52 protein-coding genes and 1 pseudogene (1 of these 53 only partly in view) are annotated in these 56679 nt (G+C 65.3%); 28 read left to right on the forward strand and 25 right to left on the reverse strand.

All coding sequences use genetic code 11. The features are described from left to right. Window positions 1-838 precede the first annotated feature (838 nt). From ACFQU0_RS06905 to ACFQU0_RS06920, 4 genes are read right to left on the reverse strand one after another with little or no spacing between them, the layout of a single operon-like run. Entirely contained in the window at window positions 839-1825 is a 987-nt protein-coding gene (locus tag ACFQU0_RS06905; RefSeq protein WP_382199439.1) for a tripartite tricarboxylate transporter substrate-binding protein, read from the reverse strand. Between the two features lie 48 nt (window positions 1826-1873). Continuing rightward, window positions 1874-2881, reverse strand: a complete 1008-nt coding sequence (locus ACFQU0_RS06910) for an NAD(P)H-quinone oxidoreductase (protein ID WP_382199440.1) — start codon at window positions 2879-2881, stop codon at window positions 1874-1876. A 4-nt stretch (window positions 2882-2885) separates the two neighbouring features. Then, on the reverse strand, window positions 2886-3920 hold the full coding sequence (locus ACFQU0_RS06915; RefSeq protein WP_382199441.1) for a TauD/TfdA family dioxygenase: 1035 nt from the start codon (window positions 3918-3920) through the stop codon (window positions 2886-2888). 44 nt (window positions 3921-3964) lie between these two features. Next, complete coding sequence (locus tag ACFQU0_RS06920) at window positions 3965-5413, reverse strand: FAD-binding oxidoreductase (protein WP_382199442.1); 1449 nt, start codon at window positions 5411-5413, stop codon at window positions 3965-3967. A gap of 162 nt (window positions 5414-5575) precedes the next feature. Between ACFQU0_RS06920 and ACFQU0_RS06925 the strand changes: the two genes are divergently transcribed. Then, window positions 5576-6355 carry a GntR family transcriptional regulator gene (locus tag ACFQU0_RS06925; protein ID WP_382199443.1) on the forward strand — a complete coding sequence of 260 codons (780 nt, stop codon included), beginning with the start codon at window positions 5576-5578 and terminating at the stop codon, window positions 6353-6355. Window positions 6356-6492: 137 nt separating this feature from the next. On the opposite strand, the gene ACFQU0_RS06930 is transcribed toward ACFQU0_RS06925, so the two are convergent. Then, window positions 6493-7209, reverse strand: a complete 717-nt coding sequence (locus ACFQU0_RS06930; RefSeq protein WP_382199444.1) for a hypothetical protein — start codon at window positions 7207-7209, stop codon at window positions 6493-6495. Window positions 7210-7279: 70 nt separating this feature from the next. On the opposite strand from ACFQU0_RS06930, the gene ACFQU0_RS06935 reads away from it, so the two are divergent. From ACFQU0_RS06935 to ACFQU0_RS06945, 3 genes and pseudogenes are all read left to right on the forward strand, one after another. Beyond that, the gene (locus ACFQU0_RS06935) at window positions 7280-7549 is read left to right on the forward strand and encodes a hypothetical protein (protein ID WP_382199445.1); all 270 of its coding nucleotides are present in this window, start codon (window positions 7280-7282) and stop codon (window positions 7547-7549) included. Between the two features lie 335 nt (window positions 7550-7884). After that, window positions 7885-8343: a helix-turn-helix transcriptional regulator gene (locus ACFQU0_RS06940; protein ID WP_382199446.1), complete on the forward strand. Its 459-nt coding sequence runs from the start codon at window positions 7885-7887 to the stop codon at window positions 8341-8343. 151 nt (window positions 8344-8494) lie between these two features. Further along, window positions 8495-8590: pseudogene (locus tag ACFQU0_RS06945) on the forward strand (H-NS family histone-like protein); the annotation flags it as partial. A gap of 14 nt (window positions 8591-8604) precedes the next feature. On the opposite strand, the gene ACFQU0_RS06950 reads toward ACFQU0_RS06945, so the two are convergent. Next, window positions 8605-9477 (reverse strand): SMP-30/gluconolactonase/LRE family protein, encoded by an 873-nt coding sequence (locus tag ACFQU0_RS06950; RefSeq protein ID WP_382199496.1) that lies wholly within the window; start codon window positions 9475-9477, stop codon window positions 8605-8607. Window positions 9478-9649: 172 nt separating this feature from the next. Between ACFQU0_RS06950 and ACFQU0_RS06955 the strand changes: the two genes are divergently transcribed. Together ACFQU0_RS06955 and ACFQU0_RS06960 are read left to right on the forward strand one after the other, a co-directional pair. After that, window positions 9650-10612, forward strand: a complete 963-nt coding sequence (locus ACFQU0_RS06955; protein ID WP_382199447.1) for an NUDIX hydrolase — start codon at window positions 9650-9652, stop codon at window positions 10610-10612. 228 nt (window positions 10613-10840) lie between these two features. Further along, entirely contained in the window at window positions 10841-11122 is a 282-nt protein-coding gene (locus ACFQU0_RS06960; RefSeq protein ID WP_382199448.1) for an HU family DNA-binding protein, read from the forward strand. 45 nt (window positions 11123-11167) lie between these two features. On the opposite strand, the gene ACFQU0_RS06965 is transcribed toward ACFQU0_RS06960, so the two are convergent. Both ACFQU0_RS06965 and ACFQU0_RS06970 read right to left on the reverse strand, forming a co-directional pair. Continuing rightward, window positions 11168-11839, reverse strand: coding sequence for a hypothetical protein (locus ACFQU0_RS06965; RefSeq protein ID WP_382199449.1), 672 nt, complete (start codon window positions 11837-11839; stop codon window positions 11168-11170). Window positions 11840-12142: 303 nt separating this feature from the next. Further along, window positions 12143-12967, reverse strand: a complete 825-nt coding sequence (locus tag ACFQU0_RS06970; protein WP_382199450.1) for a hypothetical protein — start codon at window positions 12965-12967, stop codon at window positions 12143-12145. A gap of 422 nt (window positions 12968-13389) precedes the next feature. Here ACFQU0_RS06970 and ACFQU0_RS06975 point away from each other — a divergent pair, with 422 nt between their 5' ends. Next, a complete protein-coding gene (locus ACFQU0_RS06975; RefSeq protein WP_382199451.1) occupies window positions 13390-13683 on the forward strand; it encodes a helix-turn-helix domain-containing protein in 294 nt (97 codons plus the stop codon). 435 nt (window positions 13684-14118) lie between these two features. Next, window positions 14119-14250, forward strand: coding sequence for a hypothetical protein (locus tag ACFQU0_RS06980; protein ID WP_382199452.1), 132 nt, complete (start codon window positions 14119-14121; stop codon window positions 14248-14250). A gap of 5 nt (window positions 14251-14255) precedes the next feature. On the opposite strand, the gene ACFQU0_RS06985 is transcribed toward ACFQU0_RS06980, so the two are convergent. Beyond that, window positions 14256-14909: a response regulator transcription factor gene (locus ACFQU0_RS06985; protein WP_382199453.1), complete on the reverse strand. Its 654-nt coding sequence runs from the start codon at window positions 14907-14909 to the stop codon at window positions 14256-14258. Further along, the gene (locus ACFQU0_RS06990) at window positions 14906-16498 is read right to left on the reverse strand and encodes a PAS domain-containing sensor histidine kinase (protein ID WP_382199454.1); all 1593 of its coding nucleotides are present in this window, start codon (window positions 16496-16498) and stop codon (window positions 14906-14908) included. The genes ACFQU0_RS06985 and ACFQU0_RS06990 overlap by 4 nt, the downstream gene beginning before the upstream one ends. A 194-nt stretch (window positions 16499-16692) precedes the next feature. Here ACFQU0_RS06990 and ACFQU0_RS06995 point away from each other — a divergent pair, with 194 nt between their 5' ends. The 6 genes from ACFQU0_RS06995 to ACFQU0_RS07020 all read left to right on the forward strand — a co-directional run bounded on the left by ACFQU0_RS06995 (window position 16693) and on the right by ACFQU0_RS07020 (window position 22892). Then, window positions 16693-18069 carry a phenylacetate--CoA ligase family protein gene (locus ACFQU0_RS06995; protein ID WP_382199455.1) on the forward strand — a complete coding sequence of 459 codons (1377 nt, stop codon included), beginning with the start codon at window positions 16693-16695 and terminating at the stop codon, window positions 18067-18069. Further along, window positions 18066-19253, forward strand: a complete 1188-nt coding sequence (locus tag ACFQU0_RS07000) for a thiolase family protein (protein WP_382199456.1) — start codon at window positions 18066-18068, stop codon at window positions 19251-19253. Before ACFQU0_RS06995 ends, ACFQU0_RS07000 begins: the two co-directional genes overlap by 4 nt. A 39-nt stretch (window positions 19254-19292) precedes the next feature. Further along, a complete protein-coding gene (locus ACFQU0_RS07005) occupies window positions 19293-20276 on the forward strand; it encodes a Bug family tripartite tricarboxylate transporter substrate binding protein (protein WP_382199457.1) in 984 nt (327 codons plus the stop codon). A 223-nt stretch (window positions 20277-20499) separates the two neighbouring features. After that, on the forward strand, window positions 20500-21504 hold the full coding sequence (locus ACFQU0_RS07010; protein ID WP_382199458.1) for a hypothetical protein: 1005 nt from the start codon (window positions 20500-20502) through the stop codon (window positions 21502-21504). A 590-nt stretch (window positions 21505-22094) separates the two neighbouring features. Next, on the forward strand, window positions 22095-22481 hold the full coding sequence (locus tag ACFQU0_RS07015; RefSeq protein ID WP_382199459.1) for an NUDIX hydrolase: 387 nt from the start codon (window positions 22095-22097) through the stop codon (window positions 22479-22481). Between the two features lie 129 nt (window positions 22482-22610). Further along, entirely contained in the window at window positions 22611-22892 is a 282-nt protein-coding gene (locus tag ACFQU0_RS07020; protein WP_382199460.1) for an HU family DNA-binding protein, read from the forward strand. 286 nt (window positions 22893-23178) lie between these two features. On the opposite strand, the gene ACFQU0_RS07025 is transcribed toward ACFQU0_RS07020, so the two are convergent. The 15 genes from ACFQU0_RS07025 to ACFQU0_RS07095 all read right to left on the reverse strand — a co-directional run bounded on the left by ACFQU0_RS07025 (window position 23179) and on the right by ACFQU0_RS07095 (window position 40304). Continuing rightward, window positions 23179-23964: an enoyl-CoA hydratase/isomerase family protein gene (locus tag ACFQU0_RS07025; RefSeq protein WP_382199461.1), complete on the reverse strand. Its 786-nt coding sequence runs from the start codon at window positions 23962-23964 to the stop codon at window positions 23179-23181. 16 nt (window positions 23965-23980) lie between these two features. After that, window positions 23981-25624: an AMP-binding protein gene (locus tag ACFQU0_RS07030; RefSeq protein ID WP_382199462.1), complete on the reverse strand. Its 1644-nt coding sequence runs from the start codon at window positions 25622-25624 to the stop codon at window positions 23981-23983. Window positions 25625-25640: 16 nt separating this feature from the next. After that, window positions 25641-27248, reverse strand: coding sequence for an acyl-CoA carboxylase subunit beta (locus tag ACFQU0_RS07035; protein WP_382199463.1), 1608 nt, complete (start codon window positions 27246-27248; stop codon window positions 25641-25643). After that, on the reverse strand, window positions 27245-27736 hold the full coding sequence (locus ACFQU0_RS07040; RefSeq protein ID WP_382199464.1) for an acyl-CoA carboxylase biotin carboxyl carrier protein subunit: 492 nt from the start codon (window positions 27734-27736) through the stop codon (window positions 27245-27247). The genes ACFQU0_RS07035 and ACFQU0_RS07040 overlap by 4 nt, the downstream gene beginning before the upstream one ends. Window positions 27737-27764: 28 nt before the next feature. Further along, on the reverse strand, window positions 27765-29234 hold the full coding sequence (locus tag ACFQU0_RS07045; protein WP_382199465.1) for an acetyl-CoA carboxylase biotin carboxylase subunit: 1470 nt from the start codon (window positions 29232-29234) through the stop codon (window positions 27765-27767). Continuing rightward, window positions 29231-30079: a TetR/AcrR family transcriptional regulator gene (locus tag ACFQU0_RS07050; RefSeq protein WP_382199466.1), complete on the reverse strand. Its 849-nt coding sequence runs from the start codon at window positions 30077-30079 to the stop codon at window positions 29231-29233. The genes ACFQU0_RS07045 and ACFQU0_RS07050 overlap by 4 nt, the downstream gene beginning before the upstream one ends. Beyond that, window positions 30076-31878 (reverse strand): acyclic terpene utilization AtuA family protein, encoded by a 1803-nt coding sequence (locus tag ACFQU0_RS07055; RefSeq protein ID WP_382199467.1) that lies wholly within the window; start codon window positions 31876-31878, stop codon window positions 30076-30078. Before ACFQU0_RS07055 ends, ACFQU0_RS07050 begins: the two co-directional genes overlap by 4 nt. An 8-nt stretch (window positions 31879-31886) precedes the next feature. Then, on the reverse strand, window positions 31887-32678 hold the full coding sequence (locus ACFQU0_RS07060; protein ID WP_382199468.1) for an enoyl-CoA hydratase-related protein: 792 nt from the start codon (window positions 32676-32678) through the stop codon (window positions 31887-31889). Continuing rightward, window positions 32675-33619: an SDR family oxidoreductase gene (locus ACFQU0_RS07065; RefSeq protein WP_382199469.1), complete on the reverse strand. Its 945-nt coding sequence runs from the start codon at window positions 33617-33619 to the stop codon at window positions 32675-32677. Before ACFQU0_RS07065 ends, ACFQU0_RS07060 begins: the two co-directional genes overlap by 4 nt. A gap of 11 nt (window positions 33620-33630) precedes the next feature. Continuing rightward, complete coding sequence (locus tag ACFQU0_RS07070) at window positions 33631-34833, reverse strand: ABC transporter substrate-binding protein (RefSeq protein WP_382199470.1); 1203 nt, start codon at window positions 34831-34833, stop codon at window positions 33631-33633. A 72-nt stretch (window positions 34834-34905) separates the two neighbouring features. Continuing rightward, window positions 34906-35952: a branched-chain amino acid ABC transporter permease gene (locus ACFQU0_RS07075; protein WP_382199471.1), complete on the reverse strand. Its 1047-nt coding sequence runs from the start codon at window positions 35950-35952 to the stop codon at window positions 34906-34908. Then, window positions 35952-36824 (reverse strand): branched-chain amino acid ABC transporter permease, encoded by an 873-nt coding sequence (locus ACFQU0_RS07080; protein ID WP_382199472.1) that lies wholly within the window; start codon window positions 36822-36824, stop codon window positions 35952-35954. Before ACFQU0_RS07080 ends, ACFQU0_RS07075 begins: the two co-directional genes overlap by 1 nt. Further along, a complete protein-coding gene (locus ACFQU0_RS07085; RefSeq protein WP_382199473.1) occupies window positions 36821-38719 on the reverse strand; it encodes an AMP-dependent synthetase/ligase in 1899 nt (632 codons plus the stop codon). The genes ACFQU0_RS07080 and ACFQU0_RS07085 overlap by 4 nt, the downstream gene beginning before the upstream one ends. Continuing rightward, window positions 38716-39513, reverse strand: coding sequence for an ABC transporter ATP-binding protein (locus ACFQU0_RS07090; RefSeq protein WP_382199474.1), 798 nt, complete (start codon window positions 39511-39513; stop codon window positions 38716-38718). Before ACFQU0_RS07090 ends, ACFQU0_RS07085 begins: the two co-directional genes overlap by 4 nt. Then, window positions 39510-40304 (reverse strand): ABC transporter ATP-binding protein, encoded by a 795-nt coding sequence (locus ACFQU0_RS07095; protein ID WP_382199475.1) that lies wholly within the window; start codon window positions 40302-40304, stop codon window positions 39510-39512. The genes ACFQU0_RS07090 and ACFQU0_RS07095 overlap by 4 nt, the downstream gene beginning before the upstream one ends. Before the next feature lie 251 nt (window positions 40305-40555). Between ACFQU0_RS07095 and ACFQU0_RS07100 the strand changes: the two genes are divergently transcribed. From ACFQU0_RS07100 to ACFQU0_RS07165, 14 genes are all read left to right on the forward strand, one after another. Next, window positions 40556-41749, forward strand: coding sequence for an acyl-CoA dehydrogenase family protein (locus ACFQU0_RS07100; protein WP_382199476.1), 1194 nt, complete (start codon window positions 40556-40558; stop codon window positions 41747-41749). Continuing rightward, complete coding sequence (locus tag ACFQU0_RS07105) at window positions 41742-42464, forward strand: NAD(P)H-dependent oxidoreductase (RefSeq protein ID WP_382199477.1); 723 nt, start codon at window positions 41742-41744, stop codon at window positions 42462-42464. Before ACFQU0_RS07100 ends, ACFQU0_RS07105 begins: the two co-directional genes overlap by 8 nt. A 22-nt stretch (window positions 42465-42486) precedes the next feature. Then, entirely contained in the window at window positions 42487-43257 is a 771-nt protein-coding gene (locus tag ACFQU0_RS07110; protein ID WP_382199478.1) for an enoyl-CoA hydratase/isomerase family protein, read from the forward strand. Window positions 43258-43629: 372 nt separating this feature from the next. Beyond that, window positions 43630-44352 (forward strand): FadR/GntR family transcriptional regulator, encoded by a 723-nt coding sequence (locus tag ACFQU0_RS07115; protein WP_382199479.1) that lies wholly within the window; start codon window positions 43630-43632, stop codon window positions 44350-44352. Window positions 44353-44443: 91 nt separating this feature from the next. Further along, a complete protein-coding gene (locus ACFQU0_RS07120) occupies window positions 44444-46033 on the forward strand; it encodes an ABC transporter substrate-binding protein (RefSeq protein ID WP_382199480.1) in 1590 nt (529 codons plus the stop codon). Window positions 46034-46142: 109 nt separating this feature from the next. After that, window positions 46143-47132, forward strand: coding sequence for an ABC transporter permease (locus tag ACFQU0_RS07125; RefSeq protein ID WP_382199481.1), 990 nt, complete (start codon window positions 46143-46145; stop codon window positions 47130-47132). 1 nt (window position 47133) lies between these two features. Then, window positions 47134-47973, forward strand: coding sequence for an ABC transporter permease (locus ACFQU0_RS07130; RefSeq protein WP_382199482.1), 840 nt, complete (start codon window positions 47134-47136; stop codon window positions 47971-47973). A 3-nt stretch (window positions 47974-47976) separates the two neighbouring features. Continuing rightward, window positions 47977-49638, forward strand: a complete 1662-nt coding sequence (locus ACFQU0_RS07135; protein WP_382199483.1) for an ABC transporter ATP-binding protein — start codon at window positions 47977-47979, stop codon at window positions 49636-49638. A gap of 13 nt (window positions 49639-49651) precedes the next feature. Further along, window positions 49652-51376 carry a thiamine pyrophosphate-binding protein gene (locus ACFQU0_RS07140; protein WP_382199484.1) on the forward strand — a complete coding sequence of 575 codons (1725 nt, stop codon included), beginning with the start codon at window positions 49652-49654 and terminating at the stop codon, window positions 51374-51376. A gap of 14 nt (window positions 51377-51390) precedes the next feature. After that, a complete protein-coding gene (locus ACFQU0_RS07145) occupies window positions 51391-52653 on the forward strand; it encodes a Zn-dependent hydrolase (RefSeq protein ID WP_382199485.1) in 1263 nt (420 codons plus the stop codon). Next, the gene (locus ACFQU0_RS07150; RefSeq protein ID WP_382199486.1) at window positions 52650-54146 is read left to right on the forward strand and encodes an aldehyde dehydrogenase; all 1497 of its coding nucleotides are present in this window, start codon (window positions 52650-52652) and stop codon (window positions 54144-54146) included. The genes ACFQU0_RS07145 and ACFQU0_RS07150 overlap by 4 nt, the downstream gene beginning before the upstream one ends. Window positions 54147-54159: 13 nt before the next feature. After that, on the forward strand, window positions 54160-55089 hold the full coding sequence (locus ACFQU0_RS07155; RefSeq protein WP_382199487.1) for a DMT family transporter: 930 nt from the start codon (window positions 54160-54162) through the stop codon (window positions 55087-55089). 11 nt (window positions 55090-55100) lie between these two features. Further along, window positions 55101-56486: an FAD-binding oxidoreductase gene (locus ACFQU0_RS07160; RefSeq protein WP_382199488.1), complete on the forward strand. Its 1386-nt coding sequence runs from the start codon at window positions 55101-55103 to the stop codon at window positions 56484-56486. Further along, window positions 56483-56679 carry the 5' portion of a 2-hydroxyacid dehydrogenase gene (locus ACFQU0_RS07165; RefSeq protein WP_382199489.1) on the forward strand. Its footprint extends 733 nt past the window's final position, so only the first 197 of its 930 coding nucleotides appear in the window; it begins with the start codon at window positions 56483-56485; its stop codon lies beyond the right edge, outside the window. The genes ACFQU0_RS07160 and ACFQU0_RS07165 overlap by 4 nt, the downstream gene beginning before the upstream one ends.

The following is a 56679-nucleotide window of genomic DNA, read 5'->3' on the forward strand; positions in this document are numbered from 1 at the left end:
AGGCTTATGCAACACCTGCCCGACAGCAGTACAGGTGCTCGACCGCCTGTGCGACTGGGCAGGTGTCACACAAGCCTTAACTCAAGCTGCCGCTCGGGTTCTCGCATCAATCAGTTAGTCGCTCTTGGCCGATGGAGATTTCGCGGCAGCCTAGGAGGATCGAGAGATATTCGTTTTCCGGCCTGAGCCGCCCAGCGGGCCGGAGGGAAGATTGCGTCGGGCTTCGAACTGCTTCCCTGGACGCTTGTCGGCGGCGACCCACGCCCGTGTGTCGCGTCCAACGCGAGCAACGTCTTTTTCCGCGCGACCTTCGTTGCTGAGAGTGTGCTTCTGCGCGATTGGGTCGGCACGCTTGTACGGTTTTGACATGCAAGGCTCCTGTAGGCCGCCGAGAATTGGCGCTGTCGAATTGTCGAGGCAAAAACGAGGCGTCGTGTCGCGGATAGAGGCTCACCGCAAGAAGTAGGTTCTAGACGTCCGATCGGAATAGTACGCCCAGCGAGTGCGGCCGAAAACCGTTCCTCGCCATCAGCAGGCAGTTGCCCCGCGCCTAAAAGCTCCGGCTGAGGAGAGACCCTGGAGGACCGCTTTGCGGTGACGAGTCCGAGCGTCTGGTCGGATCGAGTCGGCCAAGAGCTTGCTTTCGACTAGGCTGGACGGCTTACTTGTTCAGGCTGTAAACAGCCGGTCGCCCCCCCCGCTAATGAACCTGTTACCAGGAAAAGCTGAACCACCTCGGGGCGGTTCAGCGGGACCCCCAGCCGCAAAAGCGCTCGGATGACACGCGCGCCCACTATGAGTGGGCGCCGTACAAGCCTCTGGCTGTCGCCGAAAGGGCTTACTGCATCACAAAGCCGGAATCGCGGATCACAGGCCCCCACGTCTCGGTGGTGTGTTTGACGCGAGCTGCCAGGTCCTTGTCGTCGCCAAAGGTGGCCACCAGACCCAGGCCGTCCAATGCCTGACGGTAAGCCGGTGTGGCGATAACCGCCTTGGCGGCCTCGCGGTAGCGCGCCAGCAGTTCGCGCGATGTTCCTGCCGGGGCGAACAACCCCATGAAGGTGCGCTCCTCGAACCCGGTCAATCCGCTTTCAGTGAAGGTGGGGACATCCGGCATCTGGCTCAGGCGCTGGGGCCCTGAGACCGCGATGATTCGGATGCCACCCGACTTGTGATGCGGGATGAACTCGCTGATACCAGACAGCCCGGCCATGATATGACCACCGACAAGGTCCGCCACCATGGGCGCTCCGCCGCGGTAGGGAACCGACGACGCCTTCATCCCGAACTTTTTCGCCAGCACCGAAACACCGAAGTCAGGCTGGCTGGCGGGCGCGGGGATGCCGACATTGAGGCCGCTGCTCTGGGCTTTGCCCCACGCGACCAGATCCTGCAGGTTGTTGGCCTTCACGCTCGGATGCACGGCCAACGCCAGCGGTAGTTCGGCCACGGTGACGACCGGAATGAGATCCTTGTTCGCGTCGTAGCCCGTGTTACGCACGGTCATCGGCACGATGGAGATGGCATGTTCGTTGGACAGCATCAGCGTGCGTCCATCTGGCATTGCACGCGCCAGGGATTGCATGGCGATCTGGCCACCTGCGCCCGGCTTGTTATCCACAACCACAGTGCGCCCCAGCGCGGTCTGCATGCCTGCGGCGAGATTGCGGGCGACTGAGTCGACGTTGCCACCCGGCGGGAAGCCCACGGTAATGGTCAACGGCTGTGCGTTGCTTTGTGCGAGCAGTGAGCCAGAGAAAGCCATCGAACTGGCGGCCAGAAGGCCGAGTGCAAGGCGTCGGGAAGTCAAGCGGGAAACGTTCACGTGAGTTCTCCTATCAGGCATGGATCAAGAAAAAATGACTGGAAAAAATCAATGCTGGGCTTCGCGAAGCAGCGAAGAATCCCAGGTCAGCACGAGCTTGCCGATGTGGGCCGAGTTGGCCATGCGCGCGTGTGCCTCGTGGGCCGCTTCCATCGGATACACCGAATCGATCACCGGTCGGGAAAGCTGTCGATTGGCAATGAGGGGAAAGACATGCTCCTCCAGTGCCCGAACGATGGCGGCTTTCTCATCGTCGCTGCGGGGGCGCAGCAACGAGCCGGTGAGCACGGCCCGCCGGCGCATGAGTTGCATCAGGTCGAGTTCCGCGCGCGCGCCCTCGAGGAAGGCAATCTGCACCACACGGCCATCCATGGCCAGGCAGGACAGGTTGCGGGCCACGTAGCTGCCGCCCACCATGTCCAGCACCACATCGACACCGCGTCCATCGGTTTGTGCCAGAACTTCTTGCACAAAATCCTGGCTGCGGTGGTTGATGGCGGCGGCGCCCCAGCCACGCATCGTTTCGCACTTGATGGCGTCGCCCGCCGTCGCGAGCACCTGGTGACCAAGGGCCCGTGCCAGCGCAATCGCAAAGGCGCCGATTCCGCTGGTGCCACCATGAACAAGCAGGGTTTCTCCAGGGCGCAGGCGACCAAGCTCGAAGACGTTGCTCCACACCGTCATCGCCACCTCAGGGAAGACTGCTGCCTCCAGCATGTCAAACCCCGAGGGCGGAGCCATACAGAGCGTCGCGGGCACGCAGACCCATTCGGCGTAGCCCCCGCCCGCCGTGAGTGAGCAGACTGACTGGCCGATCCAGCTGGTGGACACCCCTGACCCCACCGCATCCACCGTGCCACTGACTTCAAGGCCCAGCACCTGGGAAGCTCCCGGCGGTGGCGCGTAGCTTCCCTCACGCTGGGCCAGGTCGGCACGGTTGACTCCGGCCGCCGTGATGCGGATGCGCAGCTCACCTGCGGCCGGATCGGGCCGGGGCACCTCGGCGATGTGCAGCACTTCGGGTCCACCGAAGCGCTCGAAGCAAACCTGACGCATGGCGTCAGCCATGGGTAGGGACCGCGTTCTGCCCGGTGGGCTGATCCACGGCGATCCCGTAGTAGCCATGGGTGGCAGTGAAGCGATTGCGCTCGAACTGATTGATCCACAACCGCATCAGCCAACGCTTGCGATCAGATTCGTCCCAGTCGGTGAAGCCGGTCCGGGAGTGCAGTGTCACGTGGTTGTTCAGCCACTGAATGTCGCCTGGCCGGAAATCCATGGGCAGGCACAGCTCACTGGATTGAGCGTATTCGTCAATCAGCTCCAGCACACGCCGGTGCTTTTCTGTCAGCGCAGGTGCGCCCTCGTACCGTTGCGCTGATTCGATGAAGTTGCGCAGGTACATGATGGACAACTTGCCGTTAACCCAACCGGCGATGGAGGTCACCCAGTACGGATGGCCCGTCACCGCGTTGCGCTCACCTCTGTGATCAAACCACAAGGATTCGTAGAGGCAGTCGATCAGTTCCGGGTGATCGCGCAGCAGTCGGTTGTAGATGGCTGTCGAACTGACGACCAGGCTGGCGCCACCCGCTTTGGATGTTCGCACACACATCAGGCCGACGATGTCTGCGCCGTCCACGTGGAATGGCGCAGCATGGTTGGTGTGATAGAAGCGCGAGTTGGCGTTGGTTTGTGGGTCCGTCCCGGTGCTGTCGATCACGTGGCCGAAAAGCTCGCCGCGCGCGTTCTGCACCACCGGTGTGCCGAGGTGGCGGCCCAGGCCCCAGTAGGCCATGCTGCGTTCTTCGAGCGACCATTCCTCCACAGGGAGTCCACGCCACAGTTCGAAGCCACGGCCATCCTCCAATTCTTGGGCAAGTTTGCGCACACGCTGCGCCAGCGTGGCGAGCGGGAAGTGGCTTGCGTCAATGGCTTCGAGCGGCAGTCCCGTAGCCATGGCGCTGCGCACAGCGTGGCGCAGCTCCTCCACTTCTTCGCGGCTTAGGGTGTAGCGCCAGCTCGGGTCTGCTTCCATCTGCTCGCGAGTCCAGGCACTGGCGCCCTGATAGGGTTGTCTCAAAATATCGACCATGGGGTTCTCCTTGTGGATTGCAAATACATGAACGCGCGTGCGCGTCATTCGGGAAAATCTGACACGAGCACGCGGCCCCGGCTCAACAGCCCATTGGGATCCAGCGCCCGCTTGATGCGATTCATGACGGCCAGTTCGGCCGGCGGCAGCCAACGCGCCAGCGCCTCACGCTTTGCCATGCCTATGCCGTGTTCGGCAGACAGCGAGCCCTGTGCCTCAGTCACCAACTGATAGACGCGATCCTCCACCGCAGCGGCGAGCTCTGACGGGCAAGCCAGCAACAAGTGCAGGTTGCCGTCGCCCAGATGACCGTAGGTCACCTTGCGCATGCCGGGGCTCAGCCGCTCCAGCTCAACTTCGATGCGCCCGAGCACGGCCTGTAACTGGCTGGTGGGGATGCTGATGTCGAAAGACAGGTAGTCGCCCATTGCCCGGGCCACTTCTCCCGATGAATCCCGCACCCGCCACAAATCCTCTGCGTCCTTGAGCGACTGCGCAACCACCACCTGCTCGCTGCCCAGGGTCTCGGCCACCTGCGCCAAAGACTCCTCCACTCGGGAACGTTCGCGCTCCTCGTCGGGGTCGAAGCAGGACACTTCGATCAAGATTTGGAAGGGCGCCGCGCCAGCAAAGGGGTCACGACCCAGACCCAGATCGCCGGTGACGAAGGCGACGAAGTCGCGCCACATCACCTCGAAGGAGGTCAGCGCCGGCCCGAGCAGGCGGCGCGTGAGCACCAAGGCCTGCAACACTTGATCCAGCGATGCGCAGCCCAGCACGGCTGTGATGCGTTCGCGCGGCTGGGGTTGCAGCCTCAACACAGCGCGCGTGACCACACCCAGGGTGCCCTCGCTGCCGATGAACAACTGCTTGAGGTCATAGCCCGCGTTGTCCTTGACGACCTCGCCCAGGCGCGAAAGCACGGTGCCATCGGCCAGCACCGCCTCCAGCCCCAGCACGCTGGCCCGCGTCATGCCGTACTGCAGCACCCGGTTGCCACCTGCATTGGTCGCGATGTTGCCACCCATGTGGCAACTTCCTCGGCTACCCAGGTCAACCGGGTAGAACAGCCCGTGCCGCTGCGCCTCTTCTTGGACGGCCTGCAGCGTCACACCGGCCTGTACGCGCATGGTCCCGTTAAAGACGTCCACGCCCTCGATGACGTCCAGCAGCTCGGTGGACACCACCACCTCGCCGCGCTGCGGTGCACCACCAGCCACCAGACCGGTCATGCCGCCTTGGGGCACCATGCGCAATCCAGCCGCACCCAGGCGGCCCACCACCCGCGCCAGTGCCTCGGGTGTGCGTGGCCGCACGACCGGCGCTGGGTCGCCGACGCTGTCATCCCAGTCTCGGCAGTATCGAGGCCCGGCTTGGTCCGCGTCCAGGATGGACACCTCACTCTCCAGGTCCGCCAACAGGCGCCTGACTTCATTAGTGGCGTCGGGCAGCCTGCCCACACCAACCTCGTCCGACAATTTGGTCATATTCATGGATATTGATCACTCAGATGACCATTATTGTCTGACAATTTTAGGTTGTCAAACAAACTTTGTTTTTGCTGAAGCGAATTGGACAGGCGCCTGTAGCACCCCAGATGGGCATAGAGGGAGGCGCGGCACATTTTTTGTCAGACAATCGGTGCCCAACCGACCATGAGCATCGACAACTCCATCGCCATCGTTCCGTTCTACCAACCTCATGCCGCTCACAAGGATGGGGGTGGCAGCGTGGTGGACTACGTGCTAACCGAAATCGCGCGTCGTATCGTCGATGGCGAGTACCTGCCAGGCCAGCGTCTCGTGGAGGCGGACCTCACCCAGGATCTGGGCGTCAGCCGGAGTTCGGTGCGTGAGGCGCTGCGGCGGCTGGAGATCAATCGCTTCATCCGGATCGAGCCCAACCGTGGCGCCACCGTCGCCACACCTGCGCGCGAGGAGATCGTGGCTCAGTTCCGTATCCGTGAAGTGATCTCGGGCCTGGGCGCGCGCGCGGCTGCCGAGCGCATCGCTGTGCCCGGCCATCGCGCCAAGGTGGAGGTGCTGCTCAACGAGATCGAGGAGCAGACCGCACGCAACACCGAGATACACCACCGCAAGGAGAACGGTCGCTTTCACCGTGCCATCAACGAGATGTCTGGCATACCGGACATCGGCGATCTGCTGGACCAGTTCAACTTCCCCATCCTGCACACCATCTACTTCCGTGACCTGAGCCATGAGCACTGGATGCGCAACATGTCGGATCACCTGGACATCGCCCGCGCCGTGCTGCACGGCGATGCCATTGCCGCCGAACACTTCGCGCGACAGCACATGCACCGCATGGTGGACATCGCGGTGACTATCGCCGAGCAACTAGGAAAGGACGCCAGGCGGGCCGCTCGCGGCACTCAACGACGTAGCGCGACCCCAGCCCCTCATTCGTCAGGCTAGCCGACCCCATCCGAGGTGCAACGTTTGGGCTGCAGTCGGAGCGAAACAGGCCTTGGCTAGTAGCAGTTCGGGTCTCTGTTTTCGCTGCAAAGCGGAGTTAACCGCACAAGCTCCATCCGGGCAGTCGCCCCCCAGCATTAGCCCGCAGTCGCTATTCTTTTCCCCCTGCGCGTTACCCGATCAAAACTAAAAACGTGCTCCTGCGGTGATTCGGTGCAACAGCCAAACAGCCGCCGAAGCTGACTTCCCTGGCCGTATCGCAGCTCGATGCTCCCCGCGCAAACCGGGCAGGCCCCGCCGTAGCGAACCAATCGAATGTAGCGGACCCCTTGTTCCTTGGGCATCTCCAGCTGACAGTCGTCCTCGGTCATTGCGGTCAACAACATAGGCGCAGGGATGATCCGATCCTCCAACAACCACATCAATGGTCGGGCCCAGAACCTCCAGATGACGGCTGCGGAAATGACGAGCATCACCATGCTGGCCAGCTCCCCACCGGTCAGAGGATGCCGCAAGCCCATCATGGCCCAGAGAAAGATAAGGACCAAAAAAAGTAGGCACGCGATCGACACCATGACTCCAGCCCACAACAAGCCCCTTGCGGACCGAGTCGGTGTGCTTCCCTTTGACCCCAGCAAGATCCGCCCCAGCAGGCCGATCTGGAGGTTACTTGCGGCGGTGAATTCATAGGTCAAGGAATTCAGGCTATCCAAGCTGCTTGTTTCCGCCCCCGACGGTTCAAGATCGACAGCCTCCGGCTCAACGTCCCGGTGTCCGCCCATATCCAACGGTATCCGTTCAAGAACCCATTGCGCACGGTGCCGGCCTGCTGACTCGGACTTGCGGGGCGCCACGACCTCTTCGTGTCCTCGCGAGCGGAAGTGTCCATTCAGAGAATCTTGGCGAGACTCAATGAACTTTCGCATGCTGCTGGCCCAAGGAGACGTCCTGGCAGAGGTCAGCTTGGGAGGCATCCGGCCCGACCTGCTTTTGACGACATGTGACGGCGTGCAGGTCGCCATCGAAATCGCCTACTCGTCCTTCTGCGGCGCGGACAAAATCCGCCAGTTTGAGGAATTGGGGCTGCCCGTAATTGAGATTGATCTGAGCACATTCAAGCCGGAAGGCTTACCCACACGGCCAGCGCACAACGCGATCACGCCTTTCAGATGCCCAAACGCAAGCCGAGTGTGACTCAGCAGGAGCGAGACCGGCAAGAAGCGCTGTGCCGTGAATGGGTGGATTTGATGAGGTCAGGCCTCTATTCGGTCCGGGACTATTTCCAAGCCGGTCGGGACGGCGCGGCGATGCCGTCCAGGTTCCAGGCGAGAGTCGACCCTCACACCCGAGGGTTAAACAATTTCAGTACCCGGTTCTGGCTTGAGCAACCTTGAATCACAGGCTCATACGGTAGGGGAAATGTGACTGCCATGTCCCTCCCCCCGCAACACCCGCACGCATCTGGAACGCCCACGGGTATGAGCACATCGAACGCAACGCCTTGAGCATCCGGCGTAACATCCCGCGTCATGAGCACCATCGCCGACGCCCTCAAACAAGAAATAGCCCGTGTGGCCCGCAAGGAACTCAAGGGCGAGATCGCAGCATTGCGCAAACTCACCAGTGCTCACCGATCCGAAATCGCCGCCCTCAAGCGCGAGGTCAAGGCGCTCACCAGTGCCGTCAAAGGTTTGCACAAGGGATCGAGGCCCCCAGTCGCAGCGTCCTCCTCTGAGCCCAAGGTGACCGCAGCCAAACGCAGTGGTGTGCCATTCGAGTTCAATGCCGAACAACTGGCAGCCCATCGCGCAGAGTTCGGCCTGACCCAGGCACAGATGGCGCGGTTGATCGGCGCATCATCCCTGTCGGTCTACAAATGGGAGTCGGGCAAAGTTCAACCCCGAGCAGCTCAGAAGGAACAAATTGCCGCCGCGCTCAAACTGGGCAAACGTGCGGTGAAGGCGAGATTGCAAACACCGGACGAATGAGCCAGGCATACAAGACCTATTCATCCACCCGGTGGGGCACGCGCAAACCCGCACCGGCATCCCAGCCTGTGCCACAAACACCGCTGGGCGATGACCGGTTCCATTCCTTGTTGGCCAAAAGGCCAATGCCTTCTTTGCCGAAGCCGAACGTGATGTGGTCGCAGAGCGGGCCGCGAAGATCACCGAGATCCGGGCGCTGATGACCGAGTATGGCCTGAGCATTGAAGACCTCGAAAACACCGATTGATCACCCTCCTCCCCTCACCCGTGCGAGAACAACCGAGGCGCCCGGTCTGGCATCGAGGCCGTCCAGACTGCACCTTGCTGTGAATCGACCAACAACAGCTCCTCCGTTCCCGGACGAAACGCCACGCTGGTCACATCGCGAAGATGCCGCGCTTGCACCGCGTGGGTGATTTCTCCCAGCATGTTCACGATGAAGGCACAGCCTAGACCCGCATGAGCCACGATCAAGTGCCTGGTCGCATCCATCGTCGAGCCTTGGGGCCCGCTGCCACCAAAGAAGCCACGCAGCAAACCAACATTCCCGATGGAACCGCCTGAACCAAGATCAGCCTGCCACAGCGCATTGCCCTGATCCACTGCGACAAAGAGTTTTGTGGCATCCCGATCCAGCACGATGCCACAGGGCCCAGATAGGTTGGACAACAGCAAATCCAGCCGGCCATCAACACCCAGCCGGAACACCCTGCCTGTCTGGTCGTGCATGCCACTGTCCCCCGGCGAAGTGAAATAGCAGTTGCCCCGGCCGTCAAACACTAGGTCCTTGGCGCCCGGGGCGACTTGGTTCCCGCTTCGCCCCAGCAGTTCGCGGACGGCTTCCGTTCCTGGTCCCACCCGCAGCAACCCCCTGCGGGCGTCCGCCACCCAGAGCGAGCCATCCTGATGCACGGCGATGCCTTGTGGCGATCCACCGGTTTCGACCACCAGTTCCCACTGCCCTGCCCTGCTCAGGCGCAAGATCCGCGCCGAGGGCGTATCGCTCAGAAACAGGTTGCCCGCACGGTCAAAGGCCGCGCCCCGCAACGAACAATCCTCCCCCCGGCGCCTGAGCCTGTTGGGCATCTTCGACAACATTCGCGCCTCGATCACCAGCGGCGGCTCAAAATCCATGTTCCACACCATCGTTCTCCTGAAGTTGACCGCAACCTGCTCTGGGGTATGTGTCGCGGGGTGTTGGTATGTACCATATATACAGGCTCTTATGTGATGAATATGCTGCGATACTGATCAGCCATTGAGGGCACTGCACACGTTTTCGAGCGGCACAGAAAGGCAACAGACGATGTGGTTGATTACTCCCTTTGGTTTCTTCAGTGTGGTGCGCAAGCACACGGACGTCCGGACTGGCACCCTGACCGTGCGGGCGCGGGTCCGCGCCGACCTGGAGCAGCTCCAGGCGCGCTACTTGCCAGAGCTGGGTGCCATCTCGGAGAGCGGTGTCACCGACTACCGCTTCCGGGCATTGGCCCCACAAGCGGCCGTGGCCCAGGCCATGGCCCGCCTGGTGGCTGACCTGGACTACGACAACTTCAAAAATGCCGTGGCTCTGCGCCAGGGCCAGGCTCGGGCCACCCTGTACCACGACGTGTGGTCCGTGCTCTACGAACTGCAGCGCAAGCCGCAGGGTGAGGTTCACCCCAAGCGAGACGATGGTGGCCAACCTGTCCTGATCCGCACGCCAAGCACGCCCTCTACCCAGCGGGCCTGGAAACAACCCGAGCAAATCGCCGCAGTGCTGCCACGCGGCAAGTTGCCGGCGTCACTGCACCGCGTGCCGTTCTTGCCTTGGGTAGACGCCCCAACGGACTCGGAAGGGTGGGAAGCGTTGGTGAACCAGAACAAGATCGCGGAGCCAGTCTTCAAAGTGCCCAGAGGCCTGGCGCCCGCTGCGGGTGTGGTCGTGAAGGAATCCGACGGTCGAATCTGGCTTGTTTGCCCGACCAACCAGTTTGGTGGATATGAGCTCACGTTCCCCAAGGGCCGCCTGGACGGCAAGAGCCCGCAAGCCACGGCGCTGTGTGAGGCCTATGAGGAATCGGGCCTGCGGGTGCGGCTGCTGCGCCACCTAGTGAATGTCCGACGCTCTCAGACCTTCACCCGCTACTACCTGGCCGAACGCGTGGGCGGCTCGCCCGCTGACATGGGCTGGGAAAGCCAGTGTGTGATGTTGGTACCGCTATCAAAGCTGAATGGGCTGAGGCTGAAGGCGCCCGATCTGGCGGTCATTCAAGCGTTGGGCACCTGAATCGACACCCTCAAGAAAAAACCCGGCACGAGGCCGGGCTGAAATCCACGGAGTCGTGGACCCGCTCAGGGAGGTGAAGCGGGGGACGCAAGCGTCCGGCAGGAAATGTAAACGATATTTGACAGTACCTGCGACCTTGGGTTCGCCAGGTCCGACTGGCTATCTGCGGCAAAATCCCAGCCCACACGAATCCAAGTGCACACACTTCACCCCCCCAGAGATCCCAAAATGAACAAGACCGAACTGATCGAAATCCTGGCCGCCAAGAACGAGTTGTCCAAGGCCGCTGCCGGCCGCGTGCTGGACACCCTGCTCGAAACCATCACCACGACGGTGGCCAAGAAGCAGGATGTCGCCCTGATAGGCTTTGGCACCTTCAAGGCCCTCAAGCGCGCCGCCCGCAAGGGCAAAAATCCCCGCACCGGTGAGGCCCTCAAGATCGCCGCCACCACGGTGCCGAAGTTCACCCCGGGCGCCACGTTCAAGGCCGCTGTGGCCAAGAAAAAGTAATACAGCGCATCACCCCGGGCGCCCCTGCCCGCCCGGCGGTCCTTCTCAGGCCTCTTGTGCCTTTGCAGCCACTGGCGTCTTGTCAGGTTGGTTCTTCCACGAGGCCAACTGGTATTCCACTTGGGCCAGCACTTCATTGGCCCGCAGCCAGTGATATGCAAGCTCCTCGTCTGGCTTGAGCGGGAGAATCTCCAGCAGCGGCTGTAAGGCCGCCAAGCAATCGTCCTGGTTGACCTCCTCAGCTTCCAGGCAGGCCCCCAGTCGTTGCAGATGTTGAGCGGCTTGCTCATGGAATCGCTCCAGCGTCACCCCATACACATGGTCTCCCCAGGCCTGAAGGCCGGCGAAGTCATCCACCGGGTAACGCCTGACCCACTCTCTGAGCAAACGCCGATACCCGTCCAGGGACTGCTCATACCCATTGCAGGGCAGCAACGCGATGCCCAGATCCTCCAGCTTCTTGGCAACGCAGCGTGCGGTCACGCCCACGCCTGGATAAGGCTCGACCAGCAGGGTCTCATCGCTGCCAGCGTCGGGGCCCACGTTCTGTGCCCCTGTGGCCACTGCCGGGGGATCGGTTCGAGTGTGATCGGACACCCCGCCAGCATCAAAGCTCTGCTCACTGGCCTGGTTACGGGCCTGGACATCCTTGTCGTGCATCCACCCCATTACCCCAAAGGCGATCCAGGCGGGACCACCAAACAGCAGGAAGAGCATGAAGAGCCCCCCAATCTTGTCTTGGACGCCCCACCTGACGCCCAAGAGCGCGCTGATCGCCCACCCGATCAACAAAACAGCACCCCGAACGCCGCCGCCCTCCTTCGATTGGTCGAGTTGATGCGCGCAGGATGGGCACAGCGTGCGCAATCCCGAGGTCACCCCGTAAGAGCCACCAGGTCGGCTGGACACCCAGGTTCGACTTTGACGGCTGGTGGTGACCTCACGACGGACCCCTTCTCCAGGGGCTATGTAGGCGGCACAGTGGTAACAGGTGGCCATGGTGATGTTTCTCCTTTCGATTTATCGGGTGGGCATGACCCAGATCTCGCCCCAGCCGCCGTGACAGGCGTTGAGCACCGCTTGAACGCGTCCGTTTCGGACCTTGAGCTCACCCCAGCGGTCGATCTCGAAGGCCAGCGTGCGGTGCATTTCCCTGCCGTCACGGTCCACCAGGATGTCGGTGACCCTGACATCCTCCCCACGGCTGTCCACCTCAACGTCCAGATGCGCGTGCTCCGCGCTCATGCTGGCGAGCTTGGCCAGGATCACGTTGCTCAGGGGAAGCAAGCGGCCATCGCGGCTCCTGCAGTCGATGTTGAAAGACGCCACCGAATGCCGAGCCAGATCGGTTTTGTAGTGAATGCGGTGGCCGAACTGGCGTCGCAAGTCCAGGGCGTACGCCGAGTGACCGGGAAACAGTTCTTCCAGAGACACCGGGCGGCCTCCACTGCTCTGCGCTGACTCGCGCAAACTGAACTGGGTGTAGTGGGACAGCCAGTGCCTGGCGTCTTCGCGCAGCCCTTCGACGCGACTGGCGGTTTCTGCCTTATCAAAACGCTCCAGAAACACCCGGCAGTTCATCAGCGCTTCGTCCATCGCCGCGCGCCCCTCTTCAGCGTCCGCGAAGCTGCCGCCTTCGGTGCGCCCACGCATGCAACTGATGAGCCAGCGGGCGATGTCTTCGGGGGTGGGCGCGGGCGTCATGGCAGACACCGCCAATCGAGCCGGCGCCTGGCTTCCCCCGAAATCAATGCAGGCGCTGAGCAGAAGTGCCGCCATCAAGGAGACAAGCAGCGGGATCCCCGACCGGGAGGTTGCCAAGGAGAAGTCAGTGGGTCGTTGCATGTTCACGAAGCGGTGGTTCACAGGGTCGTGATATGTACCATATAAGCTGGCTCATAAGTGACCAAAAACGACTCAAAAAATCACTCAAAACCAAACAGCAAGGGAAGACGGAACGGGCCCTACCGCTCTCGCCGTTGTGTCTTGAGCAACGCACCTACCAGGCGCAACGCCAACCGCCTGTGGGTGGGATCCAGTCGGCTGAACTCGACCAGCATCTGGCTGGATGCGCAAAGGTCCGCTGGTGTGACCACCTGCTCCTGCTGAGAGGGCACGCTGACCCGGCGGGTCTGAGGTGAGCGGCGGTAGGTCATATGGAACTGATGGGCGGTTGACTGGTGACTGCCACCAGAACTTCTTGCAGCTCCATTTTGTACCATATAAGCAGGTGTGCAAATGGTGCCCAACGGGGAAATTCCCCGTGCATGAAAAGCACCAAGAACACCGATCTCATGAAGGCCTTCGCGGCCGAGCTGCGCGCGCGCCGCCTGGAGCTGGGGGTATCACAGGAAGAACTGGGCCACCTGTGCGACGTAAATCGCACCTTCGTGGCCAAGATCGAGTTGGCGCAGAACCAGCCCACCCTGACGGTGCTGCTCAAGCTAGCTGGGGGGTTGCAGGTGGAGTTGCCCGAGTTGATGCGCCACACGCTCAAGCGCTATGAGACCGAGAAGCGAGTCTCACGCCGGACAAAACGTGCTGCCGCTCAGGCAGACTGAGGGACGTTGGTCCGCACTTGTACCCAAAGGCCGGAACCAAGCCTGTGGGTATCTTCAGGGACAACGCTCGCAAGCCGCAGCGGCTTTGAGCTGGCGGCCGTCGCTCAAAATTTAACCACCCCGAACATCCCTACCTACACAAGGCGCCTACAGGGCAATCGCGCTATAGATTGCGACCAGAGCGAGGGCAGATGCGACGAGCGGCGTTGATCAGGATGTCATCATGGCCGCTTTCTGCCATCGCTGTACTTAGCATACTCAAAATCGTGAAACGTTAAGTGTGACGCTCAAACAGGAATGACGCATGGTTGCGCTGCTCAGTTCCAGGGTATAGGGTGCAGCGACGGCAAAACTGGTGATCAGAACCAACGTGTTGTTGCGTGAAACCGATCGTCTCAATTTCATCCAAGCCTTGGCCGACGCGGCAAGGTTTCGATGAACTCTGACCCCACAACTGACAAAGCGCAACAAGTGGTCGTCTGCCGCACTTGCGAAGGGCACTACCGCCAGACCAAAGAGCGGGTGGCGGCGAAGGCTCAACTGGTGCAACACAAACCCGCCGCCTGATCCAGTCAGCAATCGGTCGGCGCTTGATGCGGCAAGGCTGTCATCAAGCTGCCGGCCAACTCGCGTACTATTTGGGTGCTGCTTTCGGCACCCATCTTGCGCACTATGTTGGCGCGGTGAACATCCACCGTCTTGGGGCTGATGCCCAGACCACGCGCTATCTCCTTGCTAGTTTGACCGACCAACATGGCCTGCAGCACCTCGGCCTCCCGCGGCGACAGGCTGGCCAGGCGGCGCTGCAGCGACAGGCTTTGTTGCCGTTGGGCAAAACGCGTGCTAGAGAGGCGCATGGACTTACGCACGCTGGCCAAGAAGCGCTCCGGGTTGAACGGCTTTTGCACAAAGTCCACCGCGCCTGCCTGCATGGCATGCACCGCCGCCGAAACGTCGCCGTGGGCGGTCAGAAAAATCAGCGGCATGTCGCACCCGGCCTCGCTCAGGCGCTGCTGCAACTCCAGGCCACTCATTTCGGGCATGCGCAAATCGACCACGGCACAAGCAGCACCCGGGTGCTGCCGCGCAGCCGCCAAAAACGCTTGCGGGGATGCGAATGCACGCGAGGGAATTTTGACCGACTCCAGCAGCCAGCTCAGGCCATCGGTGACACCCACATCGTCATCGACCAAAAACACCAGCACATCCGAATCGACCGCGCTCATGAAACTGAAACCTCCGGCAGGCTGAACTGGAAACGCGCGCCGCCGCCCCGGCGCCGAGTGTGGCGCAGGCTGCCGCCGTGCGACTCGACCAGGGTGCGGCTGATCATCAGCCCCATGCCCAGGCCCTTGGGCTTGGTGCTCACGTAGGGGTCGAACAGCCGTTGGTGCAGCGCCGGCAGCACACCCGGGCCATTGTCGGCCACGGTGCAGGTCAGCCGCCCCGAAGCGCCGCGGGCCACGCTGATGTCGATCAAGCGGGGCCGGTTGTCCTGGCCCTGCAAAGCCTCAATGGCGTTCATGACCAGGTTGACCAGCACCTGCTGGATTTCAACCTGGTGGCAATGGGCCGGCGGCAAGGGCTGGCCCCGCAAGCGGGTGCGCACTCGCACCCCGCCCTGGCGCAGCGGCAGCTCCAACAGCCTCAGTGTGGCGTTCAGCAGTTGCGCCAGATCCACCGCTTGCAATGCCGGCTCGTGGCGCGACACGAAGCCGCGCACATGGCCAATGATCTGCCCGGCCTGGTCCAGATGGGCCATGGCCTTGTCCAGAGCCTGTGCGATGTCAGGGCGCTGCGCCAGCTCGCTTGCCAGGCGGTGGCGTATGCCGGTGAGGTAGCTTTGGCAGGCGTTCAGGGGCTGGCCCAGCTCGTGTGCCAGCGCCGAGCTCATCTGCCCCATGAGCGACAGCCGAGCGGCATGAGCCAGCTCCTGCTGCTGCCGGTGTTCGCGCTCGCGCGCCAGCCGCTGGTCGGTCACATCGGAAAGGGTGAACACCGCACCCATGCCCCGGGTGGACAAAGCCATGGCGACGCCGGCGATGTCCCTCCAGCCACCGCCACCGGCCAGCCAGCGCAGCTCAAACTGCTGGGGCCGCGAACTGCGGCCTTGGTGGAGGCGGCGCAGGGTGTCGGCCAGCGCGACGGGCTGTCCGTCGGCGTCTTGCGCGCGCGTGGAATCGTTAAGCAGCGCGAGCAAGCCTACCCGCGACGGCGCACCCAGCGTCTGCTGCAGGGTGCGGTTGACCTCCACCACCTCGCCGGCCGCGTTGGTCACCAACACGCCCAGCGGCAGGTGGCTGAACAATGTGCGGTATTTGTCCAGGCTTTCGGCCGAAAGCGCCTGCGCCGCGCGCAAGCTCTCGTTGTTTTGGCGCAGGTGCCGGGTGCGTTGCAGCACGGTCTGCTCCAGGTGCTGATTGACGCGGCGCAAGGCGTCCTCCGCACGTTTTTTGTCGCTCAGGTCTTGCACCACCCACACCGACATCGCATCGGACCGGCCGGGCTCGACCACACGTCCGGAGATCCGGCACCAGATCTGGCTGCCGTCCTTGCACACCTGCGCGTGTTCGTGGGTGTAGAACGCGTGCTGCATGAACCGGTTGTAGGCCTGGCCCACCTCCTCATAGTCGGCCTGCGACACATAGAGGCAGCGCACCGACTGGCCGTCGAGCTCGCCCGGCGCATAACCCAGCATCTCGGCCATGCGCGCATTGGTCCAGACAAAACGCCGCTGCCGCAGCGTGGCGATACCCACGATGGTGTTGTCCAGCACCATGCGCCAGGGTGCATCGGTGCCTGCCGATGCGACCATAGAGACGGTGCCAGAAAGGCGCTTGCGAGTGTGCGGTTCCATGCGCGGCCAGCTTACACCAGCGCTTTCGGACACCGCGAATGTTGCAGTGCACTAGGTAGTTTGCCTAGCCACTAGGGAATCGGTCCCGATGCCATTGGCGCCGCCCTTGCCTACATTGGGCCCGGTCACATCCACACCGATTCCCCCCAACAATGGCCTCATCGACGATCTACTGGAACGAAGCGCTCGAAACCCAGCCCTGGGACGCACTGGAGCGCTGGCAGGCCGGGCAAATTGCTGCTGCGCTGCCCGGCCTGCGCCAGCGCTCGGCCCTGTACGCCGACCTGCACGCCGGCGTGCCTACCGACGTGCCGCTGCGCTCCCTGGCCGATCTGCAAGCCCTGCCCTTCACCCTCAAATCCCAGATCCGGCAGGCGCAAGATGCGGCCAACGACGCCCAGCCCCTGGGATACAACCAGGCAGCCGACACCGCGGACATCGTGCAATGCATCAGTTCATCGGGAACCACCGGGCAACCGCTGTACTACGGCCTGACACAGGCCGATGTGGAGCGATTCACCGATGCCATCGCCCACACCTGGTTCACCGCCGGCCTGCGCCCCGGTGACGTGGTGGCCCACCTCGTGGGCCTGCCCATGGTGGCCGGCGGCCTGCCCTACGCCGACGGCTTCCGTCGCGTGGGGGCCACGCTGTGCTGGCTGGGCGGCTTCCCAACCGAACGCATCCTGCGCGAAATGCGCCGCCTGCGCGTCAGCGCCCTGCTGGCCACCACCTCGTTCGGGCTCTACCTGGCCAACCAGTGGGACGAGGTGGGGCGGCAGACAGGTATCCCCTCGGCCTTGCGCCTGGTGATGTGTGGCGGCGAACCCGGCCTGAACCAGCCCGAGATTCGCAGCCGCATGCGTCAGGGCCTGGGCATTTCCCAGCTGCGCGAAACCATGGGCCTGGGCGATGTGATTTCGGGCATGTGGTCCGAATGCGAGGCCGAGGATGGCATGCATTTCAACGCCCAGCGCTACGTGGCCATCGAACTGATCGACCCTGCCACTGGCGAACAGAAGCCCTGGCGTGAAGGCGACACTGGCGAAATTGTCTACACCGCTTTCGCGCGCGATGCCACGCCGGTGGTGCGCTACCGCTCGCGCGACCACGCGCTTGTGGTGGGCACCCGCTGCTCCTGTGGCCGCACCAGCCCACGCATACGTTGCATTGGGCGCACCGACGACATGCTCATTTACAAGGGCATGAACGTTTTCCCCACCGCCATCCGCGACCTGGTGGCACGACGCTTCGCGGGCCGCGTCGAGCCCATGCTGCGGCTGTGGAAAGAACGCGCCGACCAGGTGCGATTCGACGACCCCATTGCCCTGGATGTGGAAACCTGCTCGGCGCACGACGAGGCGCAGGCGCAGCAGCTCGCGCGCGCCATCGAAGACGAAGTCCGCGCCCAGTTGCAGGTGCGCGTGTCAGTGCAGGCCCTGCCACCTGGCAGCCTGCCCAAAAGCGCCTACAAAACCTCTTTGCTGGCGGTGCGCGAAACCCGAGACGCCTCGCCCTCCACACCATGAAATTCGAACGCGCCGCCCTGAGCCTGCCCCACCTGTGGTCATCGCCCTTTGTGCGATGGCAAGGGGCGCTGGCCGACATCAGCAGCATCGACCTGGCCTGCGTCGTCACCACCGACGCGCTCAAGGCACGTGGCGTAGACCCAGCCATGGTGGATCGCCTGGTGTTGGGCAGCACCGTGCCCCAGGCGAAAACCTTTTACGCCGCCCCTTGGCTGGCCGCGCGCCTGGGCATGCCCGGCATCAGCGGGCCACTGATCGCACAGGCCTGCGCCACCTCGGTGGTGGCCCTGACGCTGGCCGCCTGCGCGGTGGAGATGGATGCGCAGGCTACCCCGCTGCTGGTGGTGAGCGACCGCACCAGCAACGGCCCGCTGCTGGTCTACCCGCAGACGGCGGGCCAGGGCGGCGCACCCCAGACCGAACACTGGGTGCTGGACAACTTTGCCGCCGACCCAAACACCGGGCAGGCGATGATCGCCACCGCCGAAACCACGGCGCGCGATGGCGCCATGGGCCGTGCTGAACTCGACGACCTGTCCCTGCTGCGCTGGCAGCAGTACCAACACGCGCTGGCCGATGATCGCCGCTTCCAGCGCCAGTACATGGTGCCGGTGCGGCTCACCCAAAGCCGCAAAGTCGTCTCGGTGGAGGCCGATGAAGGCGTGCACGCCTACAGCGCCGAGGGCCTTGCCGCGCTGCGCCCGGTGGTACCCAACGGCGTGGTCACATTTGGTGGCCAGACGCACCCGGCCGATGGCTGCGCGGGTGCGCTGGTCTGTGACATGCGCCGCGCCAAGGCCCTGTCGGGCGGACAAGGCGTGGTACGCCTGCTGGCGATGGGCCAGGCGCGTGCCGCACCGGCCGAGATGCCCAAGGCGGCCACCACCGCCGCACAAAACGCGCTCGCGCTGGCTGGGCTGAGCATCGCCGACGTGCGCTACGTGGTCAGCCACAACCCCTTTGCCGTCAACGACCTGTGGTTCGCCCGCCAGACCGGCTTTCCGCTGGAACGCATGAACCCTTTCGGCTGCAGCCTCATCTACGGCCACCCCCAAGGCCCCACTGGGCTGCGCGGAATCGCCGAACTGGCCTGGGCACTGCGCCAAGCAGGCGGCGGAATTGGTCTGTTCACAGGCTGTGCAGCCGGCGACACCGGCGCCGCAGTCGTGCTGCGAGTTGATTAATACCCCCCTCACCCCCACCCAACCACTGGAGAAGCTGTCGTGTCCCTCAACCGCCGTGACCTTTTGCTGGGCGCATGCGCCGCACCCCTGCTCGCCCACCCGCTGTCGGCGCTGGCCCAATCCCTGGACCTGGCCAAAATCATCGTCGGCTTCCCTGCCGGGGGTGGCGTCGATTTGGTCGCCCGCCGCGTGGCAGAAAAGCTGCGCCCGGCCTATGCAAAGGCGGTGGTGGTAGACAACCGCCCTGGCGCGGGTGGCCAGATTGCGGTGTCGGCCGTCAAGGCTGCGCCCGCCGACGGCTCGTCCCTGCTGCTCACGCCCATGACCATCCTGGCCATCTACCCCCACACCTACAAGAAGCTGCCCTATGACCCGGTGGCCGACCTGGTGCCGGTGTCGCGTGTGGTGAGCTTCGGTTTCGGTGTGGCGGTGGGCCCATCCGTGCCCGCCAGCGTCACCACAGTGCCCGAGCTGATGGCCTGGTTCCGGGCCAACCCTGGCCAGGCCAATTACGGCACGGCTGCGGCGGGCTCCACAATGAACTTCATTGGCGACCTGCTGGCCCGCGCCGCCAAAACAGAGGTGCGCCATGTGCCCTACCGCGGCAGCCAGTTGGCCATCCAGGACATGATGGGCGGTCAGGTGCCCGCCGTAGTGGCGCCGCTGGGCGAGCTCACGCCCCACCTCAAGGGCGACCGCGCCCGCCTGCTAGCCACCACGGGGGCCAGCCGCAGCCGCTTCTTCCCGCAAACCCCCACCTTGGGTGAGCAGGGCTTTGCCGAGATGGACCTGACCGAATGGCACGGCCTGTTTGCGCCCGCCAACACCCCGGCCGACACGGTGTCGCGGCTCAACAGTGCGGTCCGCGCCGCGTTGGCACAGGCCGACGTGGTCGAGGCCCTGGCGGCCCAGTCCTTCGAGGTGGCCCCCACCTCGCCCGCCGAACTGCGCAGCCTGCTGGCCCGCGACACGCAGCTGTGGGGCAGGCTCGTAACGTCCACTGGCTTCAAGCCTGAGGGCTGAACACAACGCTGTCGTGGTTGGTATGAGCGGGTGGACAAAACTGAGTTCGGGGAGCCGCCCCAGTCACACTGGCGTTGCACCGCCGGTGGTCCACCACCCACTGGGGATCAGGATTGAGCACTGCGTTTGATCGGCAGCAAATCACTCTGAAGGTATCGCTGGACTATGTACCGCGGTACTCAGACACTGTGCGTCCCTTGGCCCTCTGACAACACATTGCCCCATGGATTGGTTCACCCGCCTCACCGGATTTCGCGAAACGTCCTACGCTGAAACCCAGGCCCGCTTGGAGGTGGACGGCAGCACCTTGCGCTCCACCGTCAACGGCAAAAGCTACGGCATCGGGCAATTCCAGATGCCATCGCTGGGTGAACTGCGACAGCAGGTAGCCGCAGGGTCAGGCCACACTGGTCGCCTGCGGGTGAGCATCGTCACCGGCGATGTCCGGCAAATGCACCAGCGCCCGGAGTTCGCAGGCGCCCTCTTCCAGGTGGCCAGTCAGTTCAACTTCCTGGAGATGGTGGGCCCCAGCGTTTCGCCGGAAGACGGGGTGACACGCTACGAGCACGACCGCACCCAGGGCCCGGCCTGCGCGATGGCAGCAGGTGCTGCCACGATTTACCGCAACTACCTCGTTCCAGTGGGCGAACACATTGGGCAGACAGCAGACCGCCAACTCGATGGACTGCGTGATCTGGGGGAACACCTGAGCCAGGTCCTGGGCTGTGCGGTGCCGGACCTGTGGGACATGCGCAATGGCTATGCGCAGGCCTCCCTGCGCGGATTGCAGCTCATATCTGACCACTTGGCGCAGATAAGCGCTCAGCAACGGGATAAGCTTGGCGGGCTGCTGCGCATCGGGCTGCACCAGGACGTCGAAGTCACCGACAGTCCCAATCTCCCCGGGCCTTTGGTCAGTCAGGCGTTCTGCTCGGCGCTGCCGGTTGCCTATGGGCGGGTGGCGGCGGCGCACTGGGAGGCATTTGCCCGCTTGGTTCTGGAGTCGGCCTATGAGGCCACCTTGCTGGCTGGGGTGTTGAATGCCCGACGAGGCGCCTCCAACGTGGTGCTGCTGACTTCGCTGGGTGGTGGGGCGTTTGGCAATGCACCACAGTGGATTCACGATGCCATGGTCCGTGCACTGAATCTTGCTTCAAGCCACAACCTGGATGTGCGACTGGTGAGTTATGGGCCACCCACCGACGCCCTGCGAGCACTGGTTCGATGAATACCTTGGCGCTTCAGACATCAAGTGACCATATGCCACTCAATGATCATTCCTTTTTGACTGGCGCCCCAAGCTCCACCCGGTCCCGCGCATGCCGAGCCAGACATCCGATTTGAGGCTTGCAGCCACTTCGCCTGCGCTTGGGCCATCAGCCCTTCCCCGGGCAATCAACGCTAGCCGGCACTGCGGCGCCACCAGCTACCGGACCATCATCGCTCGGGACATCCATGGAGGAATGAAGCCCAATGGACGCTATGCCTGCACGGGTTGCAGGCGCGAGTTCACTCGGCTTGACGAATGGCGAAGCTCTACAGAGATGCGGGCTTCGGATGGGTAAGCTGCCGGGTCAGCTCCACCCGCAGCGCGACGAAGCTGGTCTTCCAGTGGTGATCCACTCGCCCAGCACCCCATCGACTCAACGCGCCTGGAAACAGCCCACCCAGATCGCCGCTGTCGCGCCGGGCGGGAAACTACCTCCATCCTTGCACCGGGTGCCCTTTCTCTCATGGACGGACGCTCCTCTGTCAGCGCCCGGCTGGGAAGCCCTGGCGGGTGCGACCCGAGTGGACGAGCCGGCGTTCAAAGCACCCATGGGACTGCTACCAGCCGCAGGGGTGGTCATTCTGGAACCGGATGGGCGGGTCTGGGTGGTTTGCCCCACAAACCAGTTCGGTGGTCATGCGGTGACCTTCCCCAAGGGCAGGCCCGACGGCAAGAGCTTGCAGGCCACTGCCTTGTGCGAGGCCTACGAGGAATCTGGTTTACAGGTGCCCCTGATCAGGCACCTGGTCGATGTGCGCCGCACCCAGACCTTCACCCGCTACTACCTCGCGGAGCGAATCGGTGGGTCACCTGCGGACATGGGCTGGGAGAGCCAGGGTGTAATGCTGGTGCCCAGGGAATTGCTCGATTCGCTGGATCTGGCGCCAGCAGACCGGCAGGTGGCGCTGGCCATAGGGAGTCAGGCCCAACCTTGACCGTTCAAATCAGATCGCTCAACCGTCATTGGCGGGCTGTTCTTACCAGGCTAGGGTGAATCAGCAGCAAACGGCCTGTGCACAATTGCGACCGCACTGTTGCATCAACCCAAGGATGGAGAACCTCACATGAACAAAAAAGACCTGATCGAAACCATCGCCTCCAAGAACGACCTGTCGAAGGCCGCCGCTTCACGCGCGCTGGACACGCTGCTGGAAACCATCACCACGGCTGTGGCTAAGAAGCAGGACGTCACCCTGATCGGCTTTGGCACCTTCAAGGCCGTCAAGCGCGCCGCGCGCAAGGGCAAGAACCCGCGCACCGGCGAAGCGCTCAAAATCGCAGCCACCACGGTGCCAAAGTTCACGCCAGGTGCAAGCTTCAAGGCGGCTGTGGCAAAGAAGAAGTAAGCGAGGCTGGCTGTCACCCTCAGGTGGTTTGAAGATCGGCTGAGAAGACTCCTCACTTAATCTCATCCAGTGATTTCTTGCCGCCTGTTTGGCGATACCGCAAGTCATGGCGCTCTATCGGAACATGACACGCGAGGATCAGATGCCTGGTCTCGTGCAGGGAACAGGTGTTCACGAAACCGGATATTCGTCCAATCTCTTGCTTCAGGGTGATGGCCTGCCATGCGCCAGAGATAGTCCGCATGCCGCTCGCCAATTGGCCCGTGAAGGAAAGTCGGGGGAAGCTTTACACCCCTCGAAACGCAGGTTTCCGCTTCTCCAGAAATGCCTTGCAGCCTTCATGCGCATCGCCCGTGTCAAGCAGCAGGCTGATGGTGGCCATTTCATGGTTTAGCGCGGCCGGCAGCGCCATGTCGGCGCCGTGCACCATGCTGGTCTTGAGCATACGCAGCGCCCAGGGCGATTTCTCGGCGATGCGCTGCGCAAGCGCCATGGCTTCGGGCAACAAGCGCTCTCGCGGCAGCACGCGGTTGACCAGCCCCATCTGCACGGCTTCCTGCGCCGAGATGAAGTCGCCGGTGAACATCAGCATCTTGGCCTGACACAGGGATATCTGGCGCATCAGGCGCTGCGATCCACCACCGCCCGGGAACAGGCCCAACTTGATTTCAGGCAAGCCCAGCTGGGCGTCGTCGGCCACCAGACGCAAGTCGGTGGTCAACAGGAACTCGGTGCCACCACCCAAAGCCCAGCCGTTGACGGCCGCGATGGTGGGCTTGTGGCATTCCTCGAATCGCCGGAACACGCGGTGCAGCGGCACGGCAAAGTCTTTGTAGTGCGCGAGTGCGTCGCGGCTCTCCAGGTCCGCGATGTTGCCGCCCGCGACGAACACGCGGCTCTCGCCACCGGTGATCAGCAGCACCCGCACCTGCTCGTCGTCCTCCAGGGTTTGCAGGGCGCGCTCCATGGCACGCACCATGGGCAGGTCCAGGGTGTTCATCTGCTCGGGGCGGTTGAACGTCATCACCCCCACCGAGCCTTCGCGGCGCACGAGCACGTGTTCGTCTGACATAGTTTGTGGTCCGGGTTCAGGCCGAGGCCTGTCGTTTCTTGAGGGCGCGCAGGTCCAGCATGCCGGGGGCCTGGCGGGGGTCGGTGCCGGCGGCGAACAGCTGGTGCTTCTGCACCTTCTGCGTGCCGGTAGTGGGGATCTCGTCGGTGAACCAGAGCCAGCCCGGCACCTTGAAGTAGGACAGCGACTCGCGGCAGTGCGCCAGCAGCGCCTGCGCCAGCGGATCGCTGGCCAGGGCTTGGGCCTCGTGGCCAGGCTTGAGCACGACGCAGGCCAGCACCTCTTCTTCGCGCACCTCGTCGCGCACCGGCAGCACGGCGGCCTGGGCCACGGCGGGGTGGCTTTGCAGCACCGCCTCCACCTCGGCCGCCGCGATGTTTTCGCCCGAACGGCGGATGATGTTCTTGCGCCGCTCCAGAAAATGCAGCACGCCTTCGGCGTCGCGTGCGACCACATCGCCGGTGTGGAACCAGCCGCCGGCCCAGGCCTGTTCGGTGGCGGACTCGTCATCGAGGTAGCCGCTGAAACAGTCCTTGCGTGGGGTGGCGGCCGAGTGGCGCACCAGCATCTGGCCCGGCGTGCCATCGGGCACGTCCTCATCGGCATCGTCCACCACGCGCACCTCCAGGCCTGGCTGTGGGCGGCCGATGGCCCTTGTGCCCACCCGGCGTGGCGCGTCGGCGTCAAAGATGGCGCGCACCATCTCGGTCATGCCCCAGATTTCAATCAAGGGGTAGCCGAAGCGCTCCTCGAACTCGGCATGGCGCTGTGGGTCCACGCCCGCACCGATGGCAAAACGCACCTGGTGCGCGCGCTCCAGCGGGTGCGGTGGCTGGTTGAGCAGCATGGGCACCACAACGCCCAGGTAGTGCACGACGGTGGCACGCGATTCGTGCACCTCGGTGAACCACCGACTGGGCTGGAAGCGGTCGGTCTGCACCTGGCAATTGCCCTTGAGCAAGGCGCAGAAAAAGGAAAAGATCAGCGAATTGACGTGGAACACCGGCAGCGGGTTGTAGATGCGCTCGCACGCCTCACCAAAGGTGGCCAGGCCGCTGCGCTGTGCGTACCACTGGCCGGCCGCCAGTTCGTAGCGGTGCGACAGCAGGCAGCCCTTGGGCCGGCCGGTGGTGCCCGAGGTGTAGAGCACGCTGGCGATGTCGTCGGCGCGCACCGCTCGCGGCTCGGCCGCGCGGGCGGGTGCGGGCAGCGGTCCGATGGCCTCGAGCGACCGCAGGGCCGGGCGCTGGGGCGTGTGATCCAAGGCCGCCCGCAGCAGCGGCATGAGGCTGTCCACCGCGATCACCAGGTCCAGCTTCGCATGGCCCACCACATAAGCCATCTCGGCCGGGCGGTGGTCTGGGTTGAGTGGCACACAACACACGCCCAGCGCGTTCATGGCCAACTTGTGCACGAAGTGCTCAAGCCGGTTCTCCAGCAGCAAGCCCACCCGATGGCCCACGCCGTAGCCCGCCCGCGCGTAGGCTTCGCCCAGCGTGGCCACCTGCCCTGCCACCTGGGCGTAGGTCCATTCCAGGCCCTGGGGCGCGTAGGCGCGCTGCGGGTTGGCCGGCACGGCCAGCAGGGGCAGCTCGCCCCAGCGGCGGGCGGCCTCGTCCAGCACCTCGCCCAGGGTGGCAGCTTCGTGGGGAATCAGCATGACCGCTCCTGGGACTTCAGAGGCGCAGCACGCCGTAGCCTTCTTGGCCAAAGGGCGCGTTGAGCGAGGCGATGATGGCCATGCCCAGCGCGTTGCGGGTGTCCACCGGATCGAGGATACCGTCGTCCCACATTTCCGAGGTGGAGTGGTAGGCATCGCTTTCGGCCTGGAAGCTCTCCAGCACCGGCTGACGGATGGCGTCGATCTGTTCAGCGCTGAGCTGCTCGCCGCTGCGCTGCAGCTGGCGGATCTTGACGTCGGCCAGGGTGTTGGCCGCCTGCTCGGCGCCCATCACCGCGATCTGCGACTGCGGCCACATCCACAGGAAACGGCCATCGAAGGCGCGCCCGCACATGCCGTAGTTGCCGGCACCGAAGGAGCCGCCGACGATGACGGTGAACTTGGGCACCGAACAGCCCACCTGCGTCATGATCATCTTGGCACCGTCTTTGGTGATGCCGCGCTCTTCGTACTCGCGGCCCACCATGTAGCCGGTGATGTTCTGCAGGAAAACCAGCGGTGTGCGGTCGCGGTCGCACAGGCGCATGAAGTGGGCGGCCTTGAGCGAGCTGTCGTTGAACAACACGCCGTTGTTGGCCAGGATACCGACCTTGCAGCCCCAGATGCGCGCGAAGCCACAGACCAGCGAGGTGCCGTAGCCCGGCTGGTACTCGTGGAAGTGGCTGCCATCGACGATGCGGGCGATCACCTCGCGCATGTCGAAACCGGTTTTCCAGTCGGTGGGGATGATGCCGTACAGCTCCTTCGGGTCGTACTGGGGCGGCTCGGGGTCGATTCGGTCGATGCGCTGCTTTTGCGCCGGCGTGGTCTGGGCAAAGATGTCGCGCGCGATGGCAAAGGCATGTGCCTCGTCGTCGGCCGCATAGTCGCAGGTGCCCGAAACGGTGGTGTGCATGTCGGCCCCGCCCAGGGCCTCGGCGCTGACCACCTCACCGGTGGCCGCCTTCACCAGCGGTGGCCCGCCCAGGAACACGCCGCCGTTGCCGCGCACGATCACGCTGTAATCACACAACGCCGGGATGTAGGCACCACCTGCGGTGCAGTGGCCCAGCACCACCGCGATCTGCGGCACGCCCATCTTGGACAGCGTGCACTGGTTGCGGAAGATGCGCCCGGCCGTGTAGCGGTCGGGGAAAAGATCGGCCTGCAGCGGCAGGAAGCCGCCCGCGCTGTCGCACAGGTGGATGACGGGCAGGCGGTTCTCGATCGCGACGTCCAGGGTGCGAACGATCTTCTTGACCGACAGCGGGTACCAGGCGCCGCCCTTGATGCTGGGGTCGTCGGCGTGGATCACCACCTCGCGGCCGTGGATGATGCCGATGCCCGAGACCTGGCCGGCGCCGTGCACGTCGCCGCCATAGGCCTTGTTGGCGGCCAGGGCGCCGATCTCCAGAAAGGGCGTGCCCGGGTCCAGCAGCAGGTCCAGGCGCTCGCGCACGGTGAGCTTCTTGTGTTTGTGCAGGCGGTCGATGTCGCGCTGCGGGCGCTCGTGGCGCGCGGTGTTCAGGCGTTCGCGCAGCTGGGCCACGCGCTGCTCCATCGCAGCGAAGTTCTGGCGGTAGCTGTCGCTGCTGGTGTCCAGCCGGCTCTGGATGCGGCTCATGTGGGGGTCTCCTCGGGGCGAACGCGGGCCAGCACGGCACCGCGCTGGAAGGTCTGTCCGGGCTGGAAAGGCAGGTCCTCCAGCGTGCCGCGCTGCGGCGCTTCGATGGTCATTTGCAGTTTCATGCTCTCGATGACCAACAGGGCCTCGCCGGCCGCCACCTGGGCACCGGGCTGGGCGATCCAACTCACCACCACGCCCGGCATGGGCGCGGCCGCACTGCCCTGGCCGGCACCACCCCCGCCGCCGCCACTGCGCGTGGGGTCCACACGTTCGATGGCGCAGGCGCGGCCGTTCAGCTGCAGGTACACGGTGTCACCGTGGGCCACCACGCGCACGTGGACCGGGCGGGTGCCAGCCTGGGCAACGAAGTGGCTGTTGTCCAGCGCGCGCACCGGCACCTCGGTGCCGTCCACGCGCAGGTGGTCACCGCGCTTGAGCACCTGATAGCGCCGGGCGGTATCGGATCGGAAGACGTAGGTCGTCATGGGGCCTCTCTGGCGGGGGGTGTCGGGTTCAGTTGCGCCATGCGCCCATGGCGGCGAAGACCTCGGGCAAGGCGCTCGCGTGGCTGTCCTGGCTGGTGGCGCCGGCCACGGCCAGCAGCGCCTGGCGCTCCTCGTCGGTCCAGTCGCGCGGGCGCAGCTCGGCCTTGTGGCGCTCCAGGAATCCGGTGTCGGTGGCGCCGGCCTGGAAAGCGGGATGGGCCAGCACGCGACCGAGGAAGTCGGTGTTGAGGGTCACGCCCAGCATCAGCGTGTCCTGCAGGGCCTCACGCAGGCGGGCAATAGTCAGCGCGCGGGTGGCGCCGTGAGCGATCAGCTTGGCCAGCATGGAGTCGAAGTCGGCGCTCACCCGGGCGCCCTGGGTCACGCCGTTGTCGAAGCGTATGCCTGGACCTTGGGGTTCGCCCAGCAGCAGCACTTGGCCGGTGTCGGGTACGAAGCCGGCGTCGGCATCCTCGGCCAGCACCCGGCATTCGATGGCGCTGCCGTGCCAGCGAACCTCGTCTTGTTTCAACGGCAGGCGCTCGCCCTGAGCCACGCGCAGCTGCCACTCCACCAAGTCGAGGCCAGTCACCATCTCGGTCACCGGGTGTTCCACCTGCAGGCGGGTGTTCATCTCCAGGAAATAGAAGGCGCCATCTGGGGCAACGATGCACTCCACCGTGCCGGCGTTGACGTAGCCCGCCGCGCTGGCCAGGCGCACGGCCGCACCGCAGATGCGCTCGCGCAGTTCGGGCGACAGGGTGGGCGCGGGGCTCTCCTCGATCAGCTTCTGGAAGCGACGCTGGATTGAACACTCACGCTCGCCCAGGTGGATGAGTTGGCCGTGGCTGTCGCCAAACACCTGCACCTCGATGTGGCGCGGCTGCTCGACAAAACGTTCGGCCAGCAGGCGGCCGTCGCCGAAGTAGCGCTGGCTCTCGGCCCGTGCGATGGCAATGGCCTGGGGCAGTGCTGCGGCCTCGCGCACGATCTGCATGCCCTTGCCACCGCCGCCGGCCGCGCCCTTGATGAGCAGGGGGAAACCAATGGCCGCCGCGCGTTCGGCGAAGTGCTGGGGGTCGTCCGCCTCGTCGGCCGAGGGGGTGACCGGCACCTGGTGCTTCTGTGCGAACTGGCGCGCGGTGATCTTGTCGCCCATCAGCTCGATGACCTCGGCCGGCGGGCCCACGAAGGTCAGGCCGGCCTGGGCGACGGCGCGGGCGAAACCCGCGTTTTCAGAGAGGAAACCGTAGCCGGGGTGGATGGCGTCGCAGCCGCTGGCGATGGCGGCGCGTATGAGGGCGGGGCCGTCGAGCCAGGCCGAGACGGGGGGCTCGCCGTGCAGCTCAATGGTCTCGTCGGCGGCCTTGAGAGCCGGGCCGTGACGGTCCTTGGCGTGCCAGGGCACCACGGTGTCTATGCCCATTCGCCGCGCGGTGCGGGCGATGCGCAGCGCGATTTCGGCGCGGTTGGCGATGAACAGCTTGCGGATGGTCATGGGGGTGATTTCCTGCGGGTTCGGGCTGGCGCCGTGCCAGCCTTCGGTTGCGGAGGTGGGGTGTCGGGCGAGGCCATCAGCGCGTCCTCGATCTGGTCCAGGCGCACGCGCACCTCGTCCAGCACCTGGCCTATGTGGCTGCGTGCCGAGGAGGCCACCACCGGCGAGTGGGCGCGGCCATCGGGCAGCAGCGGGCCCAGCACCATGGCGGTGTAGCGGTCGGCCATGGCCTCCACGTCCACCGAGCCACGGCCAAACAGCGTGCCCCACATGCGGTGCTCGATGCCGCCGTAGACCATGGAACGCAGCAGCTCCACGTCGGTGTCGGCGTGCAGCTCGCCGTCGGCGATGCCCTCTTCCACCGTCCGGATCAGGAAGGCGGTGTAGCGAACGTGCAGGTCGTGCAGCACCGACTGGAAGTACTCGGGGCCGGTCCGTACCTCGTGCAGCACCAGGCGCGAAAGGTTGGGCTCTTCCACGTAGACGCGCAGGTGGCGCCAGATCAGGAAGCGCATGCGGCTGCGCACGCCGTGCAGGCGCGAGAATCGATCCTCGAGGTCGGCAATCAACGGCTCGTACATGCCGCGCAGCACGGCGTTGAGCAGCTCGCGCTTGGAGGGGAAATAGGTGTAGACCAGACCCTCGACCACCCCCACCTGGGCCGCGATCTCGCTCACTGAGGAGCGGTCGAAGCCTTTTTCGAGAAACACCTCGCGCGCGGCGGCCAGGATCTCGGCGGCGCGGCGCATGCGCCGGGGTGTCTGCGCGCCGGCCGGCTGTGCGTAGTCGGCCGGGGCATCCACGGCGGCGGGCGAAGGGGTGGTGAGGCGGGTCGTTCGGGTCATGGCAGTGTGTCCAGCACAGAGGTTGCAACGTCCACCTCCAGGTCCAGCAACATCTGCGCGAAGGCCTTGCCCTGGGGGTCGTAGCGCAACGATGCCACACCGCCACCCCCCAGTGCCCGTTCGAGCACAAAATTCAGCGCGCCAAAACCCGGCAGCTCATAGCGCCGCACAGGACCCTGCGCCAAATGAGCAAAGTAGCGCTGCACCACCTCGGCGCTGAGCACACGGCGCAGTTCGGCGTATGCCGCGGCCGAGCGCGCGATGACACCGATGTTGGCGCTGTCGCCCTTGTCGCCGCTGCGGCCGTGGGCCAGGCGCAGCAAGGGCACGCGGGTGGTGGGACCGGCCGGAGCGGGGGCCACATTGGTCCCGCCCACTTCCACCTGCCGATCCGGCGTGGCGGCAAACACGTGCGGCTCAAAAGCCAGGGGCTGCCCGTCCAAAGCAACACGCTGCGCGACCCGCGACCGGTCAATCAGGAAAGAAAACAACCGCACCACCGGCGACGGGCTGGGCCGGCCGGCCGCGAAGCCGGTGATGCCCTGGGCCATGGACGTGGCCGAGGGCGCGATCTCGCGCGCCAGCAACTCGAGCGCTTCGCGCTGCGGGTGTTTGGCCGCCAGCTTGAGCACCACCTCGCGCGCGTGACCGGTGCGAGCGTGTGGGCCGTAGGTGGCCTCGGCGCCCAACACCTCTAGGCTGGTTTCGGTGAAGCCCCCCAGGCCCTTGTCGGTCAGCAAACGCGTGCAGCGCTGCAGGATGGCCTCGCCCACGCGCTGGGCCTTGGCCGCTGCGGCGTGGCCGCCGATCATCAGCGTGCCCAGCAGGCGCCAGCCGTCACCAAAGGTGGCGCTGACCTTGTAGCTGACGGGCGCGGGGGTGCCGCGCGCCCCGCTCACGCGCACGCGCTCGGGCCCCTCCTGCACGAGTTGCACCTGGCTGAAGTCACAGGTCACGTCGGGCAGCAGGTAGCGGCGCGGGTCGGCGATCTCGTAGACGATTTGTTCGGCCACGGTGGCGGGCTCCACCAGCCCGCCGGTACCCGGCGGCTTGGTGATGACCACACTGGCGCCGTCGGGGTCGCATTCGGCGATGGGGAAACCCATGTGGTCCCAGCCGGGCACACGCTGCCAGTCGGTGAACAGGCCGCCAGTGCACTGCGTGCCACATTCGATCAGGTGGCCGGCCAGGCAACCGGTGGCCAGTTTGTCCCAGTCGTCCCAGGCCCAGCCGAAGACGTGCACCAGCGGGGCCAGCGTCACGGCACTGTCCACCACCCGGCCGGTGATGACCACCTGGGCGCCGGCATCCAGCGCGGCAGCGATGGGTTGCGCGCCAAGGTAGGCGTTGACGCTGAGCAGCTTGGCTGGCATGGGGTCGCCACTGAACATCTCGCGCGTGTCCTCGGCACGCAGCGTGTCGGCCTGGGCCGACAGGTCGTCGCCCTCGACCACCGCGATGCGCATCGCCAGGCCCTGGGCCTGCAGCGCAGCGGCCAGGGCGCTGGCGCAGGCCTGCGGGTTGACGCCACCGGCGTTGGCCACCACGCGTATGTTCTGGGCCAACAGCTCCGGCGCCAGCTGTGCCACCACCTTGACGAAGTCGGGCGCGTAGCCGGCCTCGGGCGACTTGGCGCGGGCACGTGCCAGCAGCGACATGGTGATCTCGGCCAGGTAGTCGAACACCAGGTAGTCGATCTGGCCGCCGCGCACCAGTTGGGCGGCGCCGGCCTCGGAGTCGCCCCAGAAGCCGCTGGCGCAGCCGATGCGCAAGGGGCGGTTCAGGCGGGTGGAAGTCATGGCGCCGCTCACCGGTTGCTCCAGGCGGGGGCGCGTTTTTCGGTGAAGGCGCGCATGCCCTCGCGGGTGTCCTCGCTCTGCGACATCACCGGCAGCACCATCTGCGCCAGGTTGAGGGCGTCGTTCAGCGGCAAGTCGCTCATGGCGGCGAAGGCGCGCCGACCCATGCGCAAGGCCACGGGCGAGTTGGCGGCCAGCTTGGTCACCAGGGTATCGATGGCCGCGTCCAGGTCGGCCTCGGGCACCACCTGGCCGAGGATGCCCAGCTCCAGCGCGTGATCGGCGCCGAAGCGCTCGGCCAGGAAACACATCTCCTGCAGGCGCCGGCGCGGGATCACGCGCATCAGCAGCGGCAGGATCATCATCGGGAAAACGCCCACGCGCGCCTCGGTGGTGCCAAAGCGGGCGCTGTCCACGCCGATGGCGAAGTCGCAGGCGCAGATCAGGCCCACACCGCCGCCAAAGGCACCGCCGTTGACACGCGCGATGATGGGCAGGTGGCAGCGGTCCATGGCGCGGAACAGCTCGGCGATCGGGTTGTCGAAGCGCCCCGGGTCGAGCGCGAAAGGCGAGCCGTTGGCGCCGGGCTTGAGCTTGCCGCCGGCGCAAAACGTCTGGCCGCCTGCGCCGGTGAGCACGATGGCGCGCACGCCGTCCATGGCCTCGGCGGCACGCAGGGCGTGGCGCAGTTCGTCCATGACGGCGTCGGTCATGGTGTTGTGTTCGGCCGCGCGGTTGATGGTGATGTGGCAGGCCACGCCACGGCGCTCCACGAGGACTTGGGGGGTATCTGCGCTCAAGACGAAGCTCCAGAGGAAGGATGAACGGGCGTGGCGGAGAAGGCCTGGGGCGGCTCGTAGAGCGGGAAGCCGTTGTAGGCAAAGTCCTGCCGCGCGGGCTCCAGCTTCCAGGTGTGGCGCGCGGTGGGCACGCCGCCATCCACGCGGATCACCGCGCCGCTGATGAAGCCGGCGGCGGGCGAGAGCAGGTAGACCACGGCCGAGGCCAGTTCCGATTCGGTGCCGAAGCGCTGCAGCGGCACCTTGGAGCGCAGGCCGCGCAGCAGATCGCGGTACTCGTCGTCGTAGGTGTCGATGCCGGCCGAGGCGATCCAGCCGGGCGCCACCGCGTTGACGCGCACGCCGGCGCAGCCCCACTCGCAGGCAGCCGTTTCAGTGAAATTGAGCACACCGCCGCGCGCGGCGCCCGAGTGGCCCATGCCGGGCAGGCCGCCCCAGATGTCGGCCAGCATGTTGACGATGCTGCCGCCGTGTTGCTCCATCCACTGCACATAGACCTCGCGCGAGAACAGGAAGGTGCCGTGCAGGTTGTTGCGCACCACCACGTCCCAGCCTTTGAGGGTGATGTCGCGCAAGCGGGCCGGGTACTGACCGCCGGCGCAATTGAACAGGCCGTCGATGGCGCCGTGTGCGGCCACGATGTCGGCCACGGTCTGCTGCACCGAGGCCTCCTCGCGGATGTCGCACGCGTGTTGCGTCACGCGACCTACCGATTCCGGGTAGGCCTGGGCCAACTCGGCCGCCACCGCCTCCAGCTTCTCGCGCTTGCGCCCCACCAGCGCCAGGCGGGCGCCCAGGCTGGCGAGCTCGTGCGCGGTGCAGCGGCCCATGCCCGAGCCGCCGCCGGTCACAACAACGGTCTGGCCCTCGAACAGGCCCGGCCGGAACACCGAGCGGTAGCGCTCGGCGCGGGCCGATGGAGGCGGTGTGGGTGTGCTCATCTCAGGAGGTTTCAGTAAGCGATGAAGTCGGTCACGGATTTCACGGTGCCATTCTTCGGATCGGTCTGGAACAGCTTGATCGGCAACACCGCCTGGGCCTTGGGGTTGTCGAAGGACAGCGGGCCGGTGAGGCCGCCGGTGTCGAAGTTCTTGAGCTTGTTGAGCTGGTCGACAACACAGGCGCGTGTTACGGTGGCGCCGCAGCGGCGGATGCCCTCGGCGATGACCAGGGTGCCGACGTAGCCGCTGACGGTGTAGCGGTTGAAGTTGGCGTGGTCGTCGGCGCTGAGGTAGGGCTTGGCGGCCTCCATCAGCTTAGCGCCAGCGGCGTCGTAGTTGGAGGCGTAGTAGTCGGGGATCAGGTACTCAAAGCCCGAGGGCGCGGCCAGCTTGACGGCGGCCGGCAGTTGCCCGGCCCACAGGGTGCCGATCAGCGGGGTCATGCCCAGCCGGCGGAACTCGCCCATGATGGCGGCCGACTCGGTGGTCAGCGTGCCCAGGTAGACGGCGGTGACACCCTTTTCCCTGAGATTGAGCACTTCAGCCGAAAAGTCTTTGGCACCGCGCTTGAAGGGAATCTCGGCCACGCTGGCGACACCGTACTGCTTGACCGCTTTCTGGTAGCCGGCCAGCAGCGCTTTGCCGAAATCGTCATCCTGGTAGAGGATGCCGAACTTGCCGTTCTTCTGCCCCATCTTCTCGATCATGTGGCTGATCGGCACGAAGCCTGCCCAGTCGTAGTCAGGGCCAATCATGAACACCGTCGGACGACGGGGGTTCACCACCGCCGGGTTGGGGGCCATGTGCACAATCGTGGGAATCTTGGCCTCCTCAATGGTGGGCAGCATGGCCACCATGTGAGAGCTGCCCGTGGTGCCTGTGAGAGCAAACACCTTGTCGGAGTCGATGAGCTTCTTGACCGCCGAGACCGAACGAGCCGGCACGTAGCCGTCGTCCTCGTAGATGGCGCGCAACTTGCGGCCATTGATACCGCCCTTGGCATTGATCTCGGCAATCGCCAGCTTGGAGCCGGCCGCACCAGCCTTGCCGATCAGCGAGGCTGGGCCCGACATGGGCTGCACCTCGCCGAGCAGGATTTCCGTGGACGTCACGCCCACGTCCTGCGCGCTCGCCGCAGCGACACCCAGGGCCAGGCTCAGCATCGAACCACGGCGCAGTTGCCGTGACCACTTCAGAATCGAATCACCCAACATCACTGTCTCCTTTATGAATGGGCCGCACCGGCGAATTCCGGCTGCGTGCCTTGCTGCCAACATTGCCACTGCTCATTGAGACAACGGCCACTGGACCCAAAAACGTTTGACCTTGCGCCAGATGCCAGCCAGGCCCTCGGGCTCCAGCCTCAGAAACAGAAGGATCACCACGCCGTAAAGCAAGCCTTTGACCTCGTAGATGCGGTCGGCCATGAGCGTGGTGAAGCGATCGCCCGCCAATGAGAAGCCGAAGTTGAGCAACTCGGGCAGCACAAGAATCAACGCCGTACCGAGCAGCGCACCGTGCACTCGGCCCATGCCGCCCACGATGATCATGGCCAGTGCCTCGATACTGATCAGGATGCTGAAGGTGTCGACGTTGATGTAACGCGTGTGCAGCGCCACCAAGGCACCTGCCACCCCGGTGTAGAACGCGCTGACCATGAAGGCCAACAGCTTGTAGCGCATCAGGCTGATCCCCATGGCGCGTGCCGCGATGTCGTGGTCGCGCACCGCCAGCCAGGCGCGGCCAATGCGGGTGCGCATGAGGTTGAGCGTGATGAGCACGAACAGCACCAGCATAGCCAGGGCAACGTAGAAAAAGGGTTGGTCGCTCTTGACCGCATAACCCAGCAGCACCAGGGGCTCCACCGCCATACCCTCGGAGCCGCGCGTGAGCCCCTCGGCGAACAGCACCAGGTGGCGCACGATGAAGGTGAAGGCCAGCGTGGTGATGGCCAGGTACAGGCCCTTGAGCCGCAGCGAGGGCACACCCACCACCAGGCTGGCGATGGCCGCCACGGCGCCCGAGGCGAAGATGGCCAGCCAGGCGGGCAGGTGGTAGTCGGTGGTGAGAATGGCCTGTGCGTAGGCGCCAATCAGCAGGAAGCCCGCATGCCCCAATGAGATCTGCCCCGTCACACCGGTCAGCAGGTTGAGGCCCAGGATGCCGATGGCCATGACAAAGATGGTGGACAGGATGTTCAGGCCGTGCGAGCCCAGCACCAGAGGCGCGCACGCCATCAGTGCCAGACTGGCGCCCGCCCAGGCCCAGTTGGAACGGTGGGGCGTGAGCGCCACCAGATCGGCGTACGAGGTTTTGTAGGTGCGTGTGCGCATCAGACTCTTTCGATTTCGCGTTGGCCAAACAGGCCGTACGGTTTGACCATCAAGACCACGACAATCAGGACGAACCCGGCGATTTCCTTGAGCCCTCGGCCCAGGTAGCCCCCCGCCAGGTTTTCCACAACGCCGATCACCAGGCCTCCGAAGGCGCCGCCCACCACCGAGTCCAGACCTCCCAGGATGGTGGCCGGGAAGCCACGAAGACCCATCTGTGATATCTCCGGCTCCAGAGCGAACATCAGGCAAAACGACAGCCCGGCCACAGCTGCAAAGAGCGATGAGAGCGCCCAGGCAATGCCGCTGATGCGCTTGACGTTGATGCCCATGAGCAAGGCCGTGGTTTCATTGTTGGAGGTGGCCCGCATGGCGATGCCCACCCGGGAGTGGCGGAAGAACGCCCACATCAACAGGCACATCACGCCGAGGATGACCATCGAGAAAATCTGCCCCGGATACAGTGCCAGCTCGCCGAAGCGGATGACTTCATCGCCCAGCGGTCGGGGATATGGTTTGGGTTCCACGCCCCAGATCAGGATGACGCTCGATCGGATGACCACCGCCAGTCCGATGGTGACCATGACACGCGAGAACATGGGCTCACCCAACATGGGTCGGATGAAAATGCGCTCGACCAGCAAACCCAGCAACATGGCAATCGGCAGGGTGGTGAGCAGCAGACCTTTGAAGCCCAGTGCCGGTACCTGCGCCAGGTTGTAGCTGATGTAGGCGGTGAGCATCATCACTTCACCGACCGCAAAGTTCACCATCCCGGTGGCGCGGTAAACGATGGCAAAACCCATCGCGATCAGGCCATACAGCGAACCGATCACCAGGCCCGACATCAGTAGGTTGAGGAAGTAGCTCATGCGGTTGCCTCCTTGCCGTAGATCTGGGCGATCTCGGGTGCGAACTTCTTTTCGATCACGTTGCGGCGCACCTTCATGGTGGCGGTCAGCTCGCCGTCGTCGTGGTCCAGCTGCTTGCGCAGGATGACGAACTTGCGGATGTTTTCGACACGCGAAAAGCGCGCGTTGACTTGCTGCACGTCGGCATCGATCAATTCCCGCACCGGCTCCAGCGCGGCCAGAGATTCGTAGGTGGTGTAGGCGATGCCGCGCTCCTGCGCCCACTTACCCACAGTGTCCAGATCGATCTGAATCAGGGCGGCCAGGAAGTGGCGACCGTCACCCAGCAGCACCGCCTCACTGATGTAGATGCTTTCCTTGAGCGCGTTCTCGATCAGTGTGGGCGTAATGTTCTTGCCGCCGCTGGTAATGAGGATCGCCTTCTTGCGGTCCAGGATCTGCACCTCCTGGGTCTCGGGGTCGATCTCGACGATGTCGCCGGTGTGCAGCCAGCCGCCCGCCAGGGTTTTGGCGCTGGCGTCTTCGTCGTAGAGGTAGCCGTTGAAGACCACCGGCCCGCGCACCAGCAGTTCGCCGTCCTCGCCCAGGCGCTGCTCCACTACGCGGGGCAGCGCCGGGCCGCACCAGCCCAGGCGGGCGTGGCCGTGGCACTGGGCGTGGGTCACGCCGCTGCTTTCGGTCATGCCGTAGATCTGGTAGATGGGCACGCCCATGGCGCGGAAGAAGAGGATGACCGCCGGCGAGATGGCGGCGCCGCCCGACATGGCCAGCCAGGTGCGGTCCAGGCCCACCGAGGCCAGCAGGTTGCTGAAGACCAGCCAGCGCAGCAGCCGGGCCAGCACCGCATCACGCATGTTCACCGGCCGGTCGCCGTTGGCGATGGTGCGCTCGGCAATCGGCTGGGCGATGGCCATGGCCTTCTCAAACGCCATCCGCGCCAATGGGCGCGCCTCTCGAGAGGCAATGATGATTTGCTGCTGCAGCTTCTCCCAGATGCGGGGCACGCCGAAGAAGAAGCCGGGGCCGATCTCGCGCAGGTTCTGCGTCACCGCGTCGATGGACTCGGCGAAGTACACCACCGTGCCGTAGACCAGTTGGGCCACCGGCGACATCAGGCGCTCGGCCACGTGGCACAGCGGCAGGTAACACACCACCGACATGGGCCGGCCCGCGTAGCCCTGCACCTGGCCGACCTGGGTGGCGTTGTGGATGATGCCCCGGTGCGCGATGCGCGCGCCCTTGGGCATGCCGGTGGTGCCCGAGGTGTAGACAATGAGGGCGTCCTGCTCGGGGCGCACCGCGTCGATGCACCGGTCCAGCGCAGCCAGTTGGGCCGGGTCGCGCGCCAGCTCGTGGCCCACGGCCAGCGCGTGCTCAAAGGTCTGGAGACCGTCTTCGTGGTAGTGGCGCATGCCCTTGGTGTCCACGGTGAGCACCTGCTTGAGGTCGGGCAAGCCTTCGCCATGGCGCATGGCATCCAGCACCTTGTCGGTCTGCTCCTGGTCGCCGCAGACGGCGAACTTGGCGCGGCAGTGGCGCACGATGTACTGCAGCTCGGGCCAAGGGTTGGTGGGGTAGATGCCCACCGTCACCCCGCCCAGGGCCTGAGCGGCCAGATCGGCGTAGAACCACTCGGGCGTACCGTCGGAGGCGATGACCAGCTTGTCGCCCTCGCCAAAACCCTGGCTCTGCAGGTAGAGCGCGAAGGCCTGCACCTTCTCGAAGTATTCGCCCCAGCTCACGCCCTGCCACACGCCGCGCACCTTCTCACGCAGTGCGATGCGATCGGGCGTCTGGCGCGCGCGGTGGCGCAGCAGGCCGGGCAGCGTGGCCAGGCCATCCAGCACGCCGGGGGGCAGTTCGCGGTCGGCCAGGTCGGCGTGGTGGCGGCTCATGGCTGGCCTCCCACGGCGCCTTCGGGCAGACCCAGGTAGGCGGCCACCACCGCCGGGTGCGCAGAAACTTCGGCCGGCGTGCCATCGGCGATCTTGCGACCGAAATTGAGCACCGCCACGTGGTCGGAAATGTCCATGACGATGCCCATGTCGTGCTCGATCATCATCACCGTGATGCCACGCTCCTCGCGGATGTCGAGGATGAAGCGCGCGATGTCCTCGGTCTCTTCCTGGTTCATGCCCGAGACCATCTCGTCAAGCAACAGCAGGCGCGGACGCATGGCCAGGGCGCGGCCCAGTTCCACGCGTTTTTGCAGGCCGTAGGACAGCGTGCCCACCGGCAGGTCGCGGATGGTCTCGATCTCCAGGAACTCGACGATTTCCTCGGCCGCCTCCCGTGCGGCGATCTCGGCTCGGCGGGTGGCCCCCCAGAAAAGTGCTGCACCGAAGATGCCCGTGTTCAGTTGCGCGTGCATGCCCGTGAGAATGTTCGACATCACCGTCTCGTGTTTGAACACGGCCAGGTTCTGGAAGGTGCGTGCCATGCCACGCCGGGGCATGGCGTGGGGTGGCATGCCGGTGATGTCCTCACCCTGGAAGCGCAAGCTTCCAGCGCTAGGGGGCAGCAGGCACGAGATCATGTTGAACAGCGTGGTCTTGCCAGCGCCGTTGGGGCCGATGATGCTGCAAATTTCGCCTGACTTGACCTGCAAGTCGATACCCGAAAGTGCATCTAGGCCACCGAAACGCTTGGACACACCGCTGAGTTCAATGAGGTACTGACCACCACTCATGACAACCACCTCTTGCGACGCTTGTAGTGCTTGACCTCGCGCATGCTCCGGCGCTGTCCGCTGCCCGCGCCCATGCCAAGGTAGAACTCCTTGACGTCCTCATTGGAGAGCAACTTGGCCGGCTCACCGTCCAGCACCACCCGCCCCCGCTCCATGATGTAGCCGTAGTTGGCCACCGACAGCGCCAGTTGCGCGTTCTGCTCCACCAGCAGGACGGTCACGCCCTGCTCGTCGCGCAGCCGGCGTATGGCCTCGAAGATCTCGGCAATGATCTGCGGCGCCAGGCCCAGCGAAGGTTCGTCCAGCAGCAGCAGGCGCGGACGCGCCATCAGTGCGCGGCCAATGGCCACCATCTGCTGCTGCCCACCTGACAGGTAGCCTGAGACCCGCGTGCGGTGCTGTTTGACGGCCGGGAACAGGGCAAACACCTGGTCCAGCCCGGCGCTGACCTCACCCGCCGGACGCGAGTAGCCGCCCATCAGCAGGTTCTCCTCCACCGTGAGCTTGTCGAACAGCCGTCGCCCCTCAGGCACCTGCACGATGCCGCGCCGCACGATCTCGTGCGGTGCGAAGCCGGTGAGCGAAATGCCGTCGTGGGTGATGGTGCCGCCCAGGATTTCGCCGTCCTCAGGGTAGAGCACGCCGCAGACGGACTTGAGGACAGTGGACTTGCCGGCGCCGTTGCTGCCGAGCAGGGCAACGATCTGGCCTGGTCGCACCTCCAGCGAGGCGTCACGCAAGGCCTCGACGGCGCGGTCGTAATAGACCTGTAGGTTGGTGATGGTCAACATGGGTCGGGCGTTGAAAGTTGGGCGGATTCTAGAAAGCATGAGCATCGAAAGTCAACAATAACTGAGTGACACTCAACTAGACATCTTTTCAAAGCAGCCATGCAAAGATGCAAGCATGATCGCAAGTTGTTGATATTTATAGATTAATAAATATTGCTAAGTGTTTTCCCTAGAGCCCACGGAAACTTTTACTGGCAAAGTTCATGTCACTCTCAATTTTTTGAGTCATATTCAGAAAGACCCGCATGCTTATGAACACCGCGACCTCCGCCGACCAACGCTTCTCGGGCCTCTCGGACGACGAGCAAGCCATCCTCGACCAGGCCGATCGCTTCGCCCGCGAGCAGCTCTACCCGCTGTCCGAACGCATGGACCGCGAAGAGTGGTGGCCACCCGAGACCTTCGCGCGCATCGGCGAGACCGGCTACTTCGGCATCCCCGTGCCCGAGTCGTTGGGCGGCGCCGGCATGGACCTGTTCACCAGCGGCCTGGTGCTGCAAGCCTTCTCGCGCTGGAACCACGCCATGGCGTTGAGCTGGGTGGCGCACGAAAACCTGTGCCTTTACAACATCTTCCGCAACGCCAACGACGAACAACGTCAGCGCTATCTGCCCAGCTTGTGCAGTGGCAAGCTCACAGGTGCCCTCGGTTTGACCGAGCCCGGCGCAGGATCCGACGCCCTGGGCTCCATGGCCACAACGGCCACCCGCGACGGCGACGACTACCTGCTCAACGGCCGCAAGATCTACATCACCAACGGCCCGGTGGCCGACGTGTTGCTGGTCTACGCCAAGACCGACAAAGCACGTGGCGCCAAAGGCATCTCGGCCTTCATCGTCGAGAAGGACATGCCGGGCTTCAGCGTGGCGCAAAAAATGGTCAAGATGGGTTTTCGTGGCAGCCAGACCGGCGAACTGCTGTTCGACAACTGCCGCGTGCCGGCGCGCAACCTGGTGGGCGGGCTCGACGAGGGCGTCAAGGTCGTGATGAGCGGACTGGACCTGGAGCGCGCCATGATCTCGCCCATCTGCCTGGGCATCGCCGAGCGGGCGCTGGAGCTGTCGCTGGACTACGCCCGCACCCGCGTGCAGTTCGGCAAGCCCATCGCCGACTTCCAGATGATCCGCGCCAAGCTGGCCGACATGTACGTGTGGGTCGAGTCCATGCGCCTGTTCACCTACCAGGCCCTGCGCGCGGCCAACGACATGGAGATTGGCGGCGGCGGGCGCGGCAGCATCCACAAGATCACCGCAGCCTCGGTGCTCTACACCGCCGAGACCATGAACAAGGTGCTCAACGAGGCGGTGCAGATCCACGGTGGCACGGGCTACATCTGGGAGTCCGAGGTCAACCGCCTCTACCGGGCCATCAAGCTGCTGGAGATCGGCGCCGGCACGACCGAGGTGCGCAAGATCATCATCAGCGAGGAACTGCTGCGTGGCTGAAGGCCAGCGGGCGCTCATCGTCAGCGCCCACCCCGAGCCCACCTCGTTCCAGGCGGCGCTGCGCGCGGCGGCTGTGGAGGAACTGGCCGCACAGGGCTTCGCGGTGCAGGTGTCCGACCTCTGCGCGATGGACTTCAAGGCGACGCTGGGCCCCGAGGATTTCAACGATCCGCGCGACACCACGCGTCTGAACGTCTCCCTGGAACAGCGCCACGCCTGGCAGCAGGGCACATTGGCGCCCGACGTTGCCATCGAGCTGGACCACTTGCTCGCGGCCGATCTGCTGCTGCTGATGTTCCCGCTGTGGTGGTTCGGGCCGCCGGCCATCCTCAAGGGCTGGATCGACCGCGTCTTTGTTTCTGGCGCCGTCTACGGCCGCACCGCCGTGTTTGAAAAGGGGCGCTTGCAAGGCAAGCGGGCGCTGCTGGCGGTCAGCACCGGCGCGCCGTCTCAATCCTACGGCCCCCACGCCTTGAACGGCGACATGAACGACATCCTCATGCCGTTGCACCGAGGTGTGCTGGGTTTCACGGGCATGACAGTACTCCCGCCCTACGTTGCCTACCATGTGCCCTACGTGGGCCCGGCGGGGCGGGCAGCACTGCTGTCTAGCTGGCGCCACCATCTGCGCGCACTGGAGCACTTGCCCGCCCTACCCATGCCTCGGCTGTCCGATCACCCCGACGCGCTCGGGGCCGGCGAGCGTGCACATTGACCTCAGCATCCGGAGCCTGACCATGACATCCCAAACCGTTCGGCTTGAACGCCCCACCCCCGATCACGCCCGCTTGGTGCTCGACAACGCGGCACGTCGCAACGCCTTGGGTGTTGACGAGCTGCAAGCCCTGGCAGCCCTCACACACGAGCTGACCACCCACCCGCCCAAAGTGCTGAGCATCCTAGCTGAAGGCCCCGCTTTCGGCGTGGGCGGCGATTTGAAAGCCATGGCCCACGCCGTCTCTGAGGACCGGGTGGACACCTGGCTCACCGAAGCGATCACCGCATTCAACCAGGCCATCACGCAGTTGCGCGCACTGGACTCGGCGATCGTGGTGGGTGTACAAGGCGCTGTGGCCGGCGGCACGCTGGGCCTCGTCTGGGCAGCAGATCACGTCATCGTGGCCGACAACCTGCGCCTCAACCTGGCCTACGCCCGCATCGGCGGGAGCCCCGACGGCGGCACATCCTGGTTTTTGCCCCGTCTGGTGAATCCGCTGCGCGCCTTTGAGCTGTTCACGCTGTGCCCAACGCTGGACGCCCAGCAAACGCACAGTCTGGGCTTGGCGAACCAGGTGGTGCCAGCCCAGACACTGCGTGCGGCGGTGGACCAGGTTGTGAACCAGTGGCTCGACATACCCACGGCGAGCTTGAGCAACTTCAAGCGGCTGTTGCGCGACGCACCACACCAGCCACTCGCCACCCACGTGCAACAGGAGTTGCGCGGCTTTGTCGATGCCTCTGCGCAACCCGCCTTCGGCAGCCGTGTGCAGGCATTTGCACATCGATGACTTCATGGTGAAACCATGAATGGCTCTTGCGAGGTAGCTGTTATAGACCCCCGCCTCGTCGTCAGCAGCTCAAGTCGGTGTCAACGCGACCGGCAGCAGCCCACCATGCCGAGCATCCTGCACAAGCTGCCGAAGTCAACATGCACCACCACGGTGCAGACGGCTTATCACATGCACCAAGGAAAAGGGCCAACAATCGGACACGCATATAAAAATCAAAGACTTACCAAAACCAACCGATCAACTACCCGTTTGGCACGGATTTCGCTTTGACAGTCGCTACGGTAGTTACCCTGATGCTCGACTCCCTTTTTTTAGTTAAATTGGCCTTACCACTTGGCCACCAGGCTACTTAACCTTGCAAACACTTTCATGAGCACCTTTCAGCCCGTCAGCGTTGCCCGCCTCTATCGGGTGATCGCCAATCAGATCAAGGACAAGATCCGCGGAGGCAACTACCAGTCCGGCGAGCGCCTGCCTGCGGAACGCGAGCTAGCGGAGATGCTGCAGGTCAGCCGCCCCTCAGTGCGCGAAGCCTTGATTGCACTGGAAATCGAAGGCTGGGTGGACGTGAGGGTGGGCAGCGGTGTTTACGTCACCGGTCCGGAGTCAAGGCTCAGCCTCAATGAATCCAATGCCCCAGGCGCGCCCCTGTTGCTGGACATAGGCGCCGCCGACCTGTTGCAGGCCCGCCTGCTGGTAGAGCCCCACTGCGCCGAGCTAGCCGCACGCCACGCAACCGACGCGCAACTCCTCGCGATGGAAGAGGCCACCATGGCCCTGCCCGGCTCCGAGCAGCCGTTCAAGCACAACGACCGCCTGCACCTGCTGATCGCCGAAGCCTGCGGCAACGTCGCCTTGGCCTCCACCGTGCAGCACCTGTGGACTCTGAGCGAGAACAGCGCCATCTTCAACAAACTCAACCAGCACTTCGTGTACGGCGAGGTGTGGGAAGTCGCGCACAACGAGCACGTGCCCCTGCTGCGCGCGCTGAAAAAGCGCCAGCCCGCAGCGGCGCGGCGCGCCATGCGCGAACACCTCCTGGGTATCAGTAGCCGCCTCGGCCTGGATGCCAGCGAAGACAAAAACATGTGAAACACGCCTGCGCGCCCCCGGCACGTTGGCGCCCCTGCCCCATCCCCCTCTTGGCCTCGCGCCTGTCTTCTTCAACCTCCCGGAGAACCCGATGAAACACACCATGGCCCTTTCCACATTTCGAAAAGCCGGTGCCGTGCTGGCCGTCACCGCCGCGCTGTTCGGCTCGGCGGCCGCATTGGCCCAGACACAAGGTGGCACGCTCACGGCCATCGTCCAGCCCGAGCCGCCCATCCTGATGCTGGGCCTGAACCAGCAAGCCCCCACACAGTACGTGGCCGGCAAGATCTACCAAAGTTTGCTGACCTACGACGCCAAACTCACGCCCCAACCGTCGCTGGCCAAATCGTGGAAAACCTCGGCCGATGGCCTGACCTACACCTTCGAACTGCAGCGCGGTGTCAAGTGGCACGACGGCAAGCCTTTCACCGCCGCAGACGTGGTCTTCAGCGTGGACAAATTCCTGCGTGAGACCCACCCACGTGGCCGGCTGGTGATCAACAAATACATGGACACCATCACGGCGGTCAACGAGCACACCGTTGAATTCAAGCTCAAGGAGGCCTTCTCGCCCTTCATGAGCCTCTTCGTGGTGGACAACATGCCCATGGTGCCCAAGCACATCTACGACGGCACCGACTACCGCACCAACCCCGCCAACCAGACCCCCATTGGCACCGGCCCCTTCAAGTTCAAGGAATGGAAGAAGGGTTCGCACATCGTGCTGACCCGCAACCCCGACTACTGGAAGAAGGGTCAGCCCTACCTGGATGAAATCGTGTTCCGCGTCATCCCCGATGCGGCCTCGCGTGCCGTGGCCTTTGAAAAGGGCGACGTGCAGCTGCTGCGCGGCGGTGACGTGGACAACGTGGATGTCAAGCGCCTGCGCGCCCTGCCCAACGTCGAGATGACGACCAAGGGCTGGGAGATGTACGCGCCGTTGGCCTTCATGAGCATGAACCAGCGCAAGCCCCCGTTCGACAACGTGAAGGTGCGCCAGGCGGTGATGCACGCCATCAACCGCAAGTTCATCGTGGACAACATCTTCTTCGGCATGGGCAAGATCGCCACCAGCCCCATCGCCTCGACCACGCTGTACCACGAGAAAAACCTGCCGCAGTACGCCTACGACCTGAAGAAGGCCCGCGCGCTGATCCAGGAGTCGGGCGTCAACGTCGGCGCCACGCCGGTCAAGCTGCTGTCCTTCCCCTACGGCTCGGCCTGGGAACGCCTGGCCGAATACACCAAACAGAGCCTGGAGCAGATCGGCTTCAAGGTGCAAATCGATCCGGCCGATGCCGGTGGCTGGGCCAAACGCTCGGGCGAGTTCGACTTCGACATCACCTTCAACTTCACCTACCAGTACGGTGACCCGGCACTGGGCGTGGCCCGCCACTTCCTGTCGACCAACTCGATCAAAGGTTCGCCCTTCGTCAACAACCAGGGCTACAAGAACCAGAAGGTCGATGAGTTGTTCGCCACCGCCGCCGCCGCACGCACGCCCGAACTGCGTCAGAAGCTGTACACCGAAGTGCAGACCATCCTGATGAACGAAGTGGCCAACGGCGTGCTGTTCGAAATCGAATACGCCACCTTCTATCCCAAGAACGTGAAGAACCTGGTGAAGACCGGCATCGGCCTGAACGAGACCTTCGACGACGTCTACATCGAGAAGAAGTAAGCCCGACGGCCCGCCGCGCGCGGGCCCCCTCTCCCGATCGCAGCTCCCGGCCGCGCGTTGTGCGCGCGGCCCGGGCCCAGCTGCGCCTTGCACACCGAGGCGCCACAACGTGAAACTGATCTCCTTCCTCATTGCCAGACTGGGCAAGGCCTTCTTCGTCATCCTGGGCGTGGTGGTCTTCAACTTTCTGCTCATCCGCCTGGCCCCAGGCGACCCCGCAGCCATCATGGCAGGCGAGGCGGCTTCGTCCGACCCCGCCTACCTGGAACAACTGCGCCAGCAATTCGGCTTTGACCAGCCCCTGTGGATGCAGCTGTGGCTCTACGTCAAAGGCATCCTGCAGCTGGACCTGGGCTTTTCCTACCGCAACAACCTGCCTGTGCTCGACCTGATCGCCGAGCGCCTGCCCGCCACGCTGCTGCTGATGGCGCTGGCCTTTGTTTTCTCGCTGCTGGTGGGGGGGCTGCTGGGGGTGTTCGCCGCGCGCAGCCGCTACACCAACCGCCACACCTGGCTGGACAGCCTGATCATGTCCGTCTCGCTGATCTTCTACGCCACGCCCCTGTTCTGGTTGTCGCTGCTGATGGTCATCCTGTTCTCCGTCACCCTGGGCTGGTTGCCGGCCTTTGGCATGGAAAGCGTGGGCGCCGGCCTCACCGGCTGGGACCGCGTCGCCGACATCAGCGCCCACCTGGTGCTGCCCGTGGTGTCGCTCGGCTGCTTCTTCATGGCCGTGTACGCCCGCCTGGCACGTGCGTCGATGTTGGAAGTGATGGGCATGGACTTCATCAAGACCGCGCGCGCCAAAGGCGTGCCCGCTGGCCAGGTGATCCGCCGCCACGTCATGCGCAACGCCATGCTGCCGGTGGTCACCTTCGCCGGCATCCAGCTCGGCCAGATGGCCGGTGGCGCGGTGCTGGCCGAAACCGTTTTCGGCTGGCCCGGCATCGGCCGCCTCATGTTCGACGCCCTCATGCAGCGCGACTACCAGCTGCTGCTGGGCGTGTTCCTGGTTACTTCCACCATGGTCGTGCTGTTCAACCTCATCACCGACCTGGTCTACCGCCTGGTCGATCCCCGCATCGAATTGGGAGCCTGAAGTGAAAAAATTCATGCACCGTTTTGCCGCCAACAAAGGCGCGCTGTTGGGCCTGGTCATCCTGTGCCTGGTGATCCTCACGGCCTTGTTGTGCTCGGTCTGGTACGAGGATTCGCCCTGGTCCATGGTGGCCGAGCCTTTGCTCAAACCGCTGAGCAACGCCGACTACCCGCTGGGCACAGACATGCTGGGCCGCGACCTGGGCGCTGGCCTGGCCTACGGCGCGCGCGTGTCGCTGCTGGTGGGTGTGGTGTCCACCCTGGCGGCGGTGATCTTCGGCATCCTCATCGGCGCCCTGGCGGGCTTCTATGGGGGGCGCATCGACGACCTGCTGATGCGCTTCACCGAATTCTTCCAGACCATCCCGCAGCTCGCCATGGCCGTGGTGCTGGTGGCCATCTTCACGCCGTCCATCTACTCCATCGTGGGCGCCATCGCCATCGTGTCGTGGCCGCCGGTGGCGCGCCTGGTGCGCAGTGAATTCCTCTCGCTCAAGCAGCGCGAGTTCGTGCAGGCGGCCATCGTCATCGGTCAGAAGCCGGGGCGCATCATCTTCACGCAAATCTTGCCCAACGCCATGTCGCCCATCATCGTGACGGCCTCGCTGATGATCGCTACCGCCATCCTCACCGAGTCTTCGCTGTCCTTCCTGGGCCTGGGTGACCGCAACCTCATGAGCTGGGGTTTCATGATCGGCGCCGCGCGCACCATGCTGCGCGAAGCACCGCTGATGAGCGTGTTGCCCGGCATCGCCATCCTGCTCACCGTGTTGGCCATCAACCTCATCGGTGAAGGCCTGAACGACGCCATGAACCCACAACTGCGCAAGCGGGGGGAATGAACCATGACCACCTCTCCCTCCCCAACCGGCACCGACACCCCCTTGCTGCGCATCGAGCAGCTGACCGTGGCCCTGCCCACCGGGGGTGACCGCGCGCACGCCGTCAAGGACCTGTCCTTCGACCTGCGCGCCGGCGAAATCCTGTGCATCGTGGGCGAGTCCGGCTCGGGCAAGTCCATCAGCGCCAACGCCATCATGGGCCTGCTGCCCAGCTACCTCAAGCCACAGGCCGGGCGCATCCTGTTCAAGGGGCGCGACCTGCTGCAGCTGCGCGAAGAAGAGTTGCTGGCACTGCGCGGCAAAGACATCGGCATGGTGTTCCAGGAACCCATGTCGGCGCTCAACCCGCTGATGCGCGTGGGCGACCAGATCGCCGAGGTGCTCGCCGTGCACGGCGCCTACCCCGGCGCGGCGCGCCAGCAGCGCGTGCTGGAGCTGCTGCATTTCGTGGGCCTGCCCGACCCGTCCACGCTCCAGCATGCGTACCCCTTCCGCCTCTCGGGCGGCCAGCGCCAGCGCGTGATGATCGCCATGGCGCTGGCGCTCGAGCCGGCCATCCTGATCGCCGACGAGCCCACCACGGCGCTGGACGTGACCACCCAGGCCCAGATCCTGTCGCTGATCAAGCGCATCCAGGCCAGCATGGGCATGGGCGTGATGTTCATCACCCACGACTTCGGCGTGGTAGCCGACATCGCCGACCGCGTGGCGGTGATGGAAAAAGGCGTGCTGGTAGAACAAGGCACAGCCGAGCAGGTGCTCAACCGCCCGCAACACCCCTACACCCAGCGCCTCATCGCCGCCGTGCCACACCGCGACGGTGACCACGCCACCGAAGAAGCCAATACCGACCCGGTGGTGCTGGAGGTGAAAAACCTGCGCAAGACCTACGTCACCGAGCGCGGTCTGTTCGTGCGCAAGCGTGTGGTCAACGCGGTGGACGGTGTGAGCTTCCAGGTGCGCCGGGGCCAGACGCTGGGCATCGTCGGCGAATCGGGTTCGGGCAAGTCCACCATCGGCAAATGCCTGCTCCGCCTGACCGAGATCGACGGTGGTGAACTCGTCTTCAACGGCACCGACATCGCCCCGCTGACGCAAGCGCAGTTCCGGCCCATGCGCCAGCAGTTGCAGATGATCTTCCAGGACCCGTTTGCTTCGCTCAACCCGCGCCACACCGTGGGCCGCAGCATCACCGACGGCCCGGTGGCCAACGGCGTGCCCTACGCCGAGGCCGAGCGCAAGGCCCGCGAACTGCTGCGCCTGGTGGAGCTGGACGAGTCCGCCTTCGACCGCTACCCCAACGCCTTTTCAGGTGGCCAGCGCCAGCGCATCGGCATCGCCCGCGCCCTGGCGCTGGAGCCACAACTGCTGGTGGCCGACGAGTCGGTGTCGGCCCTCGACGTCTCGGTGCAGGCCCAGGTGCTCAAGCTCTTGCAAGACATCCAGCAGCGCCTGAACCTGGCCATGATCTTCATCACCCACGACCTGCGCGTGGCGGCCCAGGTCTGCCACCAGATCGTCGTCATGCACAAAGGCCGCATCGTCGAACACGGCACCCCAACCGAGGTGTTCGACCGCCCGCAGAACGAATACACGCAGCGCCTCATCGCCGCCATCCCCGGCAAACACTGGAGCCCCGTGGGCGCCAGCGTTGCCCTTGCCTGAAACCCGCTCCAACATGTCCCCAAGCCAAACCCTCCCGGCCGCACGCAACGGCGGCCAGATCCTCATCCAGCAGCTGCGCCACCACGGCGTGCGCCGCGTTTTCCTGGTGCCCGGCGAAAGCTACCTGCCCTGCATCGACGCGCTCAACGAACACCAGGACGCCATCCAGGCCGTGGTCTGCCGCCAGGAAAGCGGCGCCGCCTACATGGCCGAGGCGCACGGCAAGCTCACCGGCGAGCCCGGCATCTGTTTCGTCACCCGCGGCCCCGGCGCCACCAACGCCAGCATCGGCGTGCACACCGCCTTCCAGGACTCCACCCCCATGATCCTGTTCGTGGGCCAGGTGGGCAACGACTTCTACGAACGCGAGGCCTTCCAGGAAATCGACTACCGCCGCATGTTTGGCCAGATGGCCAAGTGGGTGGCACAGATCGACCGCACCGACCGCATCCCCGAGTACATCGCCCGCGCCTTCAGCGTGGCCACCAGCGGGCGGCCTGGCCCGGTGGTGCTGGCCCTGCCCGAAGACACCCTGTGGGGCACGGCCCAGGTGCCTGACCTGCCGCGCTACACCCGCGTGACAACACGCCCGGGCGCGGCCGATCTGGACACGCTGCGCGAACGCCTCGAAGCCGCCCACAACCCCTTCCTCCTGGTGGGTGGCAGCGGCTGGACGGCCGAGGCCCTGGCCCAGGTGCAGGGTTTTGCCGAACGCTTTGACCTGCCGGTGGGCGTGTCGTGGCGGCGGCTGGAATGTTTTGATCAGCACCACCCCAACTTTGCCGGCCACGTGGGCTGGGGCATGCACGACGACCTGCGCCAGCGCGTGCGCAACGCCGATCTGCTGCTGACCCTGGGCGCCCGCCTGGGCGAGGCCACCACCGAGGGCTACAGCGTGGTCGAAAGCCCGCGCCCGCGCCAGCAGCTCATCCACGTGCACGCCGACCCCAGCGAGCTGGGCCGGGTGTTCCAGCCAGCACAAGCCATTTGTGCCAGCAACGCCGGCATGGCCCATGCCCTGGCCAGCGTGCAACCCACGCGTGCGCCCACCTGGAGCGCCCACACCCGCGCCGCCAACGCCGCCTACCGCGCCACGCTGGCACCCCTGCTCTCGCCCAGCGCCATGAGCCTGGACCAGGCCGCCTGCCACGTGAACACCGTGTTGCCGGCCGAGGCCTGCATCACCGTGGGCGCCGGCAACTACGCGCTCTACCCGCACCGCTACCGCCAGTTCAAGGGCATCGGCAGCTCGCTCGCGCCCACGGTGGGCAGCATGGGCTACGGCCTGCCGGCGGCCATCGCCGCCAAGCTGGAAGACCCACAACGCCCGGTGGTCTGCTACGCGGGCGACGGCTGTTTCCAGATGAACCTGCAGGAGCTGGGCGTGGCCATGCAGTACCGCCTGGGCATCGTGGTGCTGGTGTTCAACAACGGCATGTGGGGCACCATCCGCGCCCACCAGGAACGCGAGTTCCCCGGCCGCACCATCGCGCTGACCTTCGACAACCCGGACTTCGCCCACCTGGTGGGTGCCTACCGGGGCCACGGTGAGGTGGTGAACGACAACGCGCACTTCGAAGCCGCGTTCGCCCGCGCACTCGCCTTTGCCGAGCGCGAACGCCTGCCGGCCCTCATCGAAATCCGCTACGACGCCGACGGCATCGCCCCCGGCGAAACCCTCACCGCCATCCGTACCCGCGCGCAGCAGTTGCAGCGCGAACGTGCGGCCGCCCTCTGAACACCCCTCGCACCATGTCAGACACCTCTTTGAAAATCAACGGCCAGCGCCTCTGGCAATCGCTGATGGACCTCGCCCGCGTGGGCGCCACCGAACAGGGCGGCAACTGCCGCCTCGCCCTCACCGCCCTGGACGGCCAAGGCCGTGACCTCGTGGTGGGCTGGATGAAGGACGCCGGCCTGAGCGTCAGCGTGGACCAGGTGGGCAACATCTTTGGCCGCCGCGCGGGGCGCAACCCCGCGCTGCCCCCGGTGATGACGGGCAGCCACATCGACACCCAACCCACCGGCGGCAAGTTCGACGGCTGCTACGGCGTCATGGCCGGGCTGGAAATCATGCGCACGCTCAACGACCAGGGCCTGCAGACCGAAGCCCCGCTGGAGCTGGCCATCTGGACCAACGAGGAAGGCTCGCGTTTTGTGCCGGTGATGATGGGCTCGGGCGTGTTCGCCGGCAAGTTCCCGCTGGCCACCGCGCTGGACGCCACCGACATGGCCGGCAAGCGCGTGCGTGACGAGTTGCAGGCCATCGGCTACGCCGGCCCACAGCCGGTGGGTGGGCGCCCGCTGGGCGCCTACTTCGAGGCCCACATCGAACAAGGCCCCATCCTGGAAGCCCAGGACAAGGTGATCGGGGTGGTGACCGGCTCGCTCGGCCTGCGCTGGTACGACGTGAACGTGACCGGCATGGAAATGCACGCCGGCCCCACACCCATGTCGGTGCGCCAGGACGCGCTGTTTGCCGCCACCCATCTGATGCAGGAGGTCATCCACATCGCGCGCGACCACCAGCCCCACGGCCGTGGCACGGTGGGTGTGGTGCAGGTGCACCCCGGCTCGCGCAACGTTATCCCGGGCAAGGTGCACTTCACCGCCGACCTGCGCCACGAAGACGCCGCCACGCTCGCGCGCATGGACCAGCGCTGGCGCCAGGCCTGCGCCGAGGCCGGCGAGCGTTTCGGCGTGAAGGTGGAGCTGATCGACGTGCAGCACTTCCCGCCCACGCCCTTTGCCGCGCCGCTGGTGCAGCACATCCGCGAGCAGGCGCAGCGCGCCGGCTATTCGCACATGGACATCGTCACCGGTGCCGGTCACGACGCGGTCTACATTGCCGAGGTGGCCCCCACCGCCATGATCTTCGTGCCCTGCAAGGACGGCATCAGTCACAACGAAATCGAGGACGCCCAACCGACCCACCTGGAGGCCGGTGCCAACGTGTTGCTGGGCGCCATGCTGCAAGCCGCTGGCGTCCACCAAGCAGCCGAGGTGACCGCATGAGCGCGGCCACCCTCGCCACCTGGCAGGCCCGTGCCAGCGCCCTTCGGCTGCGCCACCAGGCCTTCATCGACGGCCAGTTCGTGGACGCGCAGGGCGGGCAGACGTTTGCCACCCTCAACCCCGCCAACGGCCAAAAGCTGGCCGACGTGGCGGCCTGCCAGCCGGCCGACGTGGACCGCGCGGTGTTGGCCGCACGCCGCGCCTTTGAGTCGGGCGTGTGGGCGCAACAGCACCCACGCGAACGCAAGCGCGTGCTGCTGCGCCTGGCCGCCCTGATCGAACAACACAGCGAGGAACTGGCCCTGCTGGAAACGCTGGACATGGGCAAGCCCATCAGCGACGCCCTGGCCTACGACCTGCCGGAAACGGCCAAGTGTTTCGCCTGGTACGCCGAGGCCATCGACAAGCAGTACGACGAAATTGCCCCCACCGGCCCCGACGCCCTGGCCACCATCACCCGGGAACCGGTGGGTGTGGTGGCCGCCGTGGTGCCGTGGAACTACCCGCTCATGATGGCCTCGTGGAAGGTGGCACCCGCGCTGGCGGCGGGCAACAGCGTGCTGCTCAAGCCGGCCGAACAGTCGCCGCTGAGCGCGCTGCGTTTGGCCGAGCTGGCGGCCGAGGCTGGCATCCCGCCCGGCGTGTTCAACGTGCTGCCCGGCCTGGGCCCGGTCACCGGCCAGGCCCTGGGCCAACACATGGACGTGGACTGCCTGGCCTTCACCGGCTCCACCGCCACCGGCAAGCGCTTCATGGCTTACGCCAGCGAGTCCAACCTCAAGCGGGTGTGGCTGGAGTGTGGCGGCAAGTCGCCGCACATCGTGTTCGACGACTGCCCCGATCTGGACAAAGCCGCGCAGGCGGCGGCCGTGGGCATCTTCTCCAACCAGGGCGAGGTCTGCATCGCCGGCTCGCGCCTGTACGTGCAAGACGGCATCTACGACCAGTTCATGGCCAAGGTGGCGCAGTGTGCGCAAGGCATGCGCCCGGGCAACCCGCTGGACCCCGCCACCACCATGGGCGCCATCGTCGATGAAAACCAGATGCGCCGTGTGCTGGGCTACATCGCCGCCGGCGTGAGCGAAGGCGCCACGCTGCGCACCGGCGGCCAGCAAGCGCACACCGCCAGCGGTGGCTACTACGTCGAGCCCACCATCTTCGACTGCCCGCGCCAGGCCATGCGCATCGTGAACGAAGAGATCTTTGGCCCGGTGCTGGCGGCGCAGCGCTTCCACACCGAAGACGAGGCGGTGGCCCTGGCCAACGACTCGCCCTATGGCCTGGGCGCCGGCCTGTGGACCGCACAACTGGCGCGTGCCCACCGCGTGTCGCGCCGGCTGCGGGCGGGGCTGGTGTGGGTCAACTGCTACTTCGACGGCGACATCACCGTGCCCTTCGGCGGCGTCAAGCAATCCGGCTTCGGCCGCGACAAATCGCTGCACGCGCTCGACAAGTACAGCGACTTCAAGACCACCTGGATCAACCTGCTCTGATCGGCCCGGCCCCATGACAACCACCCCGGCCACTCAGGCGTCCGCCCACACCCTCTGGCTGCAGGCCTGTAGCATCTTCTTGTGCGCCATCGTGGCCCTGGCCACGCTGGACATGCTGGCCAAAGACCTGGTGGCGCGCCACCCGGCGCCCCTGGTCAACCTGGTGCGCTACGGCACCGTGCTGCTGATGGCCGTGGTGCTCATGCACCGGCGCGGCACGCGCTGGCGTTTGCCCGTCGCGCACCGCCGCACGGTGTTGTGGCGCGGCGTCATGCTGGGCACGGTGGGGGTGACTTTCATGCAGGCCCTGCACACCATGCCGCTGGCCGAGGCCACCGCCATCTACTTCCTGTCGCCGCTCATCATCGTCGCCCTCTCGCCCTGGCTGCTGGGCGAGCAGGTGCGCGCCCCACAGGCGGCGGCGGTGGTGGCGGGTTTTGTGGGCATGCTGCTCATCGTGCGCCCCGGTGGCGCCCTGCCCCTTGTGGGCACGGTGCTGATGCTGCTGGCGGCCGGCGCCTATGCCATGCTGCAAATCCTCACGCGCCGGCTGGCGGGCAAGGTGAGCATGGAGCAGCAGTTCGCCTGGACCGCGCTGATCTGCACCGTGATGACGGTCTTGTCCCTTCCCACCGCCGGGCACCTTGACTGGCCTGGCGCACGCGATCTGGCGCTGATGGCCACGGTGGGTGCGCTCAGCGGCATCGGCCAGTACCTGCTGATCGAAGCCTTTCAAAAAGTGCCCGCCTCGTCGCTGGCGCCCTTCAACTACTTCCACCTGCTGCTGGCGGTGGTGTTCAGTGTGCTGGTGTTCGGCCAGCGGCCCGACGCCATCGCCCTGCTGGGCATCGCCGTCATCGGCTGCGCCGGCCTGGCCTTGACGCTGCCCGTGTTCCGCGCCCAGTGGCTGGCCATGCTGGCCGCGCGCCAGGCCCACCGATGAACCCTTCCGACATGACCTCTCTGCTCGACGAACTGACCCAGGCCGTGGGCCCAGCCCACGTGCTCACGGGTAATGCCATCCCACCCCAGCATTGCACCGATTGGTTCAACGCCCACACCCACCAGCCACTGGCCCTGGTGCGCCCTGGCACCCCTGACGAGGTGGCCCGCGTGATGGCCATCTGCCACCGGCACGGTCAGCCGGTCACGCCCCAGGGCGGGCTCACTGGCCTGGTGGCGGGCGCCACCCCCAACGAAGGTGACGTGGCCCTGTCGCTGGCACGCCTGAACGGCGTGGAGGAAATCGACACCGCCGCCGGCACCCTCACCGTGTTGGCCGGCACACCCTTGCAAACCGCGCAAGAGGCGGCGCGGGCCGCCGGCCTGCTGCTGGCGGTGGACCTGGGAGCGCGCGGTTCCTGCCAGGTGGGTGGCAACATCGCCACCAACGCTGGCGGCAACCGGGTGATCCGCTACGGCATGTTCCGCGACCAGGTGCTCGGCCTGGAGGCCGTGCTGGCCGACGGCAGCGTGGTGGGTGGCCTCAACAAGATGCTCAAGAACAACGCTGGCTACGACCTCAAGCACCTGTTCATCGGGTCTGAAGGCACGCTGGGCATCGTCACGCGGGCGGTGCTGCGCCTGCACCCGCTGCCCCAAAGCTGCCACACCGCCTGGTGCACCCTGCCCGACCACGACACGGTGGTGCGCTTCCTCCGGCACGCTCAGGCGGCGCTGGGCGGCACGGTGTCGGCCTTCGAGGTGATGTGGCCCGACTTCCACGAACTGGTCACCACCCGCGTGCCCGACATGCGCTCGCCCGTGGCGGCACAAGGTCTCCAGGTGCTGATCGAGATGGAAGGCAGCGACACCGAACGCGACATGCCCATGTTCTCGGCCATGCTGGAAGCCGCCTTTGAACAAGGCTGGTTGCTGGACGCGGCCATCGCCCAGTCGCTCAAGGAACGCGAGTCCTTCTGGCGCCTGCGGGACGCGGTGTCGGAGTTCCCGCTGATGTGGTCGCCTTACTGCGGCTACGACGTCAGCCTGCCCATTGGCGACCTGGGCCGTTTTGTGGACGAGCTGCAGGCCGCCCTGCGCGCGCGTTTCCCGCACTGCGAACACGTGCACTTTGGCCACGTGGGCGACAGCAACATCCACGTGGGCGTGCACGTGGCCGCCGCCCACGGCCCCTTCCCCGAGGCCGAGATCGACGCCTGTGTGTATGGCGTGCTGCGCCGCTACGGGGGCTCGGTGTCGGCCGAACACGGCATCGGTCAACACAAAAAAGCCTACCTTGGCCATTCGCGCACCCCGCAGGAACTGGCGCTGATGCACACCCTCAAGCGGGCCCTGGACCCCCACAAGCTCCTCAACCCTGGCAAGGTGCTGGCATGACCACCGTTTTTTTCTACAGCGACCTGGACGACCCCAACGCCTGGCGCGCCACCCTGCAGGCCGCGCTGCCCGATGTGAACTTCATCGTGGGCCCACAGTGCGAGGCCCCGGAGGCCGTGGACCTGGCCCTGGTGTGGACACCACCGCCCCAAGGCCTGCGTGCTTTTCCCCGGCTGCGCGCCGTGCTGTCGCT

Origin of the sequence: Hydrogenophaga defluvii (assembly GCF_042665235.1) — a bacterium.
In the GTDB taxonomy this organism is placed as follows: Bacteria; Pseudomonadota; Gammaproteobacteria; order Burkholderiales; family Burkholderiaceae_C; genus Hydrogenophaga; species Hydrogenophaga defluvii_A.

Bases quoted from the DNA above. Each gene is read 5' to 3' on its own strand.
- ACFQU0_RS07025 (WP_382199461.1), bottom strand. From the start codon at position 23,964: ATGTCAGACGAACACGTGCTCGTGCGCCGCGAAGGCTCGGTGGGGGTG.
- ACFQU0_RS06970 (WP_382199450.1), bottom strand. From the start codon at position 12,967: ATGCAACGACCCACTGACTTCTCCTTGGCAACCTCCCGGTCGGGGATC.
- ACFQU0_RS06975 (WP_382199451.1), top strand. From the start codon at position 13,390: ATGAAAAGCACCAAGAACACCGATCTCATGAAGGCCTTCGCGGCCGAG.
- ACFQU0_RS07050 (WP_382199466.1), bottom strand. From the start codon at position 30,079: ATGACCCGAACGACCCGCCTCACCACCCCTTCGCCCGCCGCCGTGGAT.
- ACFQU0_RS06965 (WP_382199449.1), bottom strand. From the start codon at position 11,839: ATGCTCTTCCTGCTGTTTGGTGGTCCCGCCTGGATCGCCTTTGGGGTA.
- ACFQU0_RS07010 (WP_382199458.1), top strand. From the start codon at position 20,500: ATGGATTGGTTCACCCGCCTCACCGGATTTCGCGAAACGTCCTACGCT.
- ACFQU0_RS06950 (WP_382199496.1), bottom strand. From the start codon at position 9,477: ATGGATTTTGAGCCGCCGCTGGTGATCGAGGCGCGAATGTTGTCGAAG.
- ACFQU0_RS07095 (WP_382199475.1), bottom strand. From the start codon at position 40,304: ATGTTGACCATCACCAACCTACAGGTCTATTACGACCGCGCCGTCGAG.
- ACFQU0_RS07020 (WP_382199460.1), top strand. From the start codon at position 22,611: ATGAACAAAAAAGACCTGATCGAAACCATCGCCTCCAAGAACGACCTG.
- ACFQU0_RS06935 (WP_382199445.1), top strand. From the start codon at position 7,280: ATGCTGCTGGCCCAAGGAGACGTCCTGGCAGAGGTCAGCTTGGGAGGC.
- ACFQU0_RS06955 (WP_382199447.1), top strand. From the start codon at position 9,650: ATGTGGTTGATTACTCCCTTTGGTTTCTTCAGTGTGGTGCGCAAGCAC.
- ACFQU0_RS07015 (WP_382199459.1), top strand. From the start codon at position 22,095: ATGGGACTGCTACCAGCCGCAGGGGTGGTCATTCTGGAACCGGATGGG.
- ACFQU0_RS07115 (WP_382199479.1), top strand. From the start codon at position 43,630: ATGAGCACCTTTCAGCCCGTCAGCGTTGCCCGCCTCTATCGGGTGATC.
- ACFQU0_RS07160 (WP_382199488.1), top strand. From the start codon at position 55,101: ATGACCTCTCTGCTCGACGAACTGACCCAGGCCGTGGGCCCAGCCCAC.
- ACFQU0_RS07030 (WP_382199462.1), bottom strand. From the start codon at position 25,624: ATGCTGATTCCCCACGAAGCTGCCACCCTGGGCGAGGTGCTGGACGAG.
- ACFQU0_RS07135 (WP_382199483.1), top strand. From the start codon at position 47,977: ATGACCACCTCTCCCTCCCCAACCGGCACCGACACCCCCTTGCTGCGC.
- ACFQU0_RS07055 (WP_382199467.1), bottom strand. From the start codon at position 31,878: ATGACTTCCACCCGCCTGAACCGCCCCTTGCGCATCGGCTGCGCCAGC.
- ACFQU0_RS06985 (WP_382199453.1), bottom strand. From the start codon at position 14,909: ATGAGCGCGGTCGATTCGGATGTGCTGGTGTTTTTGGTCGATGACGAT.
- ACFQU0_RS06925 (WP_382199443.1), top strand. From the start codon at position 5,576: ATGAGCATCGACAACTCCATCGCCATCGTTCCGTTCTACCAACCTCAT.
- ACFQU0_RS06920 (WP_382199442.1), bottom strand. From the start codon at position 5,413: ATGAATATGACCAAATTGTCGGACGAGGTTGGTGTGGGCAGGCTGCCC.
- ACFQU0_RS07075 (WP_382199471.1), bottom strand. From the start codon at position 35,952: ATGCGCACACGCACCTACAAAACCTCGTACGCCGATCTGGTGGCGCTC.
- ACFQU0_RS07150 (WP_382199486.1), top strand. From the start codon at position 52,650: ATGAGCGCGGCCACCCTCGCCACCTGGCAGGCCCGTGCCAGCGCCCTT.
- ACFQU0_RS07120 (WP_382199480.1), top strand. From the start codon at position 44,444: ATGAAACACACCATGGCCCTTTCCACATTTCGAAAAGCCGGTGCCGTG.
- ACFQU0_RS07155 (WP_382199487.1), top strand. From the start codon at position 54,160: ATGACAACCACCCCGGCCACTCAGGCGTCCGCCCACACCCTCTGGCTG.
- ACFQU0_RS07070 (WP_382199470.1), bottom strand. From the start codon at position 34,833: ATGTTGGGTGATTCGATTCTGAAGTGGTCACGGCAACTGCGCCGTGGT.
- ACFQU0_RS07065 (WP_382199469.1), bottom strand. From the start codon at position 33,619: ATGAGCACACCCACACCGCCTCCATCGGCCCGCGCCGAGCGCTACCGC.
- ACFQU0_RS07110 (WP_382199478.1), top strand. From the start codon at position 42,487: ATGACATCCCAAACCGTTCGGCTTGAACGCCCCACCCCCGATCACGCC.
- ACFQU0_RS06995 (WP_382199455.1), top strand. From the start codon at position 16,693: ATGGCCTCATCGACGATCTACTGGAACGAAGCGCTCGAAACCCAGCCC.
- ACFQU0_RS06990 (WP_382199454.1), bottom strand. From the start codon at position 16,498: ATGGTCGCATCGGCAGGCACCGATGCACCCTGGCGCATGGTGCTGGAC.
- ACFQU0_RS07040 (WP_382199464.1), bottom strand. From the start codon at position 27,736: ATGACGACCTACGTCTTCCGATCCGATACCGCCCGGCGCTATCAGGTG.
- ACFQU0_RS07080 (WP_382199472.1), bottom strand. From the start codon at position 36,824: ATGAGCTACTTCCTCAACCTACTGATGTCGGGCCTGGTGATCGGTTCG.
- ACFQU0_RS06980 (WP_382199452.1), top strand. From the start codon at position 14,119: ATGAACTCTGACCCCACAACTGACAAAGCGCAACAAGTGGTCGTCTGC.
- ACFQU0_RS07035 (WP_382199463.1), bottom strand. From the start codon at position 27,248: ATGAGCCGCATCCAGAGCCGGCTGGACACCAGCAGCGACAGCTACCGC.
- ACFQU0_RS07045 (WP_382199465.1), bottom strand. From the start codon at position 29,234: ATGACCATCCGCAAGCTGTTCATCGCCAACCGCGCCGAAATCGCGCTG.
- ACFQU0_RS07145 (WP_382199485.1), top strand. From the start codon at position 51,391: ATGTCAGACACCTCTTTGAAAATCAACGGCCAGCGCCTCTGGCAATCG.
- ACFQU0_RS07085 (WP_382199473.1), bottom strand. From the start codon at position 38,719: ATGAGCCGCCACCACGCCGACCTGGCCGACCGCGAACTGCCCCCCGGC.
- ACFQU0_RS07090 (WP_382199474.1), bottom strand. From the start codon at position 39,513: ATGAGTGGTGGTCAGTACCTCATTGAACTCAGCGGTGTGTCCAAGCGT.
- ACFQU0_RS07100 (WP_382199476.1), top strand. From the start codon at position 40,556: ATGAACACCGCGACCTCCGCCGACCAACGCTTCTCGGGCCTCTCGGAC.
- ACFQU0_RS07000 (WP_382199456.1), top strand. From the start codon at position 18,066: ATGAAATTCGAACGCGCCGCCCTGAGCCTGCCCCACCTGTGGTCATCG.
- ACFQU0_RS06910 (WP_382199440.1), bottom strand. From the start codon at position 2,881: ATGCGTCAGGTTTGCTTCGAGCGCTTCGGTGGACCCGAAGTGCTGCAC.
- ACFQU0_RS06915 (WP_382199441.1), bottom strand. From the start codon at position 3,920: ATGGTCGATATTTTGAGACAACCCTATCAGGGCGCCAGTGCCTGGACT.
- ACFQU0_RS07140 (WP_382199484.1), top strand. From the start codon at position 49,652: ATGTCCCCAAGCCAAACCCTCCCGGCCGCACGCAACGGCGGCCAGATC.
- ACFQU0_RS06940 (WP_382199446.1), top strand. From the start codon at position 7,885: ATGAGCACCATCGCCGACGCCCTCAAACAAGAAATAGCCCGTGTGGCC.
- ACFQU0_RS06960 (WP_382199448.1), top strand. From the start codon at position 10,841: ATGAACAAGACCGAACTGATCGAAATCCTGGCCGCCAAGAACGAGTTG.